46 protein-coding genes (1 of these 46 running past the window's edge) are annotated in these 57,671 nt (G+C 47.3%); 24 read left to right on the top strand and 22 right to left on the bottom strand.

Going from position 1 to position 57,671, the window contains the following annotated elements; translation table 11 throughout:
- A protein-coding gene (locus ACYQ2M_RS04375) for a SprT-like domain-containing protein (RefSeq protein ID WP_459915103.1) crosses the window boundary here: on the top strand, window positions 1-316 show its end. Its footprint begins 818 nt before the window's first position; the window shows 316 of its 1,134 coding nt (coding positions 819-1,134); its start codon lies off the left edge, out of view; its stop codon occupies window positions 314-316.
- A 156-nt stretch (window positions 317-472) separates the two neighbouring features.
- On the opposite strand, the gene ACYQ2M_RS04370 is transcribed toward ACYQ2M_RS04375, so the two are convergent.
- The 3 genes from ACYQ2M_RS04370 to ACYQ2M_RS04360 all read right to left on the bottom strand — a co-directional run bounded on the left by ACYQ2M_RS04370 (window position 473) and on the right by ACYQ2M_RS04360 (window position 3,562).
- On the bottom strand, window positions 473-1,303 hold the full coding sequence (locus ACYQ2M_RS04370; protein WP_459915102.1) for a fumarylacetoacetate hydrolase family protein: 831 nt from the start codon (window positions 1,301-1,303) through the stop codon (window positions 473-475).
- A 166-nt stretch (window positions 1,304-1,469) separates the two neighbouring features.
- Window positions 1,470-2,321, bottom strand: coding sequence for a diaminopimelate epimerase (gene dapF, locus ACYQ2M_RS04365; RefSeq protein WP_459915101.1), 852 nt, complete (start codon window positions 2,319-2,321; stop codon window positions 1,470-1,472).
- 107 nt (window positions 2,322-2,428) lie between these two features.
- Complete coding sequence (locus ACYQ2M_RS04360; protein ID WP_459915100.1) at window positions 2,429-3,562, bottom strand: ribonuclease D; 1,134 nt, start codon at window positions 3,560-3,562, stop codon at window positions 2,429-2,431.
- A 169-nt stretch (window positions 3,563-3,731) separates the two neighbouring features.
- On the opposite strand from ACYQ2M_RS04360, the gene thrS reads away from it, so the two are divergent.
- Window positions 3,732-5,645: a threonine--tRNA ligase gene (thrS, locus tag ACYQ2M_RS04355; RefSeq protein WP_459915099.1), complete on the top strand. Its 1,914-nt coding sequence runs from the start codon at window positions 3,732-3,734 to the stop codon at window positions 5,643-5,645.
- Window positions 5,638-6,039 carry a VanZ family protein gene (locus tag ACYQ2M_RS04350; protein WP_459915098.1) on the top strand — a complete coding sequence of 134 codons (402 nt, stop codon included), beginning with the start codon at window positions 5,638-5,640 and terminating at the stop codon, window positions 6,037-6,039. The genes thrS and ACYQ2M_RS04350 overlap by 8 nt, the downstream gene beginning before the upstream one ends.
- A gap of 20 nt (window positions 6,040-6,059) precedes the next feature.
- Here ACYQ2M_RS04350 and ACYQ2M_RS04345 read toward each other — a convergent pair whose 3' ends face one another.
- Window positions 6,060-6,419, bottom strand: coding sequence for a molybdenum cofactor biosynthesis protein MoaE (locus ACYQ2M_RS04345; RefSeq protein WP_459915097.1), 360 nt, complete (start codon window positions 6,417-6,419; stop codon window positions 6,060-6,062).
- Between the two features lie 454 nt (window positions 6,420-6,873).
- Here ACYQ2M_RS04345 and pyrR point away from each other — a divergent pair, with 454 nt between their 5' ends.
- The 3 genes from pyrR (at window position 6,874) to ACYQ2M_RS04330 (ending at window position 8,666) form a co-directional block, all read left to right on the top strand.
- Window positions 6,874-7,413 (top strand): bifunctional pyr operon transcriptional regulator/uracil phosphoribosyltransferase PyrR, encoded by a 540-nt coding sequence (pyrR, locus tag ACYQ2M_RS04340; protein WP_459915096.1) that lies wholly within the window; start codon window positions 6,874-6,876, stop codon window positions 7,411-7,413.
- A 126-nt stretch (window positions 7,414-7,539) separates the two neighbouring features.
- Entirely contained in the window at window positions 7,540-8,049 is a 510-nt protein-coding gene (locus tag ACYQ2M_RS04335; protein ID WP_459915095.1) for a MogA/MoaB family molybdenum cofactor biosynthesis protein, read from the top strand.
- A 209-nt stretch (window positions 8,050-8,258) separates the two neighbouring features.
- Window positions 8,259-8,666 (top strand): hypothetical protein, encoded by a 408-nt coding sequence (locus ACYQ2M_RS04330; protein ID WP_459915094.1) that lies wholly within the window; start codon window positions 8,259-8,261, stop codon window positions 8,664-8,666.
- A 131-nt stretch (window positions 8,667-8,797) separates the two neighbouring features.
- Here ACYQ2M_RS04330 and ychF read toward each other — a convergent pair whose 3' ends face one another.
- From ychF to ACYQ2M_RS04260, 14 genes are all read right to left on the bottom strand, one after another.
- Window positions 8,798-9,868 carry a redox-regulated ATPase YchF gene (gene ychF / locus ACYQ2M_RS04325; RefSeq protein ID WP_459915093.1) on the bottom strand — a complete coding sequence of 357 codons (1,071 nt, stop codon included), beginning with the start codon at window positions 9,866-9,868 and terminating at the stop codon, window positions 8,798-8,800.
- A gap of 164 nt (window positions 9,869-10,032) precedes the next feature.
- Entirely contained in the window at window positions 10,033-12,129 is a 2,097-nt protein-coding gene (locus tag ACYQ2M_RS04320) for an ATP-binding protein (protein ID WP_459915092.1), read from the bottom strand.
- 151 nt (window positions 12,130-12,280) lie between these two features.
- Window positions 12,281-14,464, bottom strand: a complete 2,184-nt coding sequence (locus ACYQ2M_RS04315; protein WP_459915091.1) for an ABC transporter substrate-binding protein — start codon at window positions 14,462-14,464, stop codon at window positions 12,281-12,283.
- A 183-nt stretch (window positions 14,465-14,647) separates the two neighbouring features.
- Window positions 14,648-16,213: a GNAT family N-acetyltransferase gene (locus tag ACYQ2M_RS04310; RefSeq protein ID WP_459915090.1), complete on the bottom strand. Its 1,566-nt coding sequence runs from the start codon at window positions 16,211-16,213 to the stop codon at window positions 14,648-14,650.
- A 449-nt stretch (window positions 16,214-16,662) separates the two neighbouring features.
- Window positions 16,663-17,217, bottom strand: a complete 555-nt coding sequence (locus ACYQ2M_RS04305; protein ID WP_459915089.1) for a response regulator — start codon at window positions 17,215-17,217, stop codon at window positions 16,663-16,665.
- Complete coding sequence (locus tag ACYQ2M_RS04300) at window positions 17,207-22,984, bottom strand: AAA family ATPase (RefSeq protein ID WP_459915088.1); 5,778 nt, start codon at window positions 22,982-22,984, stop codon at window positions 17,207-17,209. The genes ACYQ2M_RS04305 and ACYQ2M_RS04300 overlap by 11 nt, the downstream gene beginning before the upstream one ends.
- Before the next feature lie 418 nt (window positions 22,985-23,402).
- A complete protein-coding gene (locus tag ACYQ2M_RS04295; protein ID WP_459915087.1) occupies window positions 23,403-24,530 on the bottom strand; it encodes an ABC transporter permease in 1,128 nt (375 codons plus the stop codon).
- Window positions 24,527-25,666 carry an ABC transporter permease gene (locus ACYQ2M_RS04290; RefSeq protein WP_459915086.1) on the bottom strand — a complete coding sequence of 380 codons (1,140 nt, stop codon included), beginning with the start codon at window positions 25,664-25,666 and terminating at the stop codon, window positions 24,527-24,529. The genes ACYQ2M_RS04295 and ACYQ2M_RS04290 overlap by 4 nt, the downstream gene beginning before the upstream one ends.
- Entirely contained in the window at window positions 25,663-27,639 is a 1,977-nt protein-coding gene (locus ACYQ2M_RS04285) for an ATP-binding cassette domain-containing protein (protein ID WP_459915085.1), read from the bottom strand. The genes ACYQ2M_RS04290 and ACYQ2M_RS04285 overlap by 4 nt, the downstream gene beginning before the upstream one ends.
- Before the next feature lies 1 nt (window position 27,640).
- The gene (locus ACYQ2M_RS04280; RefSeq protein WP_459915084.1) at window positions 27,641-28,840 is read right to left on the bottom strand and encodes an HlyD family secretion protein; all 1,200 of its coding nucleotides are present in this window, start codon (window positions 28,838-28,840) and stop codon (window positions 27,641-27,643) included.
- A gap of 57 nt (window positions 28,841-28,897) precedes the next feature.
- Complete coding sequence (locus ACYQ2M_RS04275) at window positions 28,898-29,965, bottom strand: class I fructose-bisphosphate aldolase (RefSeq protein WP_459915083.1); 1,068 nt, start codon at window positions 29,963-29,965, stop codon at window positions 28,898-28,900.
- Between the two features lie 223 nt (window positions 29,966-30,188).
- Entirely contained in the window at window positions 30,189-30,719 is a 531-nt protein-coding gene (locus ACYQ2M_RS04270; protein WP_459915082.1) for a YkgJ family cysteine cluster protein, read from the bottom strand.
- A gap of 168 nt (window positions 30,720-30,887) precedes the next feature.
- Complete coding sequence (locus ACYQ2M_RS04265; RefSeq protein ID WP_459915081.1) at window positions 30,888-31,397, bottom strand: ferritin family protein; 510 nt, start codon at window positions 31,395-31,397, stop codon at window positions 30,888-30,890.
- Between the two features lie 30 nt (window positions 31,398-31,427).
- Window positions 31,428-31,907 carry a YbhB/YbcL family Raf kinase inhibitor-like protein gene (locus ACYQ2M_RS04260; RefSeq protein ID WP_459915080.1) on the bottom strand — a complete coding sequence of 160 codons (480 nt, stop codon included), beginning with the start codon at window positions 31,905-31,907 and terminating at the stop codon, window positions 31,428-31,430.
- 271 nt (window positions 31,908-32,178) lie between these two features.
- Between ACYQ2M_RS04260 and ACYQ2M_RS04255 the strand changes: the two genes are divergently transcribed.
- The 15 genes from ACYQ2M_RS04255 (at window position 32,179) to ACYQ2M_RS04185 (ending at window position 48,833) form a co-directional block, all read left to right on the top strand.
- Window positions 32,179-33,120 (top strand): YheT family hydrolase, encoded by a 942-nt coding sequence (locus ACYQ2M_RS04255; protein ID WP_459915079.1) that lies wholly within the window; start codon window positions 32,179-32,181, stop codon window positions 33,118-33,120.
- A gap of 337 nt (window positions 33,121-33,457) precedes the next feature.
- Complete coding sequence (gene moaC / locus ACYQ2M_RS04250; RefSeq protein ID WP_459915078.1) at window positions 33,458-33,946, top strand: cyclic pyranopterin monophosphate synthase MoaC; 489 nt, start codon at window positions 33,458-33,460, stop codon at window positions 33,944-33,946.
- Between the two features lie 14 nt (window positions 33,947-33,960).
- On the top strand, window positions 33,961-35,187 hold the full coding sequence (gene mltA, locus ACYQ2M_RS04245) for a murein transglycosylase A (protein WP_459915077.1): 1,227 nt from the start codon (window positions 33,961-33,963) through the stop codon (window positions 35,185-35,187).
- A gap of 460 nt (window positions 35,188-35,647) precedes the next feature.
- Window positions 35,648-37,201, top strand: a complete 1,554-nt coding sequence (locus ACYQ2M_RS04240; RefSeq protein WP_459915076.1) for an acyl-CoA carboxylase subunit beta — start codon at window positions 35,648-35,650, stop codon at window positions 37,199-37,201.
- Between the two features lie 14 nt (window positions 37,202-37,215).
- On the top strand, window positions 37,216-37,434 hold the full coding sequence (locus ACYQ2M_RS04235; protein WP_459915075.1) for a hypothetical protein: 219 nt from the start codon (window positions 37,216-37,218) through the stop codon (window positions 37,432-37,434).
- Between the two features lie 81 nt (window positions 37,435-37,515).
- On the top strand, window positions 37,516-39,594 hold the full coding sequence (locus tag ACYQ2M_RS04230) for a pyruvate carboxylase subunit B (protein ID WP_459915074.1): 2,079 nt from the start codon (window positions 37,516-37,518) through the stop codon (window positions 39,592-39,594).
- A gap of 661 nt (window positions 39,595-40,255) precedes the next feature.
- Window positions 40,256-40,876 carry an IMPACT family protein gene (locus tag ACYQ2M_RS04225; RefSeq protein ID WP_459915073.1) on the top strand — a complete coding sequence of 207 codons (621 nt, stop codon included), beginning with the start codon at window positions 40,256-40,258 and terminating at the stop codon, window positions 40,874-40,876.
- Window positions 40,877-40,955: 79 nt separating this feature from the next.
- A complete protein-coding gene (gene nadE / locus ACYQ2M_RS04220; protein WP_459915072.1) occupies window positions 40,956-41,732 on the top strand; it encodes an NAD(+) synthase in 777 nt (258 codons plus the stop codon).
- 49 nt (window positions 41,733-41,781) lie between these two features.
- On the top strand, window positions 41,782-42,753 hold the full coding sequence (locus tag ACYQ2M_RS04215) for a LuxR C-terminal-related transcriptional regulator (RefSeq protein WP_459915071.1): 972 nt from the start codon (window positions 41,782-41,784) through the stop codon (window positions 42,751-42,753).
- Between the two features lie 230 nt (window positions 42,754-42,983).
- On the top strand, window positions 42,984-43,730 hold the full coding sequence (locus ACYQ2M_RS04210) for a DUF6125 family protein (protein ID WP_459915070.1): 747 nt from the start codon (window positions 42,984-42,986) through the stop codon (window positions 43,728-43,730).
- A gap of 34 nt (window positions 43,731-43,764) precedes the next feature.
- Window positions 43,765-44,280 (top strand): hypothetical protein, encoded by a 516-nt coding sequence (locus tag ACYQ2M_RS04205; protein WP_459915069.1) that lies wholly within the window; start codon window positions 43,765-43,767, stop codon window positions 44,278-44,280.
- Window positions 44,280-45,467: a PHP-associated domain-containing protein gene (locus ACYQ2M_RS04200; protein WP_459915068.1), complete on the top strand. Its 1,188-nt coding sequence runs from the start codon at window positions 44,280-44,282 to the stop codon at window positions 45,465-45,467. The genes ACYQ2M_RS04205 and ACYQ2M_RS04200 overlap by 1 nt, the downstream gene beginning before the upstream one ends.
- A 239-nt stretch (window positions 45,468-45,706) precedes the next feature.
- On the top strand, window positions 45,707-47,113 hold the full coding sequence (gene coaE, locus ACYQ2M_RS04195; RefSeq protein WP_459915067.1) for a dephospho-CoA kinase: 1,407 nt from the start codon (window positions 45,707-45,709) through the stop codon (window positions 47,111-47,113).
- Window positions 47,114-47,672: 559 nt separating this feature from the next.
- Window positions 47,673-48,479 (top strand): hypothetical protein, encoded by an 807-nt coding sequence (locus ACYQ2M_RS04190; protein WP_459915066.1) that lies wholly within the window; start codon window positions 47,673-47,675, stop codon window positions 48,477-48,479.
- A 108-nt stretch (window positions 48,480-48,587) separates the two neighbouring features.
- A complete protein-coding gene (locus ACYQ2M_RS04185; protein WP_459915065.1) occupies window positions 48,588-48,833 on the top strand; it encodes a reverse transcriptase domain-containing protein in 246 nt (81 codons plus the stop codon).
- Between the two features lie 37 nt (window positions 48,834-48,870).
- Here ACYQ2M_RS04185 and ACYQ2M_RS04180 read toward each other — a convergent pair whose 3' ends face one another.
- Both ACYQ2M_RS04180 and ACYQ2M_RS04175 read right to left on the bottom strand, forming a co-directional pair.
- Window positions 48,871-49,989 carry a hypothetical protein gene (locus tag ACYQ2M_RS04180; protein WP_459915064.1) on the bottom strand — a complete coding sequence of 373 codons (1,119 nt, stop codon included), beginning with the start codon at window positions 49,987-49,989 and terminating at the stop codon, window positions 48,871-48,873.
- Between the two features lie 372 nt (window positions 49,990-50,361).
- Entirely contained in the window at window positions 50,362-50,673 is a 312-nt protein-coding gene (locus tag ACYQ2M_RS04175; RefSeq protein WP_459915063.1) for a hypothetical protein, read from the bottom strand.
- 1,044 nt (window positions 50,674-51,717) lie between these two features.
- On the opposite strand from ACYQ2M_RS04175, the gene ACYQ2M_RS04170 reads away from it, so the two are divergent.
- Both ACYQ2M_RS04170 and ACYQ2M_RS04165 read left to right on the top strand, forming a co-directional pair.
- Window positions 51,718-52,755, top strand: a complete 1,038-nt coding sequence (locus tag ACYQ2M_RS04170) for a DctP family TRAP transporter solute-binding subunit (protein ID WP_459915062.1) — start codon at window positions 51,718-51,720, stop codon at window positions 52,753-52,755.
- Between the two features lie 34 nt (window positions 52,756-52,789).
- Window positions 52,790-55,111 (top strand): ATP-binding protein, encoded by a 2,322-nt coding sequence (locus tag ACYQ2M_RS04165; RefSeq protein WP_459915061.1) that lies wholly within the window; start codon window positions 52,790-52,792, stop codon window positions 55,109-55,111.
- Between the two features lie 195 nt (window positions 55,112-55,306).
- Here the strand turns inward: ACYQ2M_RS04165 and ACYQ2M_RS04160 are convergent, their stop codons facing one another.
- Complete coding sequence (locus ACYQ2M_RS04160; RefSeq protein WP_459915060.1) at window positions 55,307-55,744, bottom strand: class I SAM-dependent methyltransferase; 438 nt, start codon at window positions 55,742-55,744, stop codon at window positions 55,307-55,309.
- Window positions 55,745-55,903: 159 nt separating this feature from the next.
- On the opposite strand from ACYQ2M_RS04160, the gene ACYQ2M_RS04155 reads away from it, so the two are divergent.
- Window positions 55,904-56,701, top strand: a complete 798-nt coding sequence (locus tag ACYQ2M_RS04155) for a 4Fe-4S binding protein (RefSeq protein WP_459915059.1) — start codon at window positions 55,904-55,906, stop codon at window positions 56,699-56,701.
- A 3-nt stretch (window positions 56,702-56,704) separates the two neighbouring features.
- Here the strand turns inward: ACYQ2M_RS04155 and ACYQ2M_RS04150 are convergent, their stop codons facing one another.
- Window positions 56,705-57,523 carry a helix-turn-helix domain-containing protein gene (locus ACYQ2M_RS04150; RefSeq protein ID WP_459915058.1) on the bottom strand — a complete coding sequence of 273 codons (819 nt, stop codon included), beginning with the start codon at window positions 57,521-57,523 and terminating at the stop codon, window positions 56,705-56,707.
- Window positions 57,524-57,671: the final 148 nt, after the last annotated feature.

Below are 57,671 nucleotides of genomic sequence, written 5' to 3'. Positions count from 1 at the left end.
TCCCTCCTGCCGGAGCAGATCCGGATACATGAGTGGTGTGGTGGCGGGATTCAGGGAAAAACTTGATGAACAGCACAGGGGAACCATGGCTCGGACAACGGACGGCCATGAATTAAAAGCCCTTGTTGCCATGGGAGATAAACGCCTGGCCCGGCATTTTCAGATGAGATACCCCCGTATGCGAACGACTTCCTTCACCCACAGCAGTGCCAGTCGTTCCGCCTATGAGTCGGGAAAAGAACAAGGGCGGAACCTTAATATTTCCAAGGGGATTACTTCCCAAGGGGACAATTCCGGCCGATTGATCGGTCAATAAAAGGATCCGATATTATTGGGGGTTGGTTATAACAGGTCTTGGTCGTAAGATGAGCCACTCACTCTGGGGAGAAACATTCTAAAGTCGTTCCCTTTGCCGGCTAATGATCCTGCCGACAAAGGGGCCTTAGAAAAGCTGATGGCCATGGTGGCCTGATTATTCGTACTCGTCTTCTTCCGAATCAGACTCTAACACCACCCGATTTTCCAGGTATCCCATACCGGTGATGGAGGTTTCCAGAACATCTCCGGGTTTTAGATACACCTGGGGTTTTCTGGTAAATCCCACACCGCTTGGGGTACCGGTGAGAATAACTGTACCTGGCATCAATGTGGTGCTCTCGGACAGATATGATATGATTTCACCAATGGTGAAGATCATGTCCGAGGTGGAGCTTTCCTGCATTAATTTTCCATTTAAGCGACATTCAACGGTGAGAGACTGGGGGTTGGTGATTTCATCTGCAGTTACCAGGGTGGGACCCATGGGACAGAATGTGTCAAAACTTTTGCCCCTGACCCATTGTCCGCCCCCGGCATGTTTCTGCCATCGTCGGGCCGAGATGTCATTGGCACAGGTATAGCCGAATATATAGTCCATGGCCTCATCGGGTGTCACGTCTTTACAGGGTCTGCCAATGACCACCGCAAGTTCTGCTTCGTAATCCACCTGGGGGGGATCAATGCAGGAACGGGGAATGGTGATGACGTCCCGGGGACCGGTGATGGCCCCTGGGTTTTTCATGAAAACCACAGGATGTTCAGGGATGGGCATACCGGTTTCTTTGGCATGGAGTCTGTAATTGAGCCCGATGCAGAAAATGGCGGTGGGATGAACTGGTGCCAGGATTTTCTGAACAGCCACTTTTTTATTGGTGGTGTCAAAAACATCGAAAATATTTCCTTTGATTATCCTGGCTGTGTCTCCGTCAAAAGCAAACCCCGTGTGTAGCTCATCATCCATGTCCAAAAATCTTAGTACGTACATTTTCGGTCTCCCCTGCCTGTTGTCTGTTAAGGCATCAGCGCCTGTTGTTCGTTAACCAAGCGATAGTGAAAAATTTTTGTCTACCCCTATACTATTGTTTGGCCGGTTTGTCATTTGAAATATTCAAAATCTGGCAATTAGCATTGTTGTGTCGGAGATGAAGCGTTCAAAGCCGTATGCTACCGTTGAAAACAAGGGTGGCAGGCCCGGTTTTGTGCAGATGATTGGTTTGACGATTCCATTGAATGCTCAGATTTCCGCCAGCCAGGTGTACCATGACATCAGTTTGGGTTTTTCCATTAAGATGGGCTGCCACCACTGCGGCACAGGCCCCGGTGCCACATGCCAGGGTTTCACCGGCTCCACGCTCCCACACCCTCATGTTTATTTCATTCGGGTTCACAATGTCGATGAATTCCACATTGGTTTTCTCGGGAAAACAGGAGTGGGTTTCAATGGCCCGGCCGGTTTTCTCCACATCCACCTTTTTCACATCCGGTACAATGACCACGGCATGGGGATTGCCCATGGAAACAGGCGTGAGAAACAAGGCATGGTCTCCCACAGTGAAAGGGTGTTTAAGTTTTTTGGGTTCGTCCGTGCGGAAGGGCACCCGGTGGGGTTCAAGAAAGGGCTCTCCCATGTCCACCCGGATGGCGGTGACCTGGTTTTTATTGTCAAGGATAACTTCCGGTGTCACCCGTCCGGCAGGGGTTTCCACATGGAATCGTGGCTGTCCCATGATGCCGGTTTCAAATAGAAATTTTGCAAAGCAGCGCATGCCGTTGCCGCACATCTGAGCCTCGGAGCCGTCGGAATTGAAAATCCTGAATCGGATATCCTCGGTTAAGGAGTGAAGAATCAGAATAATGCCGTCGGCCCCGATGCCGAAATGTCGGGAACACAGTCGGCGGGCCATGTCAGGGTACGGCAGATGCCTTGCCAGGGTACCGGTTCGGTCGTCCAGGATAATAAAATCATTTCCCAGACCTTCCATTTTTGTGAATGTAACTTCCATGATAGCAGTCCTCTACTGTTGGAACTCTTGGGGGTGATCACACCCTCCGCCATTTATTATAACTTGCCAAGCTGGCCCATGTTGTGATCAATCCCCCGAATTCTTTTTCAGGCGCATATTTTTAGAATGTGGAGAATCTCTTTGCCCAGGATTTCCATCTGCCATTGCCGGGCACCGTTGATTTCCATCAGCTCCCGGTCTGTGGTGGGAGATATCATGGCGATGCTGGTGATCATGGCATTATTGATGAGAAATCCCGGTTCCATGCCGGTTTTTTTACTCATCTCTTCCCGCATTTCCTTGAGTGCCCGGATTCTTCCCGAAATTTCAGGGATGACCTCCGGTGCTTTTTTCCGGGGATATGACGGCAGTTCATCACTGGGGACGGAAAGACCTCCCTGGATGGCTTTAATGCATTTGTCGCCGTACATGTTGATCTGTTTGGGGCTCAGAGCTTTGGACTGTTTGAGTTCCAAAAGGGTGGCTGGACGAAGGGTTGCCATGCGGGAAACGGGGTCTGCTCCCATGATTTTAAACAGGGGGAGATCTTTCTGGCTTGCAATGTCCATGCGTACCTGGAGCAAATTTTCCAGAACCGCCAGGCTCCGGCGGGACATTTTCCCGGCACCCTTGAATTTCATGAACAGAGGGTCGGTATTATTGTTGTCATGCTTTACAAGGGTCTGCAGGTAAAATTCCTCCTCGGCCCAAGCCAGTCTGCCGCAGTCTTCCAGCTTTTTTTTAAGGATTTTGGATAGTTCCAGAAGATGTGCCACATCATTGATGCTGTATGCAATCATTTCTTCGGACAGGGGCCTTTTGGACCAGTCGGTTTTCTGGAAGCGTTTGTCCAGGCATAGATTGAAATGTTTTTTCAATAATGCCGCAAGGCTGCGCCGCTGAATGCCAAGGAATCGACAGGCGATTTCCGTGTCAAAGAGGTTGTGGATCCGGACATTGAAATCCCTTTCCATGCTTCTGATGTCAAAATCCGCCCCATGAAACACCTTGGTGATGCCGGGGTCTTCACAGAACAGTTTCAGGGGGGAAAAATCCGTGAGCAGCAAAGGGTCAATGAGGATGTTTTCCGTATCATCCGCAATCTGGATCAGGCAGACCTTTTCCTTGAAATGATGCATGGAATCAGCTTCAAGATCCATGGCAATGTGTTTTTTTGTTTTGAGCTTGTTACATATGCTTGCTAACTCCTCATCTGAGCTGATCAGCGTATACTCAATCATTTTTTTCTTGACCGTTTCAGGCAGTTGCCTTAGAGTTTGGGTTTTACACAAAGAATCGGCATAATACATTTAAGGTCATTATGCCGGATTGAAATTCCTGTGTTTCCAGTGGATTTTACAGGAATTTATAAATAATTTTAATTGAACATTTTAACAATGGATTAAAATCATGATCAATATAACACTTCCTGATAATAGTATAAAGGTTTTTGAAGCCTTTCCCACTGGAATGGACGTGGCAAAAGCAATTTCCGAGGGATTTGCCCGGAACTGCGTGGCCATGGTCGTTGACGAAAAGCCCATGGATTTGGGCAGTAGTTTGATCCGGGACTGCAGTGTTAAGTTTATTACCACCCGGGATGACGAAGCCCTGGAGATTTTGCGGCACAGTGCAGCCCATGTCATGGCCGAGGCTGTGCAGAATCTTTACGAGAAGGCGGTCCTCACCATCGGCCCGGTGGTGGAGGATGGCTTTTACTATGATATTGACATGGACCCGGTATCTGAAGAGGATTTCCCGGCCATTGAGGCCGAAATTCAGAAGATCATCAAGGCTAAAAAAACGTTTGAACGCTCCGTGGTATCCCGGGATGAGGCACTTGAGCTGTTCAAGGACAACTCATATAAGGTGGAACTCATTGAAGCCCTGGAAGACCAGGAAATTTCCCTGTATCGCCAGGGAAACTTTGTTGATCTGTGCCGGGGACCACACATTCCCCACACCGGCATGATCAAGGGTTTGAAACTCATGAAAACCTCCGGGGCCTACTGGCGGGCCGATCAGACAAGGCAACAGCTTCAGCGTCTCTATGGCACGGCCTTCTTTGATAAAAAGGAACTCAATAAATATCTTCATCTTATTGAAGAGGCCAAAAAACGCGATCATCGAAAGATCGGGACCCGGATGGATCTGTTCAGTTTTCACCAGGAAGCGGCGGGTATGCCATTTTTCCATGCCCGGGGCATGGACATGTGGAATGTGCTGCTGGAGTACTGGCGGGAGGCCCATAGAGAGGCCGGGTATGTGGAGACCAAAACTCCGGTGATGCTGAGCCGTCACCTGTGGGAAAAAAGCGGTCACTGGGAAAATTACCGGGAAAACATGTACACCTCGGTGGTGGATGAAGAAGAATACGCCATCAAACCCATGAATTGCCCCGGCGGCATGCTGCTTTATAAAACCGGGTCACACTCCTACCGGGATCTGCCCCTGCGTGCCGGTGAAATCGGTCTGGTTCACCGCCATGAACTGTCCGGGGCACTGTCCGGGCTGTTCCGGGTCCGGGCCTTTCACCAGGATGATGCCCATATTTTCATGACCCCAGATCAGATTGAGGATGAAATTTTAGGCGTGCTCCAGCTGGTGGAAAAGGTGTACAGCCGGTTTGGTCTTGGATTTCATCTGGAATTGTCCACCCGTCCTGAAAAATCCATCGGGTCAGATGAAAAATGGGAACAGGCCACCAATGGTTTGAAGAATGCCCTTGACAAGTATGGTCAGGAATATTTCATCAATGAAGGGGACGGTGCCTTTTATGGTCCCAAGATTGACATTCATATAAAAGATGCCCTGGGCAGAACCTGGCAGTGCGGCACCATTCAGCTGGACATGGCCCTGCCCGAACGCTTTGACCTCACCTACAAGGGGGCAGATAACGAAAAACATCGTCCGGTCATGATCCACCGGGTGATTTACGGGTCCATTGAACGGTTTTTCGGCATTCTGGTAGAGCATTTTGCCGGGAAATTTCCCCTGTGGCTTGCCCCTGTCCAGGCAGTTCTTCTACCCATCAATGACGATCTTAATGACCATGCACAAAGCCTTCAAAAAGAAATGGCGGCCCTTGGTATTCGGTGTGAGGTGGACAAAAGAACCGAAAGCCTTAAAAAGAAAATCCGGGAGGCCCAGCTCAATTATGTTCCCCTGATTATCACCATCGGGGAAAAGGAAAAAGAGTCAAATACCCTGTCGGTGCGAACCCTGGATGGAAAGGTTAGACTGGGATTGACCATGGAAGATTTTTCACAGGTCGTATTGAAACATATCAAGGAAAGAACCCTGGATGCCCGGTTGTTTGAATAGACATTCCCTTATTTACCGGTGGCCCCTGGTGATGTATTGCGTGATGATTTTTGTGCAGTCATGCTTTCCCTCACCAGAGGTCATCAGACATCTGCACTGGTCGGACAAGTCTCTGCACCTGGGAGGGTATGCCCTTCTCGGGGCATTGACGGTGCGCATGCTCAAGCGTGAACTGCCCGGGCGCAGTGCCTGGAAGATCATCTGTATGGTTGTGCTGGCGGGTACGCTTTACGGGGTGTCCGATGAGCTTCACCAGGCTCTGGTTCCCGGCAGACAGGCCGATGTTATGGATGTTGTGGCGGATATGCTGGGAAGTGCCCTGGGGGCACTTCTGTTCTGGCCGGACCTGCCTGGGATTGACAGGCCCTTTTTTAAAAAAACGGATAGGCTTTGATTCCGTTTTCACAGCCGGGGTTATTTGAAAAATTGGGTTTTGGAAGTCACTTCTGCCTTGACCTGATTTAGAGTTTCTGTCAGAGTCTCAATGACATTTTCCCGGATATCGCCCCCCACCACAATGTACATGACATCATCTCCCACCTTCAGCACTTTCTCTTCGGCAATTTCCACGATGACATCCACAATGCCCGTTTTGCTTTTCTGGGCATTCACAATTTCCTTTAGTCTGTCGTGGTTGACCTTTACCTTCAGGCCCGTCACTTCCTGACCTTCTCTGGATGTGGCCCGTACCACACCGTTGTGGCATAAAATCATGCCGGCTTTATGGTAATCCGGGTGGGCTTTTAGTCGGTTGATCATCTCCTGAACATTCATGCTGTTATCTCCTTAATAATCATGTCGGCATTCCGACATAATGAATAGTTAAAATGGTAATATGTCGCCCCCAACGGCCATCCGACCCGGGCCGGGGCCGCTGGCGACCCTTTTGCCCAGTTGATCTAAAGCGCAGGAACTTTCGGGCTGGTTTGTTCTCAAACAGTCTGCGCTTCGGTACAATCCACAGGGCAAAAGAGCTTATCGCCTTTAGCTCCGATCGTGCCGGATCAGATGGCTGTTGGGGAGTCTGTTGTCGATATTTTCATATAAAAAAAGAATCATCAACATCTAAGTAAGTACGTATGAAAATTAACATAAGCGTTTTTTCAGGAATAGTAAAGTCAATGGGTGCATCTAAGGGCTTGCCCGGGTGAATAAAAAGTGATAATTGTTCAATTCGGTGGCGATGCCGCATCGCCGGAGGGGAAACCATGGAACAGGATGTTTTTTTATGAAAAGAGAGAGAACCATCTTCACAGCAGAAGATATAGAGCGTGCCATCACCCGGATGTCCTATGAGATCATTGAGGCTCACAAGGGGGTAAAGGATATTGCCCTGGCAGGGATTCTCACCCGGGGAGATTCTCTGGCAAAGCGGATTCAGCAAAAAATCGTGCACCTGGAAGGGATAAAAATTCCCATGGGGCACATGGATATCAATCTCTACCGGGATGACTGGACACGCATCAGCCATCACCCAATTGTCAGGCCTTCAAAAATGCCTTTTTCTGTGGATGATAAGCAGGTTATCTTGGTGGATGATGTGCTTTTTACCGGCAGAACTATTCGGGCAGCCATGGATGCCCTCATGGACTTTGGTCGTCCCCCCCGCATTGAGCTTGCCGTGCTTGTGGATCGCGGGCATCGGGAGTTGCCCCTCCAGGCAGATTACAAGGGGATCACCGTGGCCACCCTGCACAGTGACTCCGTCAATGTCTTTTTGAAGGAGCATGATGGTGAAGACAGGGTGTTCATTGAACAGGATTATTAATAAATATTTGATGATCACATGTTTTTTGTTTTGACAAACAAATATTTGGCAAGTGGCAGGTATGGCAACATTTTTTTATAATTAAAGTCCAGAAACGTGATCGTTGAGTAAACAGGATAATTTATTGTGAGTACATTACTGCATAAAAAAGAAACGCCCCGGAACATCCGTGTGGCCATTGTATCTGTTTCCACCACCCGGGGAATCGCTGAGGATAAAAGCGGTATCTGGATGAAAAAGGAAATCAAAAAAGAAGGCCACGAGACCGTTGTTCACCATGTGGTCACCGATGAAATTGATGCCATTCGGGACATGGTCAAACATGTGGTGGATGATGTGGGCCCCCATGTGATTCTCATGTCCGGCGGCACGGGCTTGAGCCCCCGGGATGTCACGGTGGAGGCTGTTTCGGCTTTGTTTGACAAGGAACTTACCGCTTTTGGTCCCTTGTTTGCCCAGCTAAGTTTTGAGCAGATTGATTCTGCGGCCATCATGTCCCGGGCCACGGCCGGGATTATTAAAAACACCATCGTCTTTTGCATGCCTGGAAGTCTTAACGCCTGCAAGCTTGCCTGCGGAAGTCTTATTTTTCCGGAGCTTGGGCATATGGTAAAACATCTGTCCGAAGCCCCCTGATTTAGTTTTGTTGTATCCTGACCCGGCATGATCATAATTCCGGCCATGGGCATAATTTCGTGGATCAATGGAGGCATGCGTCTTGTGTTTTCGTGTTGTCGCTTTTTACACCCGGCATTCAGAAACATGCTGATACCATCTCCCGGATTCCATTTAAGTGCGGTCTGTCTTTTGATCAAGCTCCCCACAACCTAAACATGAGGTGAATTATGGAAGCACTTGACGCATTAATTGATGAATGGGAAGACACTGAAACACAAACCCGCAAGGCCTTTGTGGCCATTAAAGAACACATCATGGCAATGGAAGGCATTACCCTGGAGTTCAATGCCAGACCCGGTGTGAGTTACTCCCTGCGACCCTGCCATAACAATCAGTCCGATAGAAAACTGTTTGCCATGGCAGATGTTATTGATGATGATCCTGCAGAACGCTGGCTGTCCGTATGTTTTTATGGTGATATGATTACAGACCCCGATGAAGTGGGAGATCTTATCCCCGAAGGCCTGCTGGGAGAAGACGGTTACTGCTTTGACCTTGATGAATATGATGAGGATGCGGTGGCATATATCAAGGCCCGTCTGACGGAAGCCTATGAATCAGCATCAGCGCTGTGAAAACCGGTTAAACGATAAACCGTCATGGCCTGGCAAAAATATAAATAATACTCATAAGCCAGGCCTGACCCCTTGGTACCCCCAATTAACCGAGCTGGCCGACGTTAGAGCCAATACCCTGTTTTTTATTGTCACACCTTGAATCGGATGTTTAAAATATCTCCGTCTTCGACTGTGTAATCCTTGCCCTGGACATACATTTTCCCTACCTTTTTAAGCTCGGCTTCAGAGCCGTATGTCATGAGTTCATCATATTTGATGACCTCTGCCCGGATGAATCCCCGCTGGAGATCCGAATGGATCACTCCGGCTGCAACGGGTGCCGGAGAATTTTTTCTCACCAGCCATTGCCTTACCTCATCCTCACCCACGGTGAGAAAAGAGATAAGTCCCAGGGCCTTTAAACATAGTCGGGTAAGCACCCCCAGGGCGGTTTCTTTAATGCCCATGTCCGCCAGGAATTCGGCTTTTTCTTCCTCATCGTCCAGAAGGGCAATTTCCGATTCCACCTTGGCAGACACCAGCATGGCCTCCATGGCCTGGCTTTCACACGGGACCTTGAGGCGTTCAAGCAGAGCGCTGTCTCCCAGATCATCTTCGGAAACATTTACCGCCAGAATCATCTGTTTTCGGGTGATAAATGGGTAACTTCTTATCAATAGTTCTTCGTCATCGGAAAGTTCCATGAGTCGAAGGGGTTTTTCCTGCTCCAGGTGGGTCTGCATTTTTTCCATGAGTAGCAGTTCTTTCTGCTGATCCTCATCTTTTTTCTTTTTGGCCATCTCTTTGATGCGTTCAATACGTTTTTCCACAAAGATCTGATCGTGCATCAAAAGCTCTCCGTTAACCATTTCGGTGTCCCTCAATGGATCAACAGATCCTTCGGCATGGTAGATGGCATCATCTTCAAAAGCCCTTACCACATGGCAGATGGCGTCCATGTCGGCAATGTCCCGGAAAATATCTCCCCGGGCGATGTTGTCCTGTTCCATTCTGGGCAGCAGCACCAGATCAATGCGGGCCCGGACTTCCTTTTTGGGGTGGTACATGTTCACCATGTTGTCAAAACGTAGATCCAGGATATCTGCAACCCCCGGTATGGGTTTGGGGGCACCCCCCTGTTCTTTGAGTTCACTGCCCGTCAATATCTGGAACAGCGTTTTTTTTCCGGTCTGCGCAAGACCGATGATTCCAATTTTCATTATATTTTTTCCTTATTTGTCTGGATGGGCTGATCTCAAGCATGCTCACAAATTCCATGGGGGGTTTACCACAATTTGCATATGATGTCACCCCCGGGTGTGGGTGTTGCGGGATGGTAGCTGGAATTTTCAAGGGCATTCCGTTGTTTTATCTCCATGCAGTTTTAAACAATTTGCCGCAAAGCCGAATTCAACTCCTGCAGCATAAACGGTTTGGCCACCACACCGGAGAATCCATATGATTTATAGTCTGCCATTACCGGGTCATTGGAGAATCCGCTGGAGACGATGACCTTTGCGTGGGGGTCAATTTTCAAGATCTCCTTTACCGCCTCTTTTCCTCCCATCCCGCCTGGAATGGTCAAATCCATGATAACGGCGTTGAACCTGTCATGCTTTTCCATGGCATCCAGGTACTTTTTCCGGGCCTCAACCCCATCTTCTGCAAAATCAGGTTCATAACCCATATGCTTTAACATATCCCCCACAATGTTTCTTATCATCTCTTCATCATCCATTATCAACACTTTTCCCCGGCCTTTGAACAGTGGCTCCGTGATCTGCTCTGCTTGGTCAATGGTTCCATGAATTTCATCCGTGGAGGCAGGCAGGTAGATATGAAAAGTCGTTCCCTTTGCTTTCTGGGATTGTACGGAGATAAATCCGTCATGTTTTTCAATGATGGAATGGGCTGTGGCAAGCCCAAGCCCGCTTCCCGTGGCTTTTGTTGTGAAGTAAGGATCGAAAATGGATGGCAGATTTTTTTTGGCAATGCCTGTGCCATGGTCCTGGATGCTGATTTTTATGTACGGTCCAGGTGGAAGCGGTGTGCCGAATGCATTTCCCGGTTCGATCTCTATGTTTTCCCCGGCTATAATGACGGTACCTCCTTGGGGCATGGCATGGCTGGCATTGATAACAATATTACTTATTACCTGGTTGATCTGGCCTTCATCCACCTTCACAGGAAATAACGCCGGTGTAATGGAAAATGCATAGCCCACATTGGAACCTCTTAACGCAAAGATAACGGTCTCTTTGACAAGTTCAATGACGGACATTGTTTTCTTTACAGGGCTTCCCCCCTTGGAAAAGGTGAGTAGTTGTTTGGTAAGATCCCTGGCCCTGAAACAGGCTTTTTCAGTATCTGTTAAAATTTTTGAGATTTTCTCATCCTTTTTTGCATGTATCTGGGCAAGGGATAAATTCCCGATGATGATACTTAAAAGATTATTGAAATCATGGGCGATACCGCCGGCAAGCACTCCCGTTGATTCGAGTTTTTCCACCCGGATAAGATCCTCCTGCATTTTTTCTTTTTCGACTATTTCCCTTTGAAGACGTTTGTTTGACTCCATCAGTGCTTCGGTGCGTTTCTTTACCTTTTTTTCAAGATCTGCATTGAGTTGTGCCAATGCGCTGTTTGATTTTTCAAGGGCAGTATTGAGCCTTTTTAATTCCGTATTGGCATTTGCAAGCTTTATGGCGGAATCGGCCTCGGTTTTCACTGCATTTTGAAGAGCGGTGTTATTTTGAAGCAGGGTGTCGGACATTTTATTAAAAACCGTTCCCATTTCACCGATTTCATCATTGGACGTAAGATCCACCTTGATACCCAGGAGTCCATTGTCCAGCTTCTGCATTGAATCTTTCAGGGTTAAAACCGGTTTGATGATAAAACGAGATAATAAGGTGCGCAGAAGTAATGAGAAAAAAAGTGTCAATACAAGAAAGAAAACAACAAAATAAAGGGTAATGCGATTCAATTGCTGGTTGGTCTTGCTGGAATCATAATATAATTTTATATATCCCAGTTGTTCCCCAATGACTTTAATGGTCGATGCGTAGGAACTCATGTTTTTATTGGTTTCAAGGCGCTTGTTAAAAATAGATTTTTTATCAAGGGCTTGCATTTCATCGCTGAAGAGTCTTTTGATAAAATCTGTTCCCGATGAGTGCAGTAACACTCCTTGGTTATTGTATATGCCCACTCCGGCAATGCCTTTAACCTTTAAGATATCTCTGACGGATTCATGCAGTGCCATTTCTTGTGCTGCAAATATCTCATTTGCAATATCTTCTCTGTTTTGTTCAACGACCACACTTAAAAGCGTATGGTTTTCATCATATTTTTGTTCCAAAAGTGTGTTACCAGTGAAGTACAACATAAAGCTGCACACCATGGCAAATATAAGGCATGAGGTTAAAACAATGGTGTTGATTTTAAGGGCAAGGCTTACCGTTTTTATTTTTTCATTCATCCATTTTTCTCTTATCTTTTTGCTCAATGATTCGGTTTCTGGGGCCTGACCCTTTCCCAAAGTACCCCATGTTGTAACCAGGCCTGAATTTTGCCTTGGTTAAGCGGTGGGTTGCAACCTTCTGAATCACCCGTGAGCAGGTCCAGTTAATCTATTGGGGGGCGGAAGAAATGGTTTCAAAATATTTGATTTTGCCATTGTTAATTTCATTGATGACTGCATTTTTTACAGGATTTCGGTTTTTGTCAAAAATTATTTTTCCGGTGATGCCGTCAAAGGGGGGGGTGTTTTCCAATGCTTCCCGGATTTTATCTCTGTCCATGGTATTTGCCCGTTTCATGGCATCTGCCAATAGAAATACTGCATCATGGGAAAGTGCAAAGGCCGAAGGAATTTTTCCCTGGGTCGGGTGATTTTTTACAAAGTCACGGGAGATGGGCGTGTCAGATTCTTTTGACCAATGTGTGCAATAATACCCCTTTTTGATCACTTGGCCGCCCTTTGATAAAAAACTTTCCGTGTCCCAGTCATCCCCCCCCAGGAAAACCGATTTGATGCCGTGAAGTTGTGCTTGTTGTGCCAGAAATCCGCCTTCGTCATGGCCAGAAAAGAAAATCACATCGGGCTTTTGTGCTTTTGTCTGTAAAATAAGCTCTTTGTAATTCCTTAAGTCAGATTTATATGATGCGGTGAATAAAATCTTCCCCCCTGAACCCTCAAAGACATTTTGAAATTCCCGGGACAGGCCCATGCTGTAATTGCTTGTGATGTTTGTAAAAATAACCGCAGACGTTGCCTTTAAATCATCAAGGGCAAACTGGGCCATTACCTGACCCTGAAAAGAGTCAATAAAACAGACCCGGAATATATAATTCCCTGTTTTAGTAACATCTTCATTGGTTGAAATATTGGTGATCATGGGAATGCCTGCAGCCTGGGCCACCTTGGCAATGGCCAGGGAATGAACACTCCAGTCTGCTCCGATGATGGCTGTCACATTTTGGGAAACAGCTTTGTCTGCACTGAGCTTTGACCCAATGGGCGTACTTTTATTATCAAAAACATATAGCTTTATCTTTTTATCTGCAATCCCCCCTGCGGCATTGATGTGATTCACGGCACAGATAACACCTTCAAGGGAAGGTTTGTTTGAGTCTGCCGCGTTGCCGGTTAATGCAAAAATTGTCGCTATGTTGATGGTGTCCTCTTTAACTGATTTTATAAATCGGGAGGTCCCTTGATCAAATTGAACAATCACAACTTCCTTTCCCATGGGATTACCTTTTCCATCAAAGGTTATATTCCCGGTTGCCCCATGAAAGTCAACGGTTTTTGCCAGCGCGTCCCGAATTCTTTTTTTATCAAGGCTGCCCGCCGCTTTCACGGCCCGGGCAAAAAGTCCCACTGCGTCATAGGTCAAAGGGATGTCCGAGTTATATACAGGGGTGTTATTAAATTTTTCATGGAATAAGGCTTTGAGATGCCGGGATTCCGGGTAGGGGAAGTCTGCGTGCCAGTTGGCGGCGGTATAACTGCCGTTTAAGGCATTCCCAGCATAATTAAACATCTCTGTTGTCCAGGCATCGCCCCCAAGAAAGGTGGTTGTAATGCCCATGTCAACAGCCTGTTTTATCACAAGGGCACTGTCTCTGGAGTAACCGGGGATGAAGACAAGATCAGGATTTAATTCTTTTACAGTTGTAAGAAGGTTTGTAAAATCAATACTTCTGCCTTTGTAGCATCCCTGAAGCAATACCTTGCCGCCCTTTTTGATAAACCAGTTTCGGAAAAAATCAGCCAGGCTCAGGCTGTACTGCTCATTGATATTCTGCAAAATTACGGCAGTACCGGCGTTTAGATCTTTTCTGGCAAAATCTGCTATGGTTTTTGCCTGGAGTTCGTCTGTGAAACAGACCCGGAAAATATAATCACCTGTTTCAGTAACCTTTGGGTTTGTTGAAACAGGTGTGATCATGGGAATACCAGCCGCTTGCAGCACTGGTGCCATGGCAAGGGAATGGGAACTCCATGAGGCACCAATAACACCGGTTACGTTCAGGCGTATCGCTTCCATGGCCGCGGCTTTTGATCCAAGTGAAGAGCTCTCATTGTCAATGGAAATTAATTCCACAGGTCTGCCCAGCAATCCGCCATGTTGGTTTATTTCATCAACCGCCATGGTTGCTGCCTGGCCCATGGCCACGTTGTCTTTGGCCGCTATTCCTGTTTTTGAATAAATAACGGCTATTTTTGCAGATTCAAAGGCCTGTGTGCTTTGACTTGCACAAAGGATACAAAATATGCAAAACAATGTCCATACGGTTTTTGAGCCCATAGGAGTCCCCATTCTTGTGTGTAAGGGGGTTCATGGAAAATATACTCTATCCGGCATTTAAATGAAATCCATAGCCATTAACCGGATTTATCCATGCAAAAGCGGATGATTATATTTTCATGAATTCCCTAAGTGTTGTTTTACTGAAATTGAGCCTGACGGTGCATCTGGTATCCATTTGGCTTATTCCACATGCACAATTTCAATTTTATTTTTGGGACATAGATCATAAAGATCCGATCGCATGTCATGCAGGGGCCGCACAGTTGCCACATGACGCTGCTGGGACAGGGATGAAAGGGCAAGTTCCGATACCACAACAGCCTCCACATTGGGGTCTGCCTCGCCTTCTATTCCCTTTTCCGGAAAGGAAAAATCACTGGGTGTAAGAATGGCCGCCTGGCTGTAATTTAAAAAAGAACCCGACGGAGTGAGCATGTTGCCCACACTGCCGGTCATGACCACATAGGTGAAGTTTTCCACGGCCCTTGCCTGGGCGCAATGCCGCACACGGTAGTAAGCCTTTTTTTCTTCGGTGTAAAAGGGAACAAAAATGATTTCCGCCCCGGCAAGGGTAAGAAGGCGGGATATCTCCGGAAATTCAATGTCATAACACACCTGGATGGCAATCCGTGCCAGGGGGGTGCGAAAGATCCGGATGGCGGTGCCCGGCTCAATGCCCCCTTCATTTCGTTCCGCTGGTGTAATGTGCAGTTTATCCTGGGTATAGACATTGCCGGTGGGGGTGAATAAATGGGCCGTGTTGTAGCATTTACCCTCCCTTAATACCGGGTGGGAGCCGCCGATGATATAGATATTGTACTTCTGGGCAAAGCGTTTGAACATCTTTATATAACGATCCGTCAATCCGGCCAGGGCCAGGGTGGCTTCCTTCATGGACATGCGCGGATGATAACTTAACAACTGATAGGTGAAGTACTCCGGAAACAGCAGAAAATGGCAATGATAGGAATCGGCGGTGTCCACAAAGAATTCAACACTTCGTTCCAGGTCCTCAAAGGTCTGGATGGGCCGCATCTGGTATTGGGCGCCGCACACCCGTACCCGGCGGGCCTGGATTTTGGGAAACACCGCAGAAGAGATTCTTTTTTTGGTTACATTGTATTCCGGATTGGGCATGACAAGAAAAGTGGAGTAATTCAGGCTTGCGCGATCAATGGTGATGTCAAGCTGAACTTTCTTAACATGGTATCCGGCTTTAATGTGCGCATTCAGAGCTGAGTCTCTGAGTTCTCCCTGGATGACCTTTTCCACATATTGCTCTGCCGACATTTTACCGACATGGTTTTTGTATCCGGGGATTCTGCCATAGGCCATCATCTGTTTAAGGTTATAGCGTTTCAGGATGCTGCGCCGTCGTTTGTACAACATCATGGCCACCCCCCGGCGCTGGAAGTCCGGATGAACGGCAATATCGGCACCATAAAGGGTATCCCCGTCCGGGTTGTGGGTGCTGAAGGTACCGGCCCCGGTCAATTCATCCACATCGTACCAGAAATCATCATCAATGCTGACAATAAGAGATGTGGCATAGCCAACAACCCTGTCACCGCACACGGCCACAAACTGGCCCTGGGGAAAGGCGGCAAACTGCATTTCATAGTGGCGTTGGGTGAAGATAAATTCTTCGGGATAATCATGGTAGGTGGCTCTGCTGCATTCAATGATCTGTGGAATGTCTTCTTTTCGCCATTTGCGGGTTGTGATTTTGGTTTTCGGTTTATTCAAAGTAAGTATGTCCTTGTTCTTTCAAATGGATGTGGTGGTAAGCCCTTTATTTATAAACTATTTTGCATTGGTTCTAAAGACAAGATTCTCGAACATAAGGATTGAGATTGACTTTGCAGGCCGACACAACCCTGCATGTTAGATTGTTATGAAGTATCAGTTGGGCGGCGGCGGCGATGATCATCCGCTGATTGGCTGCCTGGCCATTATTAAGTTCGGCTTGCAGCCAGGCTCAGCGAGTTTCATCAAGAAATCCATGGGCCATGGATATCGATAGATCCGTCGTCCTCCCGCTGGGTATCGTCCAGTACAATTACCTTGAGCGGTACATCGGACTTGGGTTCAAAGCTGTAACAGGCAAAGCCCGCTTTCTCTTCATCAGGAACCAAATATTTATGGTTTCGGCAATTCAAATTTTGGCCAGACAAAATGGTCCTTTCTGCGGCAAATCAATCCTCCTCAAGATCCAGGTCCGGATAGTATTTCTTAGCGCATTCTTTGCAAATACTATGTGAAAATTGAGTGTGTGTCTGGGAAGATATATAGTGTTCTAATTGCTCCCATATCCCTTTATCATCCCTTACTTTTTTACAATGAGCACAAATGGGAATAAGGTGTCTTAACTGCTTGATTTCTAATTGTGTTTTAATTCTGGCCATTAATTCAGCGGCAATAAACGGCTTGGCAACATAATCAACCCCGCCAACTTCAAAACCTTTTACAATATCATCACTCTCTGTTTTTGCCGTTATGAAAATAACCGGTATGTGGCTGAAAGCCAGATTGTCTTTCAGGACGCTGCAGAACTGATAACCGTCCATTTCCGGCATCATTACATCCAATAAAATAAGATCAGGTAGTTTCTCCTCACAAAAACTCAGCGCCTCAATACCATTCTGGGCGACCCCAATTTCATAACTATTTTGCATCAGTAAATTTCCTAAAAACTGTATGTTTTTGGGATTATCATCAACAATTAAAATCAAAGATGGCTTATCGATCATCTAACTTCTCCAAATCCAAGATAAATGTCTCGATAGCTTCTGAGTAAGTGGTGAGACACGTATTCATTCGTTTTATATCAAAAATATTTAAGAGTTCAGACATGTGGGTTCCGTATTCGGTTAATCGTTGAACATTAAAATTTTTCCCTATTTTGTCAAGCCTTTCTCCTAAACTTTTAAATTCGCTTGCTATAAATGCTTTTTTCAGGGTTTTAAAACAGGGTAGCACCTCATGCCTTAAAAGCCTGCAAAGAATTTTTGGTTGGTAAACATCTTCCAAAGAGAGGCTATCGGGTAATTTTAAAATATCAGGAAACGTCTTGTTAACAGTGGTGTATTTCAAGTGCTGGGATAACTCATTGAGAAGTCTGTTAAACCGAATGGGTTTTGATAAAAATGCGTCAAATCCTTTATTAAGCGCTAATTCCCTTTCACTTTTTGTTGAGGCAGCTGTTAAGGCGATAATGGGAATATGCATTGTTTCTTTGTCTTTTTTAAGCTGTTGTGCTGCTTTATGCCCACTGAGAACAGGCATCCTGATATCCATTATAATTAGTTCAGGACTAAGTTCTCTTGCCAGCAGGATTGCTTCCTGGCCGTTGTTGGCGGTTATCACTTCCAGATTGACTTTAGATAGGGTTTCCTTCAAAAGTAATCGATTGGATTCAATGTCATCGACAATCAGCACCTTTACCGGTGTGAACTTAATATTTTCAAGGGTAATTGTATCTGGTTCAAATATAGGGCTTTCTGAAGAAGCAATTTTTACATTAACAAAGTTAATACTGAACCGGCTTCCTTTACCCTGCGTGCTGGTAACCGATATGGTTCCATCCATCAATTCCACCAATCGCTTGGTAATTGTTAATCCAAGGCCTGTTCCACCATATTTGATTGTATCCTGTTTGTCTTGCTGCTCAAAGGATTTGAAGATTTTTGTCTGTTTTTCTTTGGGAATTCCGATACCGGTATCCTCAACACTTATTGTGAGATCCATGCGATTTTTCCCTTTCGGGGCATGATGTGAAGATATTGCCACGTACCCGTCATCAGTGAACTTTATCGCATTTCCAACCAGATTTAATAGAATTTGTCGGATTCGTATTTCATCCAGATAAAGCCAGTCAGAAAGTTCTGGTGAATGGGAAATGGAGAGCCTGAGCCCCTTTGCTTGGCAAGTGATTTTAAAAATTTGCTCTATTTCCATGAATATTGAATTGAGATTAACCGGGACATACTCTATATCAAATCGTCCCGCCTCAATTTTTGAAAGATCAAGAATATCATTGATCAGGGTCAACAGATTTCGACCAGCTGTTTTGATGGCATCCAGGTAACTTTTTTGCTTGGAATCTGAAACCAGGCTTGTCAACAATTCACTGAATCCCGTCACCGCATTAAGTGGTGTTCGTAATTCATGGCTCATGTTTGCCAGGAATTCTGATTTGGCTTCATTTGCTTCATCGGCTTTGTTTCGAGCAATGGCAAGTTCTTTATTTTGAGCCACCAGCTCCTTGGTCCTTTCTATAACTCTCTGCTCCAATTGATTGTAAATTTGTGCATTGTTCAGGGATATGGCAATTTGCGTGGACAGCAGCTTTATCATATCCTGTTTGTTCGGGGTAAACATGTTTTTGATGCGTGTATGTTCCAGGTATATAACAGCGATCATTCGGGAACTGACATTTGCGGGCAGGATGATAAGGGATTGCGGCTTGATCTGTTTTAGATAAGTGTCTTCAATATGACCTGAAAACTGGTCAAGGTTGGCTATTTGACCAGTTCTGAGAACGTAGTTGATCATATCAACCGACAGCATGTCCTTATTCAATGGAATGCATTCCAGAATTCTTTCTTCTCCCTGTATGTTTTTGAACGCTTCTATTGCCCAGTCTTTTCCTTTTAAAATCAGAAACCCACGTTCAGCACCGGATACTTCAAGGAGAATTTGCATCATCTGCGTCAACAGGTTTTCAATATTGGTTTCCTGGGCCAGGATATTTTGTGCGTTAATTACGCTGAGCAGGTCCAAGTTCTGGGCTTGGCTTTCAAGATAAACATTGTGGTATTTGTGTTTAAGCTGATTACATTTTCTCTTTGCACCCCAAAGCTCATAATAGTGGAAAGCCTGTTTGATATAATATTCACCTAATTCTTCGTTGTCCTGTTCTTTCCAGAAACAGGAAAATCGTTCGCAAATTAAAGCGGTTTCATGGAAAAAACGGTTTTGCTTAGAGCTTGCAAGCCCCTCTGTGTAGCATCTGATTGCCAGGGGTATATCATTGGTTTTTCTGGCAATTTCAGCTTCAAGAAACAGTCGTTTGTGTTTGAAATTTTCCGGGGCGTCTTCATTCCACCGTTGAAGTTGGTCCAGGTCGTTGAGCACTGTTGCCCATCCTTCATCCTTGGGGCTCAATATGGCACATGCACTTAAGGAGGCATACAAAACGCCTGTCATTACTGAGGGGAATGCAGTGATAAAATGGAGAAGTTTTCTGGCCTTAAGCCCAAAAGCATAGGCCTGCTCATTGGCACCAAATATATAGGCCAATTGGGTTTTATATATATAAAGAAAGCAAAGCCCCATTGAATTTTGTACATTATTTTTTATAAATTGTTCTTCGCTGAATCCATCCCTGCTGAGGTTTAAAAAATTTCCTTTGTGGGACAATAATGTCTGTACCACTTGAGAATGGGGTAAAATTAAAGCCGTTCCGTGAAGGTTTTGTGTTTTTATGTTAAAATCAAGACCTTTCTGGGCTTCGGCCAGCACCGATTCCAGAGTTTCTCCCCGTTCCCATAAATAGGTCACCGTATTATAATAGGTATAACCGGCCATCTGGATATCTCCACCCTGCATTAACAGATGGTGTGCATCCCTGGCAGTTTCCAAAGCTGTATCATCTTTTATGGGCTTGGACCAATGCCAGCAGAATAAAATAAACAGATGTTTTGAATTACCCAGTGATCGCTTGTTGTTGGCTGCGATCTGCATGGCATATTCGGCATACTCGTAACCAGTCTGGTAATCGTTTCTAATCAGAATGAATGGGGTAGAGGCGATGGAAAGGGGGTAGCCCATGGCTTCAAAAACACCATTGCGGATTGCCAGCTTCAGGGTCGTAAAAACCAACTGGCAGGCAACTGTTGGGTTGTAAAAAAAAGCGGCAGGAATCATTGCCAGGATGAGTTCACAGATAAATTCCATCTCATCGAGATTCTTTTTTTCAATTTTCTTAAGCTCGGAAATCTTTTTTATCCCTGCTTGGTGGAATAATGTTTCAATTTCTTGTAATTCACGGCTCAAATCCTCAATTGGAGAATCCATTATAAAATCGATGTGCATTTTTTTTAAAATGGACATTCCAAATTCGACAGCACCTTTATAATTTTTTTGCATGCTGTCCTGGGATACCTTGGAAAAATAATTTTCCCTCAGCTCCAGAAAATTTTTATATCCAATCAGTTTGTCATGGAAAAAATGATCCGCTTCTTCAAACAGACTGTTTAGGTAAAGCGCGATATGGTACTCTCGATAAACTTGAAATCGAATTGAATCGGGAAGATAATCCTTTAAAAGTGGCATTGCCTGCCGTACATAAATGAGAAACTCCTTGTAGGCGGAAATATCTTTACTCTTCAACGCTGCCATCATGTAGAGTTCGATGTACTGCTCAAAATCTTTACAAATAAAATCAAAACCTTTGTCCAGGTGACCGACAAGATTGAAAAGTTCATCAAGGCTTTGAAAAATTTTATGCTGTCTCAGGGTGTTGGCGATGGAAAAGTGCAGTCTGGGAAGCTCGTCGGACGGGTTAAGTTGATAACAGGCTTGCTGGATTTTATCATGGGTGAAATAAACATGATTTTGCTTTTGAAATAAAAGACCATCTTCAAAAGGGAGTTTCAATGTCTGCAAAATTATGGCTTTTGGCTTTTTTGTGATAACTGACAGAACATTCAGATTAACAGAATGACCCACGGCACCGATAAACCGCATCAGGTCAGTAACTTCGTTAGGAAGGCGCTGCAGTCGAGTTTGCATAAGATCAACTACATTGCCGGAAACCTGCAGATTCGACACTTTGTTCAGATCAATTGTCCAGATTTTGTTCTTTACATCCCGCTGGAAATAGTCCTGATCCGCCAATCCTTTTAATAATTGATGCACAAAAAACGCGTTTCCATGGGTTTTTTCAAAAACAATATTGCTCAACGCCTGGTTGTTGTATCCCAGGCTGTCTTTAATCAGCTGTGAAACATCACCTGCGTGTAAATCATTAACTGATATCTTTTGAAACGGGATTTTATAGCTGGTGACTTCATCAAGTAATTGTTGAAAGGGATGATGCTGATTAACTTCGTTGGAGCGGTAGCACATAATTGCCAGCAAAAAACCTATTTTGTTTTGGAAAACGGCACGCAGAACATTGAGAGACACCAGATCCGTCCATTGCAAATCATCAAGGTACAGCACAAGTGGCCGTTCCTTGGTTGCCACCACATTGATAAACTTTAAAAAGACATACTTAAACCGGTTTTCGGCCTCTTCCCCTGTTAACTTGTCAAGCGGCTCCTGTTCGCCGACGATCAGCTTAAGTTTTGGAAATATGGATGTTAAAATTCGTCCCTGATCTCCAATGTTGTCCATAAATGAACTGCGAAAATCATCGAGAACCTTTTGGTCTGACAAAAGCAGCATATCAAATAGCTCGTCAAAGGCTTCAACAATGGCAAAATAGGGAATGTCCTTTTTATATTGCTGAAATTTTCCTGAAATTAATCGGCACTCGTTTCCAGCAAGCGTTTTTTTAAACTCCGACACAATCGTAGATTTGCCAACGCCTGAATAGCCGGAAATGGTCACCAGCTTTACATTGCCATCACTTAGCCCCGTCAACGCCTCTTTTAACTGCTCTGTCTCCCACACTCTGCCATATATTTTTTCAGTTACCTTGAATTTCAGGTCCATGTCCTGGACAGCCAGTCGAAATTTCGGGTCATTGTAGTGTTCCAGGTCATATATAATGCCTTCAATGGATTTATAGCGTTTGGACGGCTCCTTTTCCAACAGCTTAGCAACGATTTGTGATAAACTTTCAGGAATTTGTGGATTGATGGAAGAAACTGCCTCAGGTTGCCTGGCCACATGAAGTGAAATAAGCTGTGATATGTTATCGGCTTCAAAGGGTAGTGCCCCAGTAAACAGCCAATACAACAGCACACCAAATGAATAATAATCACTGATAGCGGTTGCTCGCCCTTCTACTCTTTGGGTACGTTCCGGTGCCGCAAAATGAGGATTCAGAATCTGTTGAAAAAGAGAGGGCGTATTGTCTCCCACAATTTTTGCCGATAATAAATTGTGCAATACAATATCGTCACCCGGCCCAAGTGTGATTGTTTCAAGTGACAGATTGTTGTAAATAACCCCCTTGTTGTGTATTTCTTTGAGTGCTGACAATACGGATTTTGCAAAAGAAATTTTTTCACGTAGGTCTCTGACTTTGCTGAAGAATCGATCCGGTGGGTATCCCTTTAAGTTTTCTTGGACTAATATGGATTTGCTCTTATCCTGAAATTTATCGATGAACCGGTCAACCAAATTGCTTGCAATATATCTGGATATCATAAACTCATGGTCGGCTGAATCAGGATTGGAATATTTGTGTAACAAAAAAAGATTTTCATCACAACTCGCTGAATAGACTATTTTATAGCCTTCATTTTTTAGAATCTTAGAAATTTTGAATTTGCCGATTTTCATAGATAATTTTTCTCAATCTGGATTATAGTGGCGGTCAAATGACTCGATACCGGATTTAAGCCCCAAACACCCTAAAAATGGGGATTTCAAGTCCCAAAATAGTATCTTAAGGTTAAATTGGAATATGCTATATTAAATCAAATTTTTACCTCATGCTAATATGCACTTCACTGCCGCACAGGCAGCTTAGAAATCAAAATAACAGCATAAATCATCAAATAAAATACCAGAATATCGACATCTTTCTATCACCCTAAAAGTACTTTCTGTCACCCTAAAAGTACTTTACAGTCTTTTGGGGAAAATCCCTGGAAATGGGGAATGCGATAAAAAAGTGTAAAGTACTTTTGAAGGATACCAGAATATCATGTATTTAAATAGGTCAAGATGGACGTTAACCCGTCATGAAAACGAGGGCTTAAGACAACGTTTTACTGAACCGAGCCCAGGCAAGAGAAATAAACACCACAGCCAGAGATGCCTGGGCTGCAACAGCTGGCCAGAGCACCTTTAACCCCACTCCCTTCATCACAATACCACGAAGAAGTTCAAGATACCAGCGCATGGGATTCACCCCCGTAGCATACTGAACCAGATCCGGCATGTTCTTGATAGGGAACATGAAGCCCGACAGCATCACGCATGGCATTAAAATTAAAAAACTGGTGAGCATGGCCTGCTGCTGGGTGGTGGCACTGGCACTGATCATCAGCGCAATACCCATATTACCCATGAGATACAGTCCGGAAAGCAGGTAGAGCAGACCGATATTGCCCTTGACCTGGATGTTGAACACCATGAAGGCCACAAAAAGCATGATAGTCATGGAGATATACCCCGTGACCATGTAAGGAAGGGTTTTGCCCAGAATGAACTCAATTTTTTTAATGGGGGTGACCATCACCTGTTCAATGGTGCCAATCTCCTTTTCCTTGACAATGCCGATGCTGGTCAAGAGCAGACTGAAAATAAACAGCATCACGGCAATGAGGGAGGGTACAAAATAGTAGCGACTTTCCTGGTTGGGGTTGAACCAGGCAATGGGGGCGGTGTCCATGGGCTGTGTCATTTTTCTCATGCCCTGTTTTTCCAACTGTTCCTGGAATTTCCGGTTGGAATAGGCTGTGATGATGCCGCCAGCATATCCATTGACAATGGCCGTGGTATTGCTGTCCGTGCCGTCGGTGAGGATTTGGACTTGGGCGGTCAATTTCTTTGTGATGGTCTTTTCAAACCCGTAAGGAATCACCACCACCGCCCTTACCACGGCGTGATCCAAAAGATCTTTTATCTCTTTCTGAGACACGGCCACATGGGTGATCTGAAAATACCCTCCGGCGGTGAAATCGCTGATCAGTTCCCGGGAGGACGGGGTCTTGTCCATGTCCAGCAGGGCCGTTCGGATGTCTGTGACGTCCGTTGTCAGAGCAAAGGCCATGATGACAAGCTGGATAACGGGCATGCCCAGGATCACCATGCGCATGCGGGGATCACGCAGAATCTGCAGAAATTCTTTTATCAGCATCTGTTTGAGACGGTGGATCATGAGGGTTCCAGTTTGAATTTGAATTTACGGTGGGCCACAAAGATCATGATGAGTGCATAAACAAGGAGCAGCAGGGCATCCAGCCACAGAATCTCAAGACCGATACCCTTTAAATAAATGCCCCGGAGGATGGCAATGAAATACCGGGCCGGAACGATGTAGGTGATGCATTGGATGGGTACGGGCATGTTTTCAATGGCAAATACAAATCCGCTTAAGATCAGAGTGGGAAGATAGCCGGACACAATGGCGATCTGGTTGGCCAGCACCTGGGACTTTAATACAATGCTTAAGGTCATGCCCCAGAAAAGAGCACCGGTGAGGAAAATGGCGGCCATGGCAAACAGCAGACCGGCATTGCCCACAATGGGTACATGAAACAGCCATTTGCCCATGACAACGGCAATGGTAACATCAAGCATGCCGATGACAAAATAGGGGACCACCTTGCCGATGATCAGCTCAGGTCCCTGTAACGGGGTGCTGATGAGCTGTTCCATGGTGCCGGTTTCCCACTCCCTTGCAATGGTCACGCTGGTGAGCATGGCGGCAATCACGGCCATGACAATGGCGATGATGCCGGGGATGATGACATTCTGACTTCTCAGATCCGGATTGTACCAGGACCTTGGCACCATCTCCACGGGTGGGTTCAGGTGGGGTTTGCCGGTCAGCTGCATTCTTTTTGTGGTGAGACCGGTTGAATAGATATGGCCCAGGGTGGTGGCATAGCCCATGGCAAGGCGGGAGGTGTTGGCGTCACTGCCGTCTCCGATGATCTGGATGCTCACCTCTTTTTGAGCGTTTATTTTTTCGGAAAAATCCGATGGGATGATGATGGCCACCATGGCTCGCCCCCGGTCCAGGGCCAGTTGGAGATCTTCATAACGATCATGATAGCCCACCATGGAAAAATAGGGGGAGCCGTCAAACAGGCTTAACAGTTCACGGCTCTCCCGGGTGCGGGACTGATCCCAGACCACGGTGGGCACTTTTCGTAAATCAAGGGTCAAGGCGTATCCGAAGATCATGATGAGAATCACCGGGATGGCAAGGGATAAGAACAGGCTTCGCCAGTCCCTTACCACATGGAGGAACTCTTTTCCGGCCACGGCAAACAGGCGTTGACGGTTCATCTGCCTCTCTCCTGTTGCTGTGGGGCTGCGGTATTTTTATCGTCGGCTTCAATGAGGGAAATAAAGACATCTTCCATGCCCGGCATGATTTTTTCCAGGGTGTACCCGGTGAGGTCCCGGGCGGTCAGGTGTTGCCGGATGCTTTTTTCAGCGGATGCGGCATCCGGGGTGACCACGTGGAGTCCGGCACCGAAAAGGGCGACATCTTTAATCTCTGGGAGGGTTTTAAGTCCCTGTATCAATTCCTGGGGGGCGGTGTACTTGAGATCCAGGATCTCTTCATGCATGTGCCGGGTTTTAAGCGCCAGGGGAGTTCCCATGGCGATCATTCGGCCCTTATAGATAAGGGCCATACGGTCACAGTACTCGGCCTCTTCCATATAATGGGTGGTGACAAAAACGGTGACCCCCCGGTCGGCCATGTCGTAAATCAGATCCCAGAAACGCCGGCGGCTTATGGGGTCCACCCCGCTTGTGGGTTCATCCAGAAACAGAAGGGGCGGTTCGTGGAGAATGGCACAGGCAAGCGCCAGGCGCTGTTTCCATCCGGCGCTTAACGATGCGGTCTGGGCATTACCGTGGTCGGAAAGTCCTGCCATGTCCATGGCCCAGGCTTTTTTATTTTTCATGGCAGATCCTTTCAATCCATAGATGCCGCCATAAAATTCAATGTTTTCCGCCACGGTGAGATCTTCATAAAGGGAAAATTTCTGGCTCATGTAGCCGATGTGCTGCTTGATCTGTTCTGCCTGGGTATGGACATCAAAGCCTGCCACCACCCCCTTGCCGGAACTGGGGGCAAGCAGGCCGCACAGCATGCGGATGGTGGTGCTTTTCCCGGCGCCGTTGGGTCCCAGAAATCCGAAAATTTCGCCTTTTTCCACCGTGAGGCTTAAATCATCAACGGCTTTGAAAGTGCCGAACATCCGGGTGAGATGATTCACCGTTACGGCTGTGTCCACAGTCCCCCCGGGGGAGGGTGAGGCATTGGGGGCAGGGGATTTTTGCCCAGGTGGCTCAGACACAGCCACCTTTTTTTTTGACATCATGCTGACAAAAATATCTTCCAGGGTGGGCAAGGCCTGTTTGATGTCATCCACCTGGAAATTCTCTTTGTTGATGAATTCCAGGGCTTTTTCCATGCTTTCTGGAAAATTGTCACAGACAAGGTGCACCGTGTCCCCAAAGACATTGACCCCGAGGCCGGGCCATTGTTTCCTCAGCAGGGTATTGATTTTTCGGGCATCCGGGCTCCTGATGGTGAGAATTTTTTCTTTCATTGACCGTTTGATCTCCCGGGGGGTACCCATGGCAAGGAGTCTGCCCTTGTCCAACAAAGCGATGGTATGGCATCGTTCGGCTTCGTCAAGATAGGCTGTGGTGACCAGAATGGACACGTCCTGTTTGACGATTTCGTATAGAATTCGCCAGAAGTCCCGTCGGCTTACCGGGTCAACCCCGTTGGTGGGTTCATCAAGCAGCAGCACCTTGGGTGTGTGAATAAGGGCGCACATGAGCTGCAGTTTCTGCTTCATGCCCCCGGACAGATCACCGGCCCTTCTTTTTTTAAAGGGTGCCATGTTGCTGAACCCAAGAAGTTCTTCAATGCGTTCCCTTCGGTTATTTCTGGCCATTCCATAAAGATCTGCATAGAAATTAATGTTTTCCATCACCGTGAGATCCGGATACAGCCCGAATCGCTGACTCATATAAGCCAACTGTTCCTTTACTTTAAAACCGGCGGTTTTCGTATCATGTCCTGCAATGGTGGCCGCTCCGGAGTCGGGGTCCATGATGCTGGCAAGCATGCGAAGGGTGGTGGTTTTTCCGGCACCGTCGGGTCCCACAATGCCGAAGATTTCACCTTTGTTTACCTGAAAGCTGATGTCGTCAACGGCCAGGACATTGCCGAATGTTCGAGTGAGATGAAGGGCTTCAATGGCCGGGGAGGGTGTCTGGGCATGGGCTGTCAAATTAATTCACCACCGGTACAATGGGTGTAATGACGGCGTCGGCAGGCATGCCCGGTTTAAGTTCGCCCCGGGGGTTGGCAAGTGCAATTTTGATTCTGAACATCAGCTTTACCCTTTCTTCAAAGGTCTGGACGGACTTGGGCGTAAATTCGGCCTGGCTACTGATGAAGGTGAGACGACCCTCAAAGGGTTTGTCGGGAAAAGCGTCGGTGAATACATCTGCTTTATCATTGAGCCGGATTCTGCCCAGGTCTGTTTCCGTGATAAAAGCCCGGAGCCACGGATGATCCAGATCCCCCAGGGTGACCACCGGGGTGGAGGGGTTCAGGTATTCGCCGGGTTCCGCAGATCTTACCAGGATGATTCCGTCCATGGGGGCGAAAAGTTCTGTGTAGGAAAGCTGCTGCCGGGCCTGATTGACCCGCTGCTGGGCCTCATTGACCTGGGCTTTTGCCTGCTGGATGGTTTCTTTTCGGGGGCCCTGCTTCACCAGTGCCAATTCCGCTTCAGCCTGGGCAAGGGCGGCTTTTGCCTGTTCAATCTGTTCCTGACGTGGGCCTTCTTTTCCAAGGGACAGTGCCTGGCGGGCGGTATCGACCCTGGATTCTGCCTGGGTTACCTCGTTTCGGGCCACTTCATACTGGGTCTGGTATCGCTTGAACTCCTGGGGACTTGTGCCATTTTGATCATACAGAGCGGAAAACCGATCATAATCGGCCTTTGCCTGGCTGAGCCGGGCCCGGGCGGATTTTACGGCAGCCAGGGCGTTGTTCACATCGGATGTGGCGCTCTGGATTTCCTGGGGACGGGTGCCCCGGGTGAGCTCCAGTACCACCTGTCGGGCCTGGAGCACCCGTGCACGGGATCTGTCTATCTCTTCGGGACGGCTGCCTGCCATGAGTTCGGCAAGCATGGACTCCGCCCGGGCAAGGGAGGCCCGGGCAAGGGCCAGGGCGATGGTCTGATCCTCATTTTCCAGACGGGCCAGCACATCGCCTTTGGCCACTTTATTCCCTTCATCCACAAGGCATTGGGCCAGCCTTCCGGTAATCTTAAATCCCAGCTGCACATCGGTTATTTCAATATTACCGGACATCCGGATGGTGTTTGAGGAAGGCTTTTCCCGTAAAAAAATAAAACCTGCCGTGGCGGCTGCACCGATCAATATGGCAAGGAATATGAATCGCCTTGATTTTTTCATGGACCCCTCCCGAAACTGCCCTATGTTGTGACCAAGCCAGAGCTTTTCATTCACCGTTTATGCAATGGTGATTTCCCGATTAAGATAGACATCCTGGATGGCATTTAAAAGGGTGATTCCTTCTGCCATGGGCTTCTGAAAGGCCTTGCGCCCGCTGATAAGCCCCATGCCTCCGGCTCTCTTGTTAATAACGGCGGTTTTCACGGCCTGGGCAAGATCGTCTTTGCCCGAAGCGCCTCCGGAATTGATCAATCCCATGCGGCCCATGAAATTGTTTGCCACCTGGTAACGGGTCAGATCAATGGGGTGATCACTTGAAAGCTGTGTATACATTTTTTCGTCGAATTTCCCAAAGCTGCCGTTCTGGTTCAAGGCTTTATATCCAAAGTTGTTTTCCGGCAGTTTCTGCTTGATGATATCGGCCCCCAGGGTAACCCCCAGGTGGTTGGCCTGGCCGGTGAGATCGGCACTGCTGTGATAATCCGTGCCATCCTGCTTAAAGGCATTGTTTCTAAGATAACACCACAAAATGGTGGCAAGCCCCATGTCATGGGCCTCGGAAAACAGCCGGGCAATTTCCACGATTTGGCGGTTACTTTCCGGGCTGCCGAAATAAATGGTTGCCCCCACGGCGGCGGCGCCCATGTCCCGGGCCTGTTTAATGGATGCAAACTGAATCTGATCAAAGCCGTTGGGGCAGCTTAACAGCTGATTGTGATTGATCTTTAAAATAAAAGGAATCTTGTGGGCATATTTTCTGGCAACACTGCCAAGGGCGCCCAAGGTGGATGCCACGGCATTGCAGCCCCCTTCCATGGCCAGCTTGATAATGTTTTCCGGATCAAAATAGATGGGATTGGGGGCAAAGGATGCCCCGGCCGAATGCTCAATGCCCTGGTCAACGGGCAGGATGGACAGATAGCCTGTGTTCTGAAGTCTGCCATGGCTGAAAAGGGCCTGGAGGTTTTTCAACACGGGAATGGAACGGTCTGAATTTACAAAAATCCGATCCACCCAGTCCTTCCCGGGCAGATGGAGTTGCTCTTTTGAGATGGTTTTGCAGGTGTGATTGAGCAAGGATTCTGCCTCATTGCCAAGCAGTTCTTCAATTTTATTCAAGGTCATTATTGTTCTCCTCTTAAAATGTGGGGATTGAGCATGACATCGGCCAGTCATGATTGGGGGCCAACGGGGTCAGGCTTGTGTTATTGGCGTTATCGATCACAGCCTGTGCAAACACCCAAATCACCGATAATGCCAATAACGCAAGCCTGACCCCATTTATGTGACCCCATTTATGTGGGGCAACGCAGGTGTGACCCCATCCATAAAAGATGGCCGAAGGTGATCAAGTCCCGAAAATGGATGGAGGGAGGGAGCAGACCTGCGGGGGGCTCACCTCGCACGGCTCATGGCTTTTTTTGACCTCTGTGTACAGGAGACCAAGCCATTGTCTTGCTTTGTCTGCCGGCATGTCCAGCTGTTCAAGGATGACAGACCAGTTTTTTTCCCTTGATATGGGGCAGGATGCATCAATTCCCATGATTCCTTCCTCGGTGTAGGTATACGGATAAAGCCTGCAGATCAAGGGGCGACAGTCATAGGGCAGTTGACATCCGTTTTCCGTGAGCATGGAGCAGTTTTTTTCCGCAGTTCTTTTTAATACGCGGACCTTGCCCGTGGGTTCCATGATCAAGGGCAGCCATTGGGGGTCATATGCCGGGCAGATCTCTTCCAGAACCGGGGGTTCAAGGGTGTAAAAATTTTGATGTCCGAGAAAATCGGATACCCGTTGAATGTCGCCTGTTGTAAGATTGACCTGGTTGTTTTTACAACAAGATGTTCCGACGCGGGCACAACTCATGCATGGTTGAGTCACAAGAAAGCTCCTGTAAGAAGGGTTAGGGACGTGACAGTGCGGGGAGAAAAAAGACGACCTCACCGTTTTGCGCTGAATATAATGATACATACCAAACAGTCAAGGGGGGTGCTGTCTTTTTTTCAACCCCACAGATCCATGCGTGTGTCGTGCTTCCGTCCGGAAAAATTAGCCTTCTTCCATATCGGTTTCCATGAAATCAAACCAGTGCCCATTGTTTGAGGCATGATCGAGTTCTATCTGCACAATTTTTTCGTGACGTTGTTCTATGGTTACGAATTTTTTAAATATTTCTTTGATGGATCCTTCTGTCTTGCCACAGGCGTCCTGATAGAATTCAGTGGTTTCAATTTCAAATTGCAGGGCCGTATTTAAGACCCGTTGGACATTGCCCAGAAACTGCTGGGGAATCTTTGCCTTCATTTTTTCAATTTTATTCTCAAGGTCTGAGGGCTGGGGTATGGACGAATTAAGTTTTGCAATATCAATCTGTCCTTTTGATTTCAACATTTCAAGGCTGTATTCCAGAAAATCAACATGGGATTGTTCGTCGTCTGCCAGGGCCTTGAAAATGCTTTTTCCTCTTTTATTATCAATGGTCTTAACAGCTGACAGGTACAGGTCTCTGTTCTTTTTTTCAAACGCCAATGCAGACATAAAAATTTCTTCAGAAGTCATGTTACCTCCGGGCGATGGGGGGGGCTTTTTTTAATCTCTTTTATAACGTCCCATAAGTCGGTTCATTCCAATAAGATGGGGTTCTATTTTTGCCAGTAACTGCCACAGGTTCAGGCCCGGTTCCAGTTCCACTGCCTTATTCAGTGCCAGTACCCAGAAATAATAATTGTGAACCCCATGTCCATTGGGCGGCATGGGACCGTTGTAACCGGTTTGTCCGAAATCTGTAATACCATTTGTATATAAGGGGGTGCCTTCATCCAGGTGCGTCACATCTCCGGGAATATTATAAAGTACCCAGTGAACAAATCCATAGGTGCCTGTGCTGCTTACCAGCGGGGCATCCGGGTCGTGACAGATAACGGCAAAGGCCCTGGTTCCTTCGGGTGGGTCTTCCCATGATAATGCCGGAGAAACATCTTCTCCTTCGCCGGTGAACCTGGACGGCATTAGCGTATCATGTTTAAATGCGTCACTTTTCAACTGCATTTTTGTCGGTGCAAAACCCATGGTGGCTCCTCCTTTCTTTTTGGTTTTTGAGTTACACAATTACAATTCAGACTACTGCTGTTTGTTCTTTATGTCAATGGGATGGGCTTTAAATCCTCAGCTTTTACACAACCCTCTGCATCAATGTTTACGAGGCACCCAGACCTTGAAAAATTCATGCAGGGTGGATAAGATGGTTTCAGATTGCTGTTCTCGACAGGAGATGTTCATATTTCGTTGTGTCCATCAGGACATGCAAGTTATATAAAAAAGAATAAGGAGAAAAAAGCCAATGGATTACACACCGCCATGGGGCATGCATAACGGCCATATTCAATCCGTTTTTGCCTCCATGTGCCGAAAAATGGATATAAACGGGCTTTACCAGCGGGAGCGCGTAAATACCCCGGATGGGGATTTTCTGGATCTGGACTGGGCCAGAAGAAAAAGTACCACCCTTGTTATTATTTCCCATGGTCTTGAAGGAAATACCCACAGGCCCTATGTCACGGGCATGGCCAAGGCCGCCAACCGCATGGGCTGGGATGCCCTGGCCTGGAACTATCGCTCCTGCAGTGGTGAACCCAACCGGTATCTGCGTTCCTATCACAATGGGGTTACAGAAGATCTGTCCTTTGTGATTGACCATGCCCTGAACCGGGGTCATTACCAGTCGGTTTACCTGGTGGGGTTCAGCCTGGGGGGCAATCTTACCCTGGTGCATCTGGGGCGGGACACGGTGCATCCGGCGGTGAAAAAAGCCGTGGTGTTTTCTGTACCCTGTGATTTGGCCACCAGTGCCAGCGTTCTTGCCCGGCCTTCCAACCGCATTTATATGGAACGTTTTTTGCGCAAACTGAGAAAAAAAATACGAGACAAAATGCGCCTGATGCCGGGGAAAATAGATGATCATGGCTATGAGCAGATAAAAGATTTCAAGGTGTTTGATGACCGATACACAGCGCCCCTGCATGGATTTCTGGATGCTGAAGATTATTGGGAAAAATCCAGCAGCCTTCAATTTATCCCCCATATCCGTGTGCCCACATTGATTGTCAGCGCCCTTGATGACCCTTTTTTATCTCCGGCGTGTTATCCTGTAGAAGCAGCTGAAGAAAACAGCACGATAACACTGGAAATCCCCCGTTCCGGGGGGCATGTGGGATTTGTGGCCTTTAACAAAGAGGGAGAATACTGGTCGGAGAAAAGGGCCATGGCGTTTTTGAACCAGTAGTGGGGGAAAAATAGTCTTGCCTTGAAAAGGCACTGTGGATATAGTCAGGCGATTTTATTTTATATGAAACACTAGGTACTGATAGCAACTGCTTTTCCATTGTTCGTTGTGGCTGGTGCTCACAGCCATGCGGGTTTTATATGAAAAGGTAGCCTTCAAGTCTACCTCAGCAGAGCCGCCCCCCGACGGGCAATAGGAACCGGCCAATCGAGCCGTCTACGGTTCCGGGCCGGGCCCATTGCCCGTCGGGGGGCGGCGGCATGATATCATTTTCAATATTCGTTGTGGCTGGTGCTCACAGCCATGTGAGTTATATAAAAAATATGAGGAGTTTGAAATGACAGATTTTACACACCTGGATCAGGATGGACGGGTCAGAATGGTGGATGTGGCAGATAAGGGAATGACCAAACGGGTGGCCGTGGCCCGGGGATGTGTCACCATGACCGGAGATACCCTTGCCCGCATCATGGATGCCACGGTGAAAAAAGGAAATGTGCTGGAGGCGGCCCGCATTGCCGGGGTCATGGCTGCCAAAAAAACAGCGGATCTCATTCCCATGTGTCATCCCCTGAACTTGACCCATGTAAGCGTGGATTTTTTCCCTGATCCGACAAACAATGCAGTGGAAATTGAGGCAAGCGCCTCTTTGACCGGTCAGACCGGTGTGGAAATGGAGGCCCTGACTGCGGTGTCTGTGGCGGCCCTGACCATTTATGACATGTGCAAATCCTATGATAAGGCCATGGTCATTTCCGACATTCACTTAAAAAGTAAGACCGGTGGTAAAAGCGGCAGCTTTCTGGCCCGGCGATATCAGGAATAAGACGCGAAAATTTCATGATAAAAAAGTGGTTAAAAAAATGGTGCCTTGTGTTGGGTGTGTGCAGCATGCTTCTTTCCGGAGGGGGCTGCCTTTTTTCTTCAAGAACCCCGGATTCCCTGCCGTCGGTGTCTTTTATAAAGTTGCCTGAAAGGGCCTTTCCTGATTTCGAAGACACCCTGGCCAACCCGGATCTGGACCGGGCGCTGGCACAGAGTCTTGTGTACTATGGTAAAATCCCCGCAAACCGGATGTTTAAACTGGGAGAAGAGACCTTTTCGGCCGCACACATGAAGCGGTCCCTGGAATATTTTCTCCAATTCATTGAGACAAAGCCTTCATCGGATGCGGTCACCCGATTTGTTAAAAGATATTACGATGTGTTCCAGTCCATGGGACGGGATCGCAATAAAGAAGTGCTGTTCACAGGATATTATGAGCCAAGTCTCCGGGGAAGTCTGACCCGGGACGAAACAAAATATCCGGTGCCCCTGTACAGTCTTCCCCGGGATCTGGTGCGGGTGGATCTTTCCCGGTTTTCGTCAAAATACAATAAAGATGCCATCCTCACCGCCAGGGTGACTCCAGATAACCAGGTGGTGCCTTATTTTACCCGGGCGGAGATCAACGGGCGAAGCGATTTTTATCTTCTGGCACCGCCCGTGGCCTGGGTATCCAACCTTACGGATCGGTTTTTTCTGGAAATCCAGGGGTCAGGCCGGGTGGAACTGGATAACGGGGAGGTGTTGCGGGTTCATTATGATGGCAAAAATGGGCATCCCTACCAGTCAATCGGGCGATATCTCATTGATCAAGGCGAAATCCCAAAAGAAGAGATGTCCATGCAGGCCATCCGGGCATGGCTCAAGGCGTATCCCCATCGCCTGGAAGAGGTGTTTCATCATAATACCAGTTTTGTTTTTTTTCGGAAGGAAAAAGGCGGGCCCTATGGCAGCATCGGAGTGGCCTTGACCCCCCTTCGCTCCATTGCAACGGACCGGTCTGTTTTTCCCCGGGGGGCGCTTTGTTTTGTGGAAACCAGCATGCCTTCCATGGACGCACCGGGAACGTTGGCAGAGCGCTTTAACCCGGTTTCAGGCTTTGTGGTCAACCAGGATACCGGTGGTGCCATTAAAGGCCCGGGTCGGGTGGATTTTTTTTGTGGCCATGGACCCTGGGCGGAGCATGCGGCAGGCCATATGAACCATACTGGACGTATTTATGTACTGGTGCTGAAAAAATAATTTTGGCTTTGATCATAAGCTGATTCCATCCCCATGTTGTTATTAAGCCCTGTCCTTAATGATATTAGAGACTTGTTCATTATATGAATGTTCTTCTTTTGCCTTGATTGCTTGACATGGCCTGCTTTTTTATCTACAACTTTGACAAAATCTTTTTAAATGTAAGCCTGAGCCCCCGGCCCCCAGGGGTGTTTCCGTTGTGATTGCGCCTTAATTTCTTTGAATAGTATAAAAACGTCCTTGTGGCTGAATCTGTATGAAGAATTATATTTAGTTTATGGTGCGTGTTTAGTTGTTGACAGCCCCAATGGAATTGTAGTTCACTACGCCTTCAGGTTTACTGAAATAAATGTATTGATTGGCCTTGGGATGAATATCCCGAAACGTGGCATTGCACTTGGTGTTTTCCATTGATCGGTGAACGGCTTAATTAAAATATAGTAACAGAAAGGGTGATATTATGGGTGTTGTAGCTGATAAAATCAAGGATCTTAAAGAACGGGAAAAAAAGATCCTTGGCATGGGGGGCGAGAAAGCCCTTGCTAAACGAAAAGAACAGGGTAAGCTCAATGCCAGGGAACGGCTTGATCTGCTTTTTGACCAGGGGACCTTTCGTGAAATTGATATGTTTGTAACCCATCGGTGTACTAATTTCGGCATGGAAACAAAAGAAATTGCCGCTGATGGTGTGGTCACCGGTCATGGCCTTGTGGCGGGAAGGACAGTATTTGCATATTCCCAGGATTTTACCTCCCGGGCAGGTTCCATGGGTGAAATGCAAGCCAAAAAGATCTGCAAAATCATGGATCTGGCCATGAAGGCCGGTGCCCCGGTGGTGGGAATCAACGACTCCGGCGGAGCCCGCATCCAGGAAGGGGTAGATTCCCTGTCCGGATATGGGGAAATTTTCTTTCGTAACGCCTCGGCTTCCGGGGTGATTCCTCAGATTTCGGCCATCATGGGACCCACCGCCGGTGGCGCCGTATACTCACCTGCCATGACCGACTTTATTTTCATGGTAAAAGACACCAGCTACATGTTTATCACAGGTCCCCAGGTGATTAAGTCCGTCACCGGTGAGGAAATTACCTTTGAGGATCTCGGCGGAGCCATGGCCCACAACGAAAAAAGCGGTGTGGCACAGTTTGCATGTGATAATGATGAACACGCCCTGGAAGAGATTCGGACCCTGCTGTCCTATCTGCCGTCCAATAACATGGAAGATCCGCCATTAAAGCCCACAACGGATGATCCTCATCGCATGGACCCGGCCCTGGATGAGCTGATTCCAGACAATCCCAATCAGGCCTATGACATTAAAACCGTCATCAGCTCCATTGTGGATGATGGTGAATTCTTTGAGCCCCACGCCCATTTTGCAAAAAATATTCTGACCTGCTTTGCCCGGCTCAATGGTCGCCCCATCGGTATTATTGCCAACCAGCCCCTTTTCATGGCCGGATGCCTTGATATCAATGCCTCGGACAAGGCCACACGGTTCATCCGTTTCTGTGATGCCTTTAACATTCCCATGCTCACCATTGCCGACGTGCCCGGTTATCTGCCTGGCAGTGACCAGGAGTGGGGCGGCATCATCCGCCATGGTGCCAAGCTGCTGTGGTGCTACTCCGAAGCCACGGTGCCCAAGCTGCTGCTCATCACCCGGAAGGATTATGGCGGATCATACCTTGCCATGTGCTCCAAACATCTCGGGGCGGACATGGCCTTTGCATGGCCCAGTGCTCAGATTGCCGTGATGGGAGCCGAAGGTGCAGCCAATATTATCCATGCCAGGGAAATCAAAGGCGCTGAAGATCCTGTTGCCAAACGAAAAGAAAAGATAGCAGAGTATGAAGAACTCTTTTCCAATCCCTATTGTGCGGCCAGCCGCGGATATGTAGATGCTGTGATTCAACCGGCCCAGACCCGCATGCGTCTTATTGATGCCCTGGAAGCCCTGGGCACCAAACGTGAGACCCGGCCCGCCAAAAAACATGGTAATATTCCCGTCTAATTCGGAGGCAATATATGGACAAGAAAAAACTTGCTGCTGCCACGGCGGCAGTATTTACCTACATTAAAACCCAGGAGGAGGCCGCCTTTTTTGCATCCGGCGGTGCCCCCGTCGAGGAGACTGCCCCAAAAGTGCCTGCTCCAGCTCCGGTGATGTTTAATGCCTGGGGCACTGCAGGACGTACAGATCAGATGCAAGGGCGTTTTCTAATGCAGACAAGGGTGTTCAGATAAATAAAGAAAACCGCCACTTTCTTTCATGCCCTGTAGCGCATGAGAGGATGTCAGGTGAAAAAATAATTTAGGAGAGCATAAATGAGTGAACACGGCAAAATAAACATGTGTGAATTGAATTGTGAAAAAGAGAGGCCTGCTGCCAAAAATCCCCTAAAGATTGAAGACCTGTCACTTCGTGACGGTCATCAGTCTCTTTTTGCCACCAGGGGCCGAACCGAAGACATGATTCCCGTGGCCGAGCGCATGGATGACATCGGCTTTTGGGCCATGGAAGTCTGGGGTGGTGCCACCTTTGACACCATGCATCGGTTTTTAAATGAAGATCCCTGGGAGCGTCTTCGTACCCTGAAACGCTATTTGAAAAAAACCCCCCTTTCCATGCTGCTCCGGGGTCAGAATTTGGTGGGTTACAGAAACTATGCCGATGATGTGGCGGAGCTGTTTGTCAAACGGGCCGCAGAAAACGGCATGGATGTTTTCCGCACCTTTGATGCCCTGAACGATTACCGCAACTTTGAGTGCGTGGTTCCGGTTATTAAATCCTGCGGCAAACATTTCCAGGGCTGCATCTGCTACTCCCTCACCGAGCCCCGCATGGGCGGAACGGTTTATACACTGGATTATTATATCAAAAAGGCCAAAGAGCTTGAAGCCATGGGCGCAGACAGTATCTGCATTAAAGATATGGCAGGACTCATGGCCCCCTATGATGCCTACGAGCTGATCAAGGCCCTGAAAGAAAATGTAAAACCCCTGATTCATCTGCATAGCCATTTCACTTCGGGAATGGCATCCATGACCCATTTAAAGGCCGTGGAAGCAGGCGTTGATATCCTGGATACCTGTCTTACCCCCTATGCCTACAGAACGTCCCACCCGGCTCTGGAACCCTTGGTCATGTCCCTTATCGGCACCGACAGAGACACCGGATTTGACATTGAAACCCTGGCTTCCATCAACGAAACCCTGGAAAAGGAGATTCTGCCCAAGTACAAACACCTGCTTGATGACAGCAAGGTGTCAGTGATTGACATAAACGTGCTGCTGCATCAGACCCCGGGCGGCATGCTTTCCAACCTGGTGAATCAGCTCAAAGAAATGGATGCCCTTGATAGAATCGGTGATGTGTACAAAGAGCTGCCAAGGGTGCGCAAAGATCTGGGACAGATTCCCCTGGTTACCCCCACAAGCCAGATCGTGGGCACCCAGACCGTGAATAATGTGCTCTTTGACACCAAAGAAGAGCGTTACAAGATGATCACCGCCCAGGTAAAAGATCTGTGCTACGGCCTTTATGGAAAGACAGCCATCCCCATTGATCCCGAGGTACAGAAAAAGGCCCTCAAAGGATACGAACGGGGTGAAACCCCTATCACCTGCAAGCCCGCGGAAGTACTCAAGCCGGAACTTGAAGATGCCAAGAAGATCATCGGTGATCTGGCAGTGGATGATGATGATCTCATCCTATACACCCTGTTTCCTGTTACGGGCAAAAAATTTCTACAGATCAAGTATGGTAAGGAAGCGGTACCCAATTCCATGAAACCCATTACCATGGAAGAAGTAGCAGCAAGAGATGAGCTCATCCGCAAGGCAAAGGCCGGAGATCTGGTTGAAAAGACCACCACCAAAGATGTACCGGAAAAAACAGACGCCCTTCGTACCTTTAACGTGTTTGTGGAAGGCGAATATTTTGAAGTGGGCGTGGACGAAGTTGGTGGTGCACCGGTGATTGCCTATGCACAGCCGGCACCTGCACCTGAAGCGGCAGCTGCACCTGCTTCCACGGCACCCGTTCTTCAGGCATCCGGTGCACCGGGTCTTGTTCCGCCGCCGCCTGCACGTGCCGCTGCACCAAAACCGGCAGCCCCTGCAAAACCGGCCCCGGCACCCAGCAAACCCAAACCTGCTGCGGCTCCGGCCCCGGCGGCCAGTGCCGGTTCCGGTACGCCTGTGAAAGCGCCCATGCCGGGCATGATCATCAAATATGAGAAAAACGTGGGAGATGTGGTTAAAAAAGGCGATATTGTGGTGATTCTGGAAGCCATGAAGATGGAAAATGCACTGCCAGCTCCGGCGGATGGTGAAATTACAGCCATCAACTTTGGTTCCGGTGATTCCGTACCCAAGGATGCCGTTCTGGCACTTATCGGTTGATTTTAAACGGAGATGATATCAGGTCTGTGGTGAGAAAATTTTTTCTGTCATAGGCCTGTTGGATGCGCCCTGTGCGTGTCTGCTGCAGATTGAATGTGGGGGAACCATGGCATTACAATGGTTCCCCTATTTTTTTTTATATGAAAAAGCAGGTACTGGGTGCTGATAGCAACTGCTTTTTCATTGTTCGTTGTAGCTGGTGGTTACAGTCATGGGGGGTATATGAAAAGGTAGCCTTCAAGGCAACCTCAGCAGAGCCGCCCCCCCGATGGGCAATAGGAACCGGACAATCGAGCTGTCTACAGTTCCGGTTCGGGCCCATTGCCCGTCGGGGGGGCGGCGGCATAATGCCATTTGGCTCCGCGTCTACGACTCATTATTCGTTGTGGCAGGTAATTACTGCCATGTGGGTTATATGAAAGAGAAGGTGCTGGGTATTGGGTGCTGACAGCAAATGCTTTTTGATTATTCCTTGTGTCGGCAGGCCGACATGAGCATTATTGGGCGTTTGATTAAGCCCGGTGTCGTGTAACCAGTGCCTGGTTTTTAAACTTAGTGCTTGAAATGCCCGGACTCATGATTTAATACAGGGAATGTTTTTGGGGCGAATGGGGTCCCGGTGCGGACAGGTGGGTTTGTGATGAATACAAGGGAGGTTACCATGGAATATTTTTATTCAGTCAGGGCACCAAGGTGTCAGGAGATAAAAATCAAACGATCCACATTTATCTGTTCCCTGGCTCCGGTGGATTCCATGGAGGAGGCCAAAGCCTTTATTTCTGCCATTTCCGCTGAACATAAAACCGCCACCCACAACTGCTGGGCCTATATTGTGGGGGAGATGGGGCAGATGTTTCACTCTTCAGACAATGGGGAGCCCGCCGGAACAGCGGGTAAACCCATGCTGAACGTGCTTCAACGGCATAACATGACCCGGATTGTCGCTGTGGTGACCCGGTATTTCGGCGGGGTCAAACTGGGAATTCGGGGGCTTATTGATGCCTATGGCGAGTCCGTTGAAGCGGCACTGGCCCTGGAAAAACTCATGAAGATTGTGAAGACCCGAACCTACACGGTTACATTGCCCTATGCCTTTAACGACACCCTTTTGTATCAGCTGAACCTGCATGATGCCACGGTGTCCCACACGGATTATACAGACAGGGTCATCCACGGGGTGGCGGTGGAAGATCATCTGGCCCCGGCCCTGGAAAAATTATTGACGGAATTTCAGGATGGGGGAAAGCTCAGTTTTGAAGGCCCCCTGGAGGAACCGTCCTGAAGTTAGAACCGGGTTGTGGGCCGACCCATATTATTGTTGTGGCAGGTACTCCTGCCATTGGGATTGTACAGGAGAAATCATGGAAAAAATTGCTTCATATATTAAAAACTGGCTTGTCACCCATTGCGAATCTGCAGGACTTCAGGGCTTCGTGGTGGGGGTGTCCGGGGGCATTGATTCTGCCGTCACCTCGACCCTTTGCGCACAAACCGGTAAAAAAACAATTGTGTTGAACATGCCCATTCATCAGGCTCCGTCCCAGGTGTCTCTTTCCGACGGTCACATTAAATGGTTGGAAGAGACATATGATAATGTCTCCGGGGTCACTGTGGATCTGACGCCCTCCTTTCAGACCCTTTGCACCAGCTTGCCCCGGGATATTCAGGACGGATTGACCATGGCCAACACACGCTCCCGACTGCGCATGGTGACCCTGTATGCCTTTGCCGGTCACCACCGCATGATGGTGGCAGGTACAGGTAATAAGGTGGAAGATTTCGGGGTGGGTTTTTATACCAAGTATGGGGATGGCGGTGTGGATCTGTCCCCCATTGCCGATCTGTTTAAGACCGAAGTTTATGCCTTGGGGCGCTTTTTGGGTATAAATGAGGCTATCCTGACCGCTGCCCCCACCGATGGGTTGTGGGAGGATGATCGCACCGACGAATCCCAGATAGGGGCAAGCTATCCCGAACTGGAGTGGGCCATGGCCTTTGAAGAAAACCCAGGTGATGAATCGGATCTGTCTCCCCATCAGAAAAAAGTGCTGGATATTTACAGGGGATTTCACCGGGCAAATAAACATAAGATGGAAGCCATTCCCGTGTGCACCATTCCCCGGGAGCTGAGAGGTTAAGGTTCAATATCTGAAAATTTCCATAAATATGGGTGATTGCGAAGGCGATATGACTTCTGAAAACACAGATGAGACAGATACCGCAACGATCCTGGGGCAGTGCTGGAGAATTTTTGATGCCATTGATGATTATGTCACGATTCTTGACCTTGACAAGCGCATCGTTTCGGCAAACCACTCCCTGCTTGAGGGATTTCAGGTTGAGTTGAGTCAGATTGTCGATTGCAAATGTTATGAAGCCCTGTGGGACAGGGATAAAAATTGTCGTATCTGTCCGGTGGAAAAAGTACTCAAGGACCTTAAAACTCATACCATTGAGGTGGAGAATTACCGTATAGGAAAAACATTTGTAATCTCCGCCTCACCGATCTTTGATGATAATAATGATATTGTGGGCATGGTTCATGTGACCAAGGATATAACGGATCGTAAAAAAGCTGAAAATGCTTTAATGGAAGCGCGATCCCAGCTTGAAGCCCGGGTTGCGGAGAGAACCCGGGAATTAACCATCTTGAATGAGCGGTTGTACGCCGAGATTGCGGAGCGAAAAAAAGCCGAAGCAGGGCTGATCCGGCGCACCGCAGAACTTGATTTGAAATCCAAGACACTTGAAGAGGCAAATATCGCTTTGCGGGTTATTCTTAAAGCCCGAGAAGATGATAAGGACGAGCTTGAATCTAAGGTCCTGGCCAATATGAAAAAGCTTGTGCTGCCCTATCTGGAAAAACTTAATACCACCCGCCTGGACGATGCCCAGCGCACCTGCCTGTCGGCATTACAGACCAATCTGGAGAATCTGGTTTCCCCGTTTTCCCAGAGACTTTCTTCTCCCTTACTGAATCTGACCCCCCGGGAAATTCAAATCGCCAACCTGATTAAAGAGGGCCTTGGCAATAAAGAAATTGCCAGTTTTTTTAATATTTCTTTGCGAACGGTGGAGTTTCATCGGGAGAATATTAGAAAAAAAATCGGTTTGGTCAATAAAAAGGTTAATTTAAGATCCCAGTTGCTGTTGTTTTAAAAGTGTTGGTATTTTAAGGTGATCTACCAGTTTTTTACTGGTAGTTTACTGGTAAAGATTTGGTGTTGTTTTTTGTTGCTAAGAAGGTATTATGGGCTTGATTATACAAGCCTAATCCCATTCCCAGGTGACCGAAGTTGAACCCGGTCCCCCAAAAGGCGATGTTAGAGCTCAATACGGCTGCTGATTGCATCGCGGACATGTCAAACAGAGAAAGGAAAAGCAAAGCGATGAACGAAATTGATAAGATTATTGGAGAGGCAGATGATGCGTTGTTGATGAAAAGGGTTGTGGATTCTTTTCGACGGACCATGGTCCATTATGGGCAGTGGTTTGCCCAGGTGGAGCATCAATTGGGCATGGAAAAGGCGATGGCGGTTGAAGCAGACGTCTGGGAAGCCAGTTTCCAGAATCAGTTGAAGCGCTTATCTAAAATCTTTGGTTTTGAAATCAAAGATGGTGTTCCGGCGCATCTGCACACGCTTTCCCGCGAGGAATTGATTGATCTGTTGAAAAATCTTGGGGTAAACTGGTTGGCCAATGACGGGATCTGGTTCCAGGCAGTGGAGAAGAAATATGGCATGAACGATGCCAAACGCTGTAATGATTCCTGCTGGACAAGGTATTCTCCCTTTGAGGCAGAGCGTATTAAACAGCTGCTTGAATTGCCGGAGCAGGGGGGCATCCCTGCATTGAAAAAAGCCCTGGCCTTCAGAATGTATGCCTTGATAAACAAACAATCCATTGAAGATGTGAACGAAAACTGCATTATCTTTCGCATGAATGAATGCCGGGTTCAGGTGGCAAGGAAACGAAAGGGGCTTGCCGATTATCCCTGTAAATCCGTGGGACTGGTGGAATACCCCTATTTTGCCAGTACCATTGATTCGCGCATTGTCACTGAATGTGTGGGCTGTCCCCCGGATGAGCATCCCGAAGACTGGTTCTGTGCCTGGAAGTTCACGGTTGTTGAATAGAATGCCTGCTGAATAAAAAGGAGGAAAACTTGCCATGTCGAACAATATTCTTAAATTTGCCATGAATCGTAATACCAGTGTGGAAAAAATAAATGATTCCACCCTTCGCTCCGTGTGTCGTTTGCGTGATACCCTGACCGATGCTGAAGTGATGATTGATGTGAAAATGCCGGACATGGAAATCTGTGCCATATCCGGTCATTTCAGGCATGCCTATTTCGGAGAAATTGAAGATCTTGACCAGCGTCTGCAGACGGTGATCGGAGTACGGGTGGCCGCCGGGATGTTGAAAATCATTAAGGGACTCATGGGCGAAGAAGAAAAGATTCAACAGATCGTTTATATGGTGGAAGAGTGCTGTCACGGTGTGATCTTGACCTTGACCCGGAAAGTGCTTTTAAAGGCACCCGATGACGAGGCTGGCAAGTTTTCCTTTTATTCAAAAATGGTCAAAAAAAGTATCCGCCTCTATGATCGCTGTGCGGCTTTTGCCAAAGGGACCCCTTTGGTTCGTGAACTTGAGTCTGAGAAGGGTGAAGGAGGGGTGTGATGTTTGATTTTATGCGTAATAAAGTGGTGGATGTGGCGCGTCTGGACCAGGATACCCTTGAAGTGCATGGCATTTTGGATGATTCCATTTACAGTGTGGAGCTGGATTTCAGGGTCAATATCAGCGATTTGATCTGTTCTGATATTAAAGGTCGCTGGCTGCGCTGGACAACACCGGAATGTCCCCGGGCCGTAGATTTTCTCCATGAGGCCGAAGGATTTTGTCTGAAAGCCGGAATTGATGATAAAATTCATAAGACCGTTGGTCGGCTTTCCTGTCGCCATTTTGCCAATCTTTTTATTGAATGTGGCTATGCGGTTCGGGAAACTGTCAAACTGCTGGCATGGGAAGATGCTCGGAAAGAGAATCCTGAACTTACCTTTAAACAGTTTATGGGCAGCACTGAAAAAGCTGTGCCCGTGGCGGAATCATCGGTGGGTATGGAAGAGCAGAACCATTCATCCGGTGGCGTGACTGAAAAAAAGCCTGCTTCCGTAACATCATCAGAGAGACAAACATCCTCCGGGGTAACCGGAAAAACCTATTCGGGGCAGGGCCGTTTTGTCATTGACATGCATGTGCACACGTCGCCTGCTTCACCCTGTGCGTCCGATTCGGTGGATACCATGATCCAAGCGGCCAAGGGTATCGGTCTGCAGGGTATTTGTCTGACGGATCATAATTATGTCTGGTCAGCGGAAGCCGTGCAGGCTCTGCGCGAAAAACATGATTTTCTGGTGTTGCGGGCCAATGAGGTTATCACCGAACAGGGCGATATGCTGGTGTTTGGTTTTTATGAAAATCTTCAGGGCATTACCAAACTTGCAGATCTGAAAAAACAGGTTGCCGCTGTGGGCGGTTTTATTGTTGCGGCCCATCCCTTTCGCGGGTTTCTGACTTTTGGAGCCGATGATGTGGGGTTGACCCCGGACAGTGCCATGGCCCGGGAGGTGTTTAAATGGGTCAATGGGGTGGAAACCTTAAATGGTAAGGTGACGGACACCGAGAATAATTTTGCCCGGGATGTGGCCAAAGGGCTTGGGTTGCCGTCAACGGGGGGTAGTGATGCCCATGATGCCTCAACCGTTGGGGTGTATGCCACCGCTTTTGATGAGAGCATTGACAGTGAAACATCGCTTCTGGCCGCATTGAAACAGGGTAGATATCATCCGGTTGTTTTTCGTTAATATCCCACCATTGTTATAACGGTCATGTCCTGTCGGACACAATGAATATTGGGTCGTAGACGCGGAGCCAAATGGCAATATGCCGCCGCCCCCCCCGACGGGCAATGGGCCCGGACCGGAACTGTAGACAGCTCAATTGTCCGGTTCCTATTGACCATCGGGGGGGCGGCTCTGCTGAGGTTGCCTTTTCATATAAATGGCTCATTGCGTCTTATCAAGTGTTCAAGGAGAAATTAATTATGCAGAGTAAAGACAAACAGGATTGGGAAAAAATAATCAGACGGTTTGAGCGGCTCCTGCGCTTAAAATCATTTCCCGTGGCCTTTAAAATGCTCGAAAAAAAGGAGAACCTTGACACCATTCCTTTTCTTCGACGTCCCCAGAGTAAAATGACCATGTGCCAGATGATTAATCTGGTGCGCAATTTTGATTGGAGTGTGGGAGCGGATCTGGATGATTTTCTCTTCTCCTCCTGCTCGTCGATTCTGGGCTTGAGAGAGCTGCCCGAAACCCATAAAGATGGAACCTTCAGGAATATTGTCTGGGTGGCCACCAAGGCAGATGGCCGTAAATTTGAAGCCTCTATTCCCCGCCTTCCCCTGGGAAAATATCAGGCCCTGGCCATGGCACCGCTGGTGTATAATCCATTTTCACCGGATATTGTGCTGATTTATGCCAATCCTGCACAGATAATGATGTTGATCAATGCCCTGCAGTTCTGTGATTACGAAGTCATGCACTTTGCCTGCGTGGGGGAATCCTCCTGCTCCGATGCCATTGTGCGTTGTTATGAGACCGGGAAGCCATCTGTGGGTATTCCCTGCTATGGAGAGCGCCGTTATGGCCATGCCCAGGATGATGAAATGGTGATGGCACTTCCGGCGGATTTGATGGAAAAAGCGCTTTCCGGGCTGGAGGCCCTTTATCGACGGGGCGTACGATATCCCATCAGTTTTGCGGGGGCTGAATGTGATGTCACCCAGGTGTTTCCCCCCACCTATCTGGGGCTTGATGAGATGATGAAAAAAGTCAAAGGGGAAGGTCGCCATTTTCTGCTGGGGGTGACCGGGGGTATTGCCAGCGGTAAAAGTACGGTGTCGGAAATGCTGGGGAAATTGGGTTCTCCATTGATTGATTTTGACCTGATTGCCCGCCAGGTGGTGGAACCCGGCACCCCGGGCCTGGCAAAGATTGTGGATTATTTTGGTCGTCAGGTGTTGGCTGAAGACGGCTCTTTGGATCGCAAGAAGATGTCTGATATTGTGTTCGGGGATATGGAAAAACGCAAAAAGCTGGAAGGGTTTACCCATCCACCCATCTATGAAGCATTCTTTGAACAGGTGAAAGAAATTACAGAAAAAGACCCTGAAGCCATCATTCAAGTGGCGGTGCCGCTGCTCATTGAGTTGAATCTGCAGTATCTGTTTGACAAGTTGCTGGTTATCCATGTCCCGGCCCAGGTGCAGATAGAACGGCTTGCCAACCGGGATGGTATCAGTCAAGAAGATGCAGCCAATATTCTTAAGGCCCAGCTGCCCATAGATGAAAAGCTTCAGTTTGCTGATTTTGTGGTCGATAATACCAAGGATCTTGCACATACCCAACAACAGATTGAAGCGGTTTGGGAAAGTCTTCAAAAAAAATAAAACTCATCCGCCTCAAATACATACGTGTAATGGTATAGGGATTAATATCCGTCCCCTTCTGTACCGAGGACAGAAGGGGGCTTTGCTGCTTTGTAAAGCCCATCCCCTTGGGGTACCAGCCATGGCGGCCAGTGCCCCATGATCTGTAATAAAAATGGGAATGCGCCCTTGGTCCAGCAAGAGTAAACAGGAAAATGTATCCGGGAAATGAATGGTGCCAAAAATCATGATTGATGTGTGGCCGTAACTGTATTATAATAAGTCATAATTCAAGGAAACTCGTCACTTAATAAATTCTCATCATGATTTGTTTTAACCCACTTAAATTATTAACGCTGAGTTTTGAAAAAACATTTGTTCGGATTTGATAATTTCATCTGTTTACGAAATCTTATGACCAAGCCCGAACTTATGATTCTTGGGAAGAGAAAAAATACGCAATCAATTTAAAAGACAATGGAAATTAAAATGGCATTGACCTTTGAAAAAAGAGATCGAGACGGGCCTTCATAGAATTGTCCAATGTGGGCCATATCTTCTGAAAAAAGAGGAGCGTCCCATGACTATAATATTAATAAACCTCAAAAAATACATAGTGGCGGCTGGCATCATGGCTGCGCTGTCTCTCCTGCTTTTGGGTGCCGTCCTGGCAGCCGATTCATTACCTCTCACTCACCAATCCAATTACGAAACTTCATTTGAGGCCTACTCCAATCAATTTCAAAGCAGGATGCCCCTGGAAAATGAGGATGATTATACGCTTCTGGAAGTTCTATGGTCTAAGATGGTTGACGAAACCAGGTTTTTACCCTGGAACAATGGGGAATTGTTTGAAGAAGGGGCCTATTTTCAACCCGGTGCCATGGAATATGAACTCTACAAAGGAAAATTCAGGGAAATTAATTATATAAGAGAAAAAATGGCGGAAAAGTACGTTGTTGAAATGGCAGAAAAAGTGTCGATGGAAATCCCCATCGTCCAAAAAATGGATAAATTGGGCAAAAAAATATCAAGGCATTTGAGGATGCGATATTTAAAAACAGGCAAATACGAAAAGCCCCTCCTCTATCTGTCCGGCCAGGCCCTGAATTCCCAGACCAATGAACAGGAAAAATTATATGAAATTATTTTTTCTACCCACCTTTATGATCAGCTTCCCCGTATCATGCCTGGTTTTTCCATGGAGATCAATTCCAGCTATTACGGTATCAGCACCAACATGGAATTCATACCCGGTAATGGAGAGTGTGGCATGGAGGTGACAAGTCATTTGCTCAATACTTACATTGGTGGCAGGACCAGCCTTGAGTTTGTAACCGGTGGAGGCGAAGTGTCCAGTATGGTTAAAATTTCATTTGGATTATAGTGTGTGAACTTGTTTTTAAAGGGAGTCATATGCTCCCCATGATGGTGTCCTTATGTGTAGCGTTTCCCGTCAGATAAACGATAAGTGTGTGCTTAAGCTTATTGGTAAATGTCTCACGATGTCATGGTTAACACCCCTCTCCAGGCTACGCCAACAGGCATGCCTCAAGGCGGCCTGTTGTCATCGCTGCTTGCGAATATCCTTCTTGATGACCTCGACAAGGAGTTGGAAAGACGTGGCCACCAATTTGTCCGCTACGCAGAGGACTGTATCATTATGGTGAAGAGTCTGAGAGCCGGAAATTGGGTAATGGCCCGTATTAGAAGATTTCTTGAGCGTAAGCTTCGGCTTTAGATTCCTTTTTAAACTGCATTTGGAACGGCAGCGCTCGTCAACGGATCGGGCGGATCTCTTCCCAGTTCAGATTGGAATTGAGATTCGGGTTGTATCCGGGCACATCCGACAGCAGGTACTCGCCCTGATTATTGGTCCAGGCCTTCTGATAGCCGCCGGGCAGCTCGACCTGCATTTCGTTGACCGGATCATAATAGTTCTCCGAATCGCGAATATATTCGCTGAACTCGCGGCTGGCACGATCTTCAGCCTGCTGCCGAGCGTTCCAGGATTGCATCAGACTCTGGGTGAACTGATCATTGCTACGACTGATTGCCCGGCTCAGTGCTCCGGCATTGGCAATCCCCTGTTGCTTGGCGGCGATCCACTGCTGCTGGGCTTTGGAAAAACGCGCGTACCAGCTTTGCTCCACCCGGAACGAATTGACAAAAGCGCCGGCCAACGGTTTCAGCGCGTCCAGTTTCCCGGTCTCGGCCCGTACCGAAAGGTTTCGATCCGCCAGCCAGAACAGGTTTTGCCCGCCAGTAACGAGCACCACGCAATAGAAGTCCTCCTCCCAATTTCGGCCGTTTTCCGTGTAGGCAAACCGGGAACGGGTACCGTAGCCCTGAATTCCACCCGGTTGCGTCGCGGCAACCCCGGCGGCCCAATCGGACAGATTCTCCTGCTCAACCAAGCGAAGATTGCGAGCATTGGGCCGTTGTTGCGGCAACAGCAGCTGTTGCAGAAACTCTGTCGGATTGTTCGGAATTGGCATGACGATCATACCGAGATAAAGCTGCCCGACCGACCACTGAGACTCGATCTGTCCGCTGATATACATGGGAGAGGGATGAATGTAAAATCCGGCTGAATTATCCGGCGCGGTGATGGCTACATCCGCTGTCACCAGATTTGCCAAGGCGGCACTCCAGGTCAGCCCGCCGCGCAGCTGCCAGTCCTGCGGGGCCAGCACCCGAAAGGCGGGTATCCCCATCTGTGGATCGATAATGTCATACGTCTGCAGGTGCAAGGTGCCCGCCGCCATACAGGCACTGTGACAAAAACCGATCAGCAAAAAAGCCATAAACACACGCTGTGCAAGTCGGCCGACAGCTGTCTGCCACCATTTTCCAAACAACATAAATCGGTTTTTTCTTTCCACTCTGCAATTCATCTCTTGGCCTCCCCCGACAGGCCTCCACCTGTCGTTCTGTCAACAACCGTTCGTCAGCGTCATACGGCATCCCGATAAACCGGCAGTTCTTTTTGTGAAAATAGCTTGAGAAAAAACAAGCGCGGCAGGCTGAGTAACGCGCTGCAGGCGACACCGAGCCCCGCGATATAGCATTTGGAAATTTCACCCTTATATCCCAGCTGTCCGCCTGATGCGCCTGAAACTGCATGAACAGGGTAAAATGGGTCATCATGGCCCTGCCAAACAAATATTTCCTTTCCTTTGGATTGTTCCTGTCCGGGAACTGATCTGCCTGATCAGCCGAACCACCTTGGTACGCGATCCGTATGCCGGGTGGTGTGGGAGGACTCCTCAGTGATGGGGAGTCCTATCCCGATATAACCTTTTTTTGCTCAATTTTTGTTTAATATATACAAAAAGCCGTTTCCAATCTTGAAAGCAAAGCGCAAAAAACGCTCCAATAGTACCCGCCGATGCCATACCGACAGGACAGCCTTGCTGTCCACAAAAAGGGCAAACTGCAAACATTGCATAAAGACCAGTAAATCCAAACCATGATGCAAGTAATCTAAATAAATGACCAAAAGGCGACAATTTTATATTTTCTTTATTGTGGTTCATTTCTGTATTTTGAATTGTAATTGTTTCTTCTTCGTTTTTCATTCTTCAGTTCACAATCTCCTTTGATTATAACATGAAAATCACCGGCATTGCTCGGTGCACTTTTTTGTTGAAATATAAAATCTTTTAATAAATATGTTCTTCGGCGGTTTATTCCTTTTTGCACAATAAGTTCATAATTAATTTGATCAGAGTGTCTTTTTGTTTCGGGTCTGATTCAGCAACCAAGAGGGTCAGAGCGGCTTGGCCTGTATCATTAATTAATAGAACCCTCCTTCCCCAACCCCCTGACAGGATATTAAATATCCAATACCTTTTCGATAACACATATCCGAATATCTTGGAATATAAAGCTGATTTTTTCAACATACGCTTTCAGTAATATGTTGGCAGGAAATGCCTGATTTGCGACTACCATCACAGGGTGCATTCCGGTATTGATGAACGGCCCATTGATCGGTACTATCTGTGAAGAAGCCTTAACATATGCCATGTTTTTGCGACAAAAAAAACGGTGGACGCAGACATGGTGTTGAAAATCAAGACCAACGGCGACATATCCACGAAATAACAGTTTCGGTGAAACGGAGTCGGGGGCTGCTGGGGAGCAACCCGGCAAGGGATAGCCGAAGTGGGGGAGCACTTATATAAATGCTCTCCACTCATGCCTTAAAAAAAAACACGACGGATGAGCGGAGCGAATCCCTTATTAAAAATTCTGGTCAATATAATCCTGTGAAAAAGCGATGCATCCATCAATATTTTTTGAGAATGATCGCCATATGAAGCCCTACTTCGGATAAAATAATGTCATCACCGATAAACAGAAGAAAAAGCTAATCAACACCGGCTGGAGCCATATTTCAAACTTCATCTTCTTTGTCAATCGTCCTTCATACTTTCCTTGACAAAAAGCGTCTTCCTATCCTATCCTATTCTATTCCTATATTACAAGCGGTTAATGGCGTTACAAATCTGTTATGATCAACCCCTACAAAACCATTCAGCATATCCTGTCGGCAAACGCTTTTAAAGATGCATGTAATTGGGAAAAAACAGATGATAGATTCATGGAGGGGGTGTATCATGAGAAAAATAGCGATCAGTATTATTTTTTGTTCAATATTTTTTAGCCCGACCGCAAATGTCCTTTGCCAGGACGCTTCCCATGTGATGAGAATCGGCATTGGCTATCCTGAAAATGCGAACAGTTTCAGCTGGACTCCTTTTTCCGTATTGAAAAAGGAAGTAGAGGAAAGATCCGGCGGTCGCTTCAGGGTTGAACTCTATTCCCAGACCATGGGAACGGCATCCCTGGACATGGTGGATATGGTTCTGGACGGGCTGATTGATGCCAGGGATTTTGCCGACGGCCATGTCTCCACCCTTTATCCGCCGCTTCAGGTCTTGTCCATCCCTTATCTTTTTGCAGACCGAGAAATCGCCTGGGAGGTCCTGGACGGAGCGTTTGGGCAACTTCTGATCGAGGATATGGCCAAAAAAACCGGTCTTAGACCTCTGTACTGGATTGAGAACGGCGGATTTCGGCACTATTCAAACAACAAGCGGCCCATCCGCAGCCCGGATGATATGAAGGGATTGAAAATCAGAACCATGGAAAGCCCTGTTCACATGAAAATCGTTTCCGATTTAGGGGCGCAGGCCGTTCCCATTTCATGGAGCAAGCTATATGAAGCCATTGAATCTGGAATTGTGGACGGCCAGGAGAACTCCATCGGGACATTCATGATTATTCACTTTGAAAATATTCAACAATACATTGTCATGGATGCCCATGTCTACGGGACCTACACCCTTTTGATGAATGACGCCTGGTACCGGAAGCTTCCAGAGGATATGAAAAAGATCATGGCCCAGGCTAAAAGGGTGTCCGCCGCTGCAAACCGCGGTCTTGCCGTGGCCAACGAGCTTGAAGGAATTAAATATCTTAAGAGCAAGGGCGTGGACATCTATTTCCCCACGCCGGATCAGATGGAAATGTTTAAAAACAGGACCCGAAAAAGTGCTGTGGAATGGCTGAAGCAGAATGTCGGGGAGGAATGGGTGAGCAAAGTTCTTGCGGCAACGCAAAAAGCTGAAAAAAAGCTGGGCTACAGGCGTTGAGAATCATGTGAATCAAATAAAAGGAAATCTTTTTTTGAATGCGGAAAACGGGAAGCGATTGAAAATCAGCAGTATCGGCCAGGGCCTGCATCTTAAGGTAATGCTGTTCTCGGGCCTGATTATTCTGGTCACCGTCTGTGCTTGTACCCTGATTTACATTCACCGGTTCAAGGTGAATTATCTTGAGGCCATTGAGTGGCGCTCCAGGACATTGGCCCAGAGTATCCGGATTTATGTCCGGTCCAGGTATTCGGATTTCGGGAAACTGACCGATTTGAATCTTATCCTGGAATCAGCGTATCTGGAATGTCGTAAGCTCTATGACGCCAACTCGCACATGCATGTCTCGTTTGTCTGTATTCTGGACAGGTCCGGCAGGATTATTATCCATAATGATAAAAAAATGTGGAAAAAACAGATGCCCCTGCCCGGGCTTGATTCCGTTGTTCAAAAAGGAAAGGATGCCACCATCCTTTCCGGGGATGTGTATCACACCCTGATACCCGTCGAATCTGAGGATAACCGCCTGCTTGGCATTGTGGATGTGGGGTTTCCGAAATCCGTGGTGGATAAAAAAGTCATGGATGGGGTGCGTTATGCCGTGAATATGTTTTTTATCCTTTTTCTAGCCGCTTTCCTGGTCTCCTGGTTTTTTGTCAGAAGAGTGGTGGTGCAGCCTGTGAACGCGTTGATCCAGGCAACATCCGCTTTTGCCAACGGGGATTTGACCCGGGAAATTAACGTTCCCAGGACCAAGGAATTTTTAGACCTTGCCCTGAGCCTGACACGCATGCGGGATGCCATTCGCCAGAACATGTTGGATATTGAAGAAAAAAATCAGCAGGTCAAGGCAATGGTGGCCTGTTCCCCCTTGGCTTTGTTCAGCGTTGATACGTCCCGAAAGGTGGCCATCTGGACTGAATCCGCCCGGAGGTTGTTTGGCTGGGAGGCGGAACAAGTGACAAACAAGGTCCTTCCCACGGTGTTTGAAGAAGACGGGCCTGTCTTTGAAGATCTTTGCAACCGGGCCTTTGACGGTGAAAAGATCATGGGCTACGAACTTCGCCAAAAAACAAAAGACGGCGCAGTGTTTTTCAGTTCACTGTCCCTGGCTCCCATATATGATGTTGATAAGGCCATTGTGGGAATCATGGGAACCACCGAGGACATTACCCGGAGAATAGAAAGGGAAAAAGAACATGCAAAAGTCCGGGAACAGCTTCTCCAGGCCCAGAAGATGGAATCGGTGGGGCGGCTTGCCGGCGGGGTGGCCCATGACTATAACAATACGCTTGGCGTGATTCTAGGGTATTCCGAATTGCTTTTAGACAGACTTCATCCCGAAGATCCCATGGGCGGCGATGTCCAGGAAATCATCAAGGCGACCCTGCACTCAGCGGATATCACCCGGCAGCTTCTGGCATTCGCAAGAAAGCAGACCATTTCCCCCAAGGTGATCGACCTGAACCGGCAGGTTGGAGACATGCTCAAAATGCTCCAGCGGCTCATTGGGGAAAATTTTGAACTGGAATGGTTTCCAGATCCAACCTTGGGGTATGTGAAGATGGACCCGGTGCAGGTGGATCAGGTCTTGGCGAACCTGTGCATCAATGCCAGAGATGCCATGGGAAACAAGGGAAAAATCAGCATTGAAACCCGGTCCGCCCAACTGGATAAAGATTATTGCATGGAACATCCGGAATTTATGCCTGGAGAGTTTATCTGTCTTGAGGTCAGCGATACCGGTTCAGGCATTGATAAAAGCCTTCTGGAAAAGATTTTCGATCCTTTTTTCACCACCAAAAAAAAGGGGGAGGGTACAGGACTTGGGCTTTCAACCGTTTATGGTATTGTCAAGCAGAATCATGGATTTATCAATGTTTACAGTGAACCGGGCAAGGGAACCACATTTAAGATTTATTTTTCCCGGTACAAAGGCAGAGAAGTCCAATACCAGTCAAGTTTCAGCGACCCTGTGACAGAGGGCCGCGGAGAAATCATTTTACTGGTTGAAGATGAGGTGGAGCTTCTGAAAATCAGCCAGCAGTTGCTTGAATCCCTGGGGTATCAGGTGATCTGCGCCCAGTCTCCGGATGAAGCCCTGGATCTGGTAGAAAGCAAAAATACAGCATTTGATTTATTGCTCACCGACGTAATACTGCCGGAAATGAACGGGCTTGAGTTGTCCAGGCGCATTGGAAAAATAATTCCGGATTTAAAGGTGCTGTTCATGTCCGGGTACACAGCCAATGTCATTGCCCACCAGGGGATACTGGATGAAGATGTCCACTTTATTCAAAAACCCTTTTCAAAAAGGGATCTGGCTGTAAAGGTCGGGCAGGTCCTGGAAAGTTAACCCTATCCTTGCATGGAATAACGGCCATGGGCCGACCTGGTCTATCAACCCCCAGGCTTGACCCACAACAAAATATGAAGGAAGCTTAGCAAGTTATCGGTTCTTTTGTATAAAATAGATCAGCATGATAATGCATTGATTTTCTTTTGCAAAAATTCCCGGGCAGGACCATACCGGGATACCAAGGTCCAGGCATCACCGGCTGTTACCGACGGTGATGTGATACAAACAACGGGCAGCACCTGCAAAAGAAACTTCATTGCGCCTTTCGAGGTAACTTGTCTGGTGACAGGGCAGGGTCGAGGAACGAGACGACTGTCTGGAGGACAGCCCGCAGGGTGGGCGAAGCCCATCAACCACGGTTGCCCCCTTCTCAGCTAATCTTGTTGTGTAGAGGCCTGGACTGCAACCAAAGTCTGCAATTGTAGTTTTGTCATTTACTCCAAAGTGAGAAACAATCCACTCCGCAGAGCGTTCAATAAAACCCTTGTTTCGAGAAGAGAGATCAATGGTTTCATTTAAGTGATATTCGAGCATCTGTTTTGAGGTATGCTCATTTGCCCACAATTCTTCGGCTGTATAGAATTGAAATGGTTTTGGGCGTGAATTAATTTCTTTTAGTTGTTTGAACATTTTTACTCCAATGGTGATTTGTTTGGGCACATAACGCGTCAAACAAGGGGCCGGAATTCATGTCAATTTTATTCAAGACAGAACACCTTCCATAAACTACTCTCTTGTCCAGAACATCTTACAAAATTGCCAATGAACAATATTTGACTGGAGAATAACATGAAAAAAGCAATAATTGAAAATATTCAAAATTTTGTAAAAAACTATCAGAAGAATCCTAATATTACAACACAGTGGGGAATCCCCATTGTTAAATTTGCATCTTCATCTGATCCGTTGTTTTCACAGTTAAGCTCTGTGGCAAGCCCGACCCACGCTGTTCCGCAAGACTTTTTACCAGAGGCAAAAAGTGTCATCGCCTTTTTTCTCCCTTTCAAAAAAAGTATTTCTCGAAGCAATATAAATGGTCAATATAGCTCTGATGAATGGGGGTACGCATATACTGAAACCAACGAGATTATACGACAACTTAATCTTTATTTGCAGAAATGGTTGGACTCCCAAGCTTATCAATCCGTCGTAATTCCTGCAACGCACAATTGGGATGAAAAAAAGTTGATAAGTGACTGGTCCCACCGTCATATTGCTTATATTGCTGGACTTGGTACCTTCGGGCTGAACAATATGCTGATAACCAATCAAGGAAGTTGTGGCCGGGTTGGCAGTTTTATTACATCAGCAGAAATTGAGCCTGACATCAGATCCAATGAAGAGGCTTGTTTGTACAAGTATGATGGCAGTTGTCAAAAATGTGCTCAAAAATGTGTAAACGGAGCATTGACCACACAGTCGTTTGACCGATTCAAGTGCTATGAAATGCTTTTGAAAAATGTAAAAAAACACCGCTCTATCGGATATGTGGACGCATGTGGAAAGTGTCTGGTCGGCCTTCCATGCTCATACATAAACCCTGTCAAAAGCAAATTACATGCAAAAAAACTCGTGGCTGAAACCTGAAGATCAAAAGCAATGGGAAACTTTATATGCGTGAGGTGTAATTCCATAACGGGCTTTAAATTTTCGGGTTAAATGGCTCTGATCAGAAAAACCAGACGCCAAAGCAGTTCTTGTAATATCTGCACCCTTTTCAATGAGACGACGAGCATGCTCCAGGCGAATCTGTATTAAGAAAGCATGAGGGGACATATTCTTATGCTTTCGAAAAAGCCTGATTAAGTGAAATTCGGTACAATCACTCATTGCCGCCAATTTTTTGAGGCGGATCTCGCTATCCAAATTTGCATAAAAATACTCTATGACCTTTTTGACTCGCTTGTCGCATGAATCATTGATTGATTTAAACGGTCGCATCCCGTATCTGTCAAGAATGGAAAGAAAAATGTCCTGAAGAGCAGTATCTGTTTCAAGATTTAAAGGTTTTTTAAGAAGAATTTCATGGAGTCTGGCAAATCGTTCCCATACCGCCGTATCTTTAAAACATTTTTTGTTAAAATAATTTTCCTGCTTTGGTCGCTCAATCTGTTCTGCCAAGCCATGAAAAAATTTTGGGTCAATATAAAAACTTCGTAAGCATCGTTGATTGTCTGGCAGGGCATAGTTTGAATGAACCAATCCTGGCTCGAAAATACCGATGGAATACTTCTGTAGGATATTATTTGAGCCTTTTACCGTATAATGTTCCCCACATTCAGTATTGAGCCAGACTACATACTTATCGTGAATATGGGGTTTAAATTCAAATGAATCCGTACAACATAATACCTCTATCAAAGAGCCGGGGCAGGATTTGTAAACAATACCCATCTCACCAGGATTCATGCAAAACTCCACAATATTTGTATTTATATTTTATGTGCTGCGTCATACAAACAATTTATGCTGTCTCTCATGACTATTAGCCTCATTTTCAAAAGGCTAACGTTGCTAATCAGCCATGCAGCTTTTTTGCGTCGGCTGAATTATCTTC

Source organism: Desulfocicer niacini (genome assembly GCF_054657595.1).
This window is presented reverse-complemented; position numbering and strand designations above follow the sequence as displayed.

Excerpts from the sequence above, each read along its gene's own strand:
- ACYQ2M_RS04370 (WP_459915102.1), bottom strand. The coding sequence starts at position 1,303 with ATGTACGTACTAAGATTTTTGGACATGGATGATGAGCTACACACGGGG.
- dapF (WP_459915101.1), bottom strand. The coding sequence starts at position 2,321 with ATGGAAGTTACATTCACAAAAATGGAAGGTCTGGGAAATGATTTTATT.
- ACYQ2M_RS04360 (WP_459915100.1), bottom strand. The coding sequence starts at position 3,562 with ATGATTGAGTATACGCTGATCAGCTCAGATGAGGAGTTAGCAAGCATA.
- thrS (WP_459915099.1), top strand. The coding sequence starts at position 3,732 with ATGATCAATATAACACTTCCTGATAATAGTATAAAGGTTTTTGAAGCC.
- ACYQ2M_RS04345 (WP_459915097.1), bottom strand. The coding sequence starts at position 6,419 with ATGAATGTTCAGGAGATGATCAACCGACTAAAAGCCCACCCGGATTAC.
- pyrR (WP_459915096.1), top strand. The coding sequence starts at position 6,874 with ATGAAAAGAGAGAGAACCATCTTCACAGCAGAAGATATAGAGCGTGCC.
- ACYQ2M_RS04330 (WP_459915094.1), top strand. The coding sequence starts at position 8,259 with ATGGAAGCACTTGACGCATTAATTGATGAATGGGAAGACACTGAAACA.
- ychF (WP_459915093.1), bottom strand. The coding sequence starts at position 9,868 with ATGAAAATTGGAATCATCGGTCTTGCGCAGACCGGAAAAAAAACGCTG.
- ACYQ2M_RS04320 (WP_459915092.1), bottom strand. The coding sequence starts at position 12,129 with ATGAATGAAAAAATAAAAACGGTAAGCCTTGCCCTTAAAATCAACACC.
- ACYQ2M_RS04315 (WP_459915091.1), bottom strand. The coding sequence starts at position 14,464 with ATGGGCTCAAAAACCGTATGGACATTGTTTTGCATATTTTGTATCCTT.
- ACYQ2M_RS04305 (WP_459915089.1), bottom strand. The coding sequence starts at position 17,217 with ATGATCGATAAGCCATCTTTGATTTTAATTGTTGATGATAATCCCAAA.
- ACYQ2M_RS04300 (WP_459915088.1), bottom strand. The coding sequence starts at position 22,984 with ATGAAAATCGGCAAATTCAAAATTTCTAAGATTCTAAAAAATGAAGGC.
- ACYQ2M_RS04295 (WP_459915087.1), bottom strand. The coding sequence starts at position 24,530 with ATGATCCACCGTCTCAAACAGATGCTGATAAAAGAATTTCTGCAGATT.
- ACYQ2M_RS04290 (WP_459915086.1), bottom strand. The coding sequence starts at position 25,666 with ATGAACCGTCAACGCCTGTTTGCCGTGGCCGGAAAAGAGTTCCTCCAT.
- ACYQ2M_RS04280 (WP_459915084.1), bottom strand. The coding sequence starts at position 28,840 with ATGAAAAAATCAAGGCGATTCATATTCCTTGCCATATTGATCGGTGCA.
- ACYQ2M_RS04275 (WP_459915083.1), bottom strand. The coding sequence starts at position 29,965 with ATGACCTTGAATAAAATTGAAGAACTGCTTGGCAATGAGGCAGAATCC.
- ACYQ2M_RS04265 (WP_459915081.1), bottom strand. The coding sequence starts at position 31,397 with ATGACTTCTGAAGAAATTTTTATGTCTGCATTGGCGTTTGAAAAAAAG.
- ACYQ2M_RS04260 (WP_459915080.1), bottom strand. The coding sequence starts at position 31,907 with ATGGGTTTTGCACCGACAAAAATGCAGTTGAAAAGTGACGCATTTAAA.
- ACYQ2M_RS04255 (WP_459915079.1), top strand. The coding sequence starts at position 32,179 with ATGGATTACACACCGCCATGGGGCATGCATAACGGCCATATTCAATCC.
- moaC (WP_459915078.1), top strand. The coding sequence starts at position 33,458 with ATGACAGATTTTACACACCTGGATCAGGATGGACGGGTCAGAATGGTG.
- mltA (WP_459915077.1), top strand. The coding sequence starts at position 33,961 with ATGATAAAAAAGTGGTTAAAAAAATGGTGCCTTGTGTTGGGTGTGTGC.
- ACYQ2M_RS04240 (WP_459915076.1), top strand. The coding sequence starts at position 35,648 with ATGGGTGTTGTAGCTGATAAAATCAAGGATCTTAAAGAACGGGAAAAA.
- ACYQ2M_RS04235 (WP_459915075.1), top strand. The coding sequence starts at position 37,216 with ATGGACAAGAAAAAACTTGCTGCTGCCACGGCGGCAGTATTTACCTAC.
- ACYQ2M_RS04230 (WP_459915074.1), top strand. The coding sequence starts at position 37,516 with ATGAGTGAACACGGCAAAATAAACATGTGTGAATTGAATTGTGAAAAA.
- ACYQ2M_RS04225 (WP_459915073.1), top strand. The coding sequence starts at position 40,256 with ATGGAATATTTTTATTCAGTCAGGGCACCAAGGTGTCAGGAGATAAAA.
- nadE (WP_459915072.1), top strand. The coding sequence starts at position 40,956 with ATGGAAAAAATTGCTTCATATATTAAAAACTGGCTTGTCACCCATTGC.
- ACYQ2M_RS04215 (WP_459915071.1), top strand. The coding sequence starts at position 41,782 with ATGACTTCTGAAAACACAGATGAGACAGATACCGCAACGATCCTGGGG.
- ACYQ2M_RS04210 (WP_459915070.1), top strand. The coding sequence starts at position 42,984 with ATGAACGAAATTGATAAGATTATTGGAGAGGCAGATGATGCGTTGTTG.
- ACYQ2M_RS04205 (WP_459915069.1), top strand. The coding sequence starts at position 43,765 with ATGTCGAACAATATTCTTAAATTTGCCATGAATCGTAATACCAGTGTG.
- ACYQ2M_RS04200 (WP_459915068.1), top strand. The coding sequence starts at position 44,280 with ATGTTTGATTTTATGCGTAATAAAGTGGTGGATGTGGCGCGTCTGGAC.
- coaE (WP_459915067.1), top strand. The coding sequence starts at position 45,707 with ATGCAGAGTAAAGACAAACAGGATTGGGAAAAAATAATCAGACGGTTT.
- ACYQ2M_RS04190 (WP_459915066.1), top strand. The coding sequence starts at position 47,673 with ATGACTATAATATTAATAAACCTCAAAAAATACATAGTGGCGGCTGGC.
- ACYQ2M_RS04185 (WP_459915065.1), top strand. The coding sequence starts at position 48,588 with ATGTCTCACGATGTCATGGTTAACACCCCTCTCCAGGCTACGCCAACA.
- ACYQ2M_RS04180 (WP_459915064.1), bottom strand. The coding sequence starts at position 49,989 with ATGAATTGCAGAGTGGAAAGAAAAAACCGATTTATGTTGTTTGGAAAA.
- ACYQ2M_RS04175 (WP_459915063.1), bottom strand. The coding sequence starts at position 50,673 with ATGAAAAACGAAGAAGAAACAATTACAATTCAAAATACAGAAATGAAC.
- ACYQ2M_RS04170 (WP_459915062.1), top strand. The coding sequence starts at position 51,718 with ATGAGAAAAATAGCGATCAGTATTATTTTTTGTTCAATATTTTTTAGC.
- ACYQ2M_RS04160 (WP_459915060.1), bottom strand. The coding sequence starts at position 55,744 with ATGTTCAAACAACTAAAAGAAATTAATTCACGCCCAAAACCATTTCAA.
- ACYQ2M_RS04155 (WP_459915059.1), top strand. The coding sequence starts at position 55,904 with ATGAAAAAAGCAATAATTGAAAATATTCAAAATTTTGTAAAAAACTAT.
- ACYQ2M_RS04150 (WP_459915058.1), bottom strand. The coding sequence starts at position 57,523 with ATGAATCCTGGTGAGATGGGTATTGTTTACAAATCCTGCCCCGGCTCT.